General features: G+C 65.2%; 55 protein-coding genes, 1 tRNA gene and 1 riboswitch (2 of these 57 only partly in view). Of the genes, 37 read left to right on the top strand and 19 right to left on the bottom strand.

Features of this window, described 5'->3' with window-relative positions:
* The 4 genes in view from pstA to phoB are tightly spaced (at most 23 nt apart) and all read left to right on the top strand, a layout consistent with a single transcriptional unit that may run on beyond the window.
* Positions 1-699, top strand: partial view of a phosphate ABC transporter permease PstA gene (gene pstA / locus P6U31_RS34605; RefSeq protein ID WP_407186069.1) — the 3' portion only. 147 nt of this gene lie to the left of the window's left edge; only the last 699 of its 846 coding nucleotides appear in the window; its start codon lies off the left edge, out of view; it ends in the stop codon at positions 697-699.
* The gene (gene pstB, locus P6U31_RS34600; protein WP_092289110.1) at positions 696-1,517 is read left to right on the top strand and encodes a phosphate ABC transporter ATP-binding protein PstB; all 822 of its coding nucleotides are present in this window, start codon (positions 696-698) and stop codon (positions 1,515-1,517) included. The genes pstA and pstB overlap by 4 nt, the downstream gene beginning before the upstream one ends.
* Positions 1,518-1,528: 11 nt before the next feature.
* Positions 1,529-2,245, top strand: a complete 717-nt coding sequence (gene phoU, locus P6U31_RS34595; protein ID WP_407186068.1) for a phosphate signaling complex protein PhoU — start codon at positions 1,529-1,531, stop codon at positions 2,243-2,245.
* A 23-nt stretch (positions 2,246-2,268) separates the two neighbouring features.
* A complete protein-coding gene (gene phoB / locus P6U31_RS34590) occupies positions 2,269-2,976 on the top strand; it encodes a phosphate regulon transcriptional regulator PhoB (protein ID WP_008143479.1) in 708 nt (235 codons plus the stop codon).
* A gap of 239 nt (positions 2,977-3,215) precedes the next feature.
* Here the strand turns inward: phoB and P6U31_RS34585 are convergent, their stop codons facing one another.
* Positions 3,216-3,728: a GcrA family cell cycle regulator gene (locus P6U31_RS34585; protein ID WP_014491301.1), complete on the bottom strand. Its 513-nt coding sequence runs from the start codon at positions 3,726-3,728 to the stop codon at positions 3,216-3,218.
* A 458-nt stretch (positions 3,729-4,186) separates the two neighbouring features.
* Here P6U31_RS34585 and P6U31_RS34580 point away from each other — a divergent pair, with 458 nt between their 5' ends.
* From P6U31_RS34580 to P6U31_RS34570, 3 genes are all read left to right on the top strand, one after another.
* Entirely contained in the window at positions 4,187-5,395 is a 1,209-nt protein-coding gene (locus tag P6U31_RS34580; protein ID WP_407186067.1) for an aspartate aminotransferase family protein, read from the top strand.
* Entirely contained in the window at positions 5,395-6,330 is a 936-nt protein-coding gene (argF, locus tag P6U31_RS34575) for an ornithine carbamoyltransferase (protein WP_407186066.1), read from the top strand. The genes P6U31_RS34580 and argF overlap by 1 nt, the downstream gene beginning before the upstream one ends.
* A 275-nt stretch (positions 6,331-6,605) precedes the next feature.
* Entirely contained in the window at positions 6,606-7,613 is a 1,008-nt protein-coding gene (locus P6U31_RS34570) for an Hsp33 family molecular chaperone (protein WP_407186065.1), read from the top strand.
* A gap of 979 nt (positions 7,614-8,592) precedes the next feature.
* Here P6U31_RS34570 and P6U31_RS34565 read toward each other — a convergent pair.
* Both P6U31_RS34565 and apaG read right to left on the bottom strand, forming a co-directional pair.
* Positions 8,593-9,582 (bottom strand): integrase core domain-containing protein, encoded by a 990-nt coding sequence (locus P6U31_RS34565; protein ID WP_407186064.1) that lies wholly within the window; start codon positions 9,580-9,582, stop codon positions 8,593-8,595.
* Between the two features lie 314 nt (positions 9,583-9,896).
* Entirely contained in the window at positions 9,897-10,289 is a 393-nt protein-coding gene (apaG, locus tag P6U31_RS34560; RefSeq protein ID WP_407190041.1) for a Co2+/Mg2+ efflux protein ApaG, read from the bottom strand.
* A 239-nt stretch (positions 10,290-10,528) separates the two neighbouring features.
* On the opposite strand from apaG, the gene P6U31_RS34555 reads away from it, so the two are divergent.
* From P6U31_RS34555 to P6U31_RS34545, 3 genes are read left to right on the top strand one after another with little or no spacing between them, the layout of a single operon-like run.
* Positions 10,529-11,779 carry an OpgC domain-containing protein gene (locus P6U31_RS34555; protein ID WP_407186063.1) on the top strand — a complete coding sequence of 417 codons (1,251 nt, stop codon included), beginning with the start codon at positions 10,529-10,531 and terminating at the stop codon, positions 11,777-11,779.
* Positions 11,779-12,558, top strand: coding sequence for an SGNH/GDSL hydrolase family protein (locus P6U31_RS34550; RefSeq protein WP_407186062.1), 780 nt, complete (start codon positions 11,779-11,781; stop codon positions 12,556-12,558). Before P6U31_RS34555 ends, P6U31_RS34550 begins: the two co-directional genes overlap by 1 nt.
* 12 nt (positions 12,559-12,570) lie before the next feature.
* Complete coding sequence (locus tag P6U31_RS34545) at positions 12,571-13,557, top strand: SGNH/GDSL hydrolase family protein (protein ID WP_407186061.1); 987 nt, start codon at positions 12,571-12,573, stop codon at positions 13,555-13,557.
* A gap of 256 nt (positions 13,558-13,813) precedes the next feature.
* Here the strand turns inward: P6U31_RS34545 and P6U31_RS34540 are convergent, their stop codons facing one another.
* Positions 13,814-15,001, bottom strand: coding sequence for an O-succinylhomoserine sulfhydrylase (locus tag P6U31_RS34540; RefSeq protein ID WP_407186060.1), 1,188 nt, complete (start codon positions 14,999-15,001; stop codon positions 13,814-13,816).
* A 74-nt stretch (positions 15,002-15,075) separates the two neighbouring features.
* Positions 15,076-15,155: riboswitch (SAM riboswitch) on the bottom strand.
* Positions 15,156-15,235: 80 nt separating this feature from the next.
* On the opposite strand from P6U31_RS34540, the gene P6U31_RS34535 reads away from it, so the two are divergent.
* The 4 genes from P6U31_RS34535 (at position 15,236) to P6U31_RS34520 (ending at position 19,652) form a co-directional block, all read left to right on the top strand.
* On the top strand, positions 15,236-16,372 hold the full coding sequence (locus P6U31_RS34535) for a 2'-deoxycytidine 5'-triphosphate deaminase (RefSeq protein WP_407186059.1): 1,137 nt from the start codon (positions 15,236-15,238) through the stop codon (positions 16,370-16,372).
* Positions 16,373-16,424: 52 nt separating this feature from the next.
* Positions 16,425-16,841, top strand: a complete 417-nt coding sequence (locus P6U31_RS34530) for a PAS domain S-box protein (protein ID WP_407186058.1) — start codon at positions 16,425-16,427, stop codon at positions 16,839-16,841.
* A 104-nt stretch (positions 16,842-16,945) separates the two neighbouring features.
* The gene (locus P6U31_RS34525; protein ID WP_407186057.1) at positions 16,946-17,998 is read left to right on the top strand and encodes a hypothetical protein; all 1,053 of its coding nucleotides are present in this window, start codon (positions 16,946-16,948) and stop codon (positions 17,996-17,998) included.
* Between the two features lie 208 nt (positions 17,999-18,206).
* Positions 18,207-19,652 (top strand): MATE family efflux transporter, encoded by a 1,446-nt coding sequence (locus tag P6U31_RS34520; RefSeq protein WP_407186056.1) that lies wholly within the window; start codon positions 18,207-18,209, stop codon positions 19,650-19,652.
* A gap of 275 nt (positions 19,653-19,927) precedes the next feature.
* On the opposite strand, the gene P6U31_RS34515 is transcribed toward P6U31_RS34520, so the two are convergent.
* The 4 genes from P6U31_RS34515 to P6U31_RS34500 form a co-directional block, all read right to left on the bottom strand.
* Positions 19,928-20,329 (bottom strand): SRPBCC family protein, encoded by a 402-nt coding sequence (locus tag P6U31_RS34515; protein WP_407190040.1) that lies wholly within the window; start codon positions 20,327-20,329, stop codon positions 19,928-19,930.
* A 146-nt stretch (positions 20,330-20,475) separates the two neighbouring features.
* Positions 20,476-20,835, bottom strand: coding sequence for a VOC family protein (locus tag P6U31_RS34510; protein ID WP_407186055.1), 360 nt, complete (start codon positions 20,833-20,835; stop codon positions 20,476-20,478).
* A gap of 123 nt (positions 20,836-20,958) precedes the next feature.
* On the bottom strand, positions 20,959-21,798 hold the full coding sequence (locus tag P6U31_RS34505; RefSeq protein ID WP_407186054.1) for a helix-turn-helix transcriptional regulator: 840 nt from the start codon (positions 21,796-21,798) through the stop codon (positions 20,959-20,961).
* Positions 21,799-21,808: 10 nt separating this feature from the next.
* Positions 21,809-22,387 carry a methylated-DNA--[protein]-cysteine S-methyltransferase gene (locus P6U31_RS34500; RefSeq protein ID WP_407186053.1) on the bottom strand — a complete coding sequence of 193 codons (579 nt, stop codon included), beginning with the start codon at positions 22,385-22,387 and terminating at the stop codon, positions 21,809-21,811.
* A 175-nt stretch (positions 22,388-22,562) separates the two neighbouring features.
* On the opposite strand from P6U31_RS34500, the gene P6U31_RS34495 reads away from it, so the two are divergent.
* Positions 22,563-22,636: transfer RNA gene (locus P6U31_RS34495), tRNA-Gly, on the top strand.
* 5 nt (positions 22,637-22,641) lie between these two features.
* Here P6U31_RS34495 and P6U31_RS34490 read toward each other — a convergent pair.
* The gene (locus P6U31_RS34490; protein ID WP_407186052.1) at positions 22,642-23,634 is read right to left on the bottom strand and encodes an alpha/beta fold hydrolase; all 993 of its coding nucleotides are present in this window, start codon (positions 23,632-23,634) and stop codon (positions 22,642-22,644) included.
* A 169-nt stretch (positions 23,635-23,803) separates the two neighbouring features.
* On the opposite strand from P6U31_RS34490, the gene P6U31_RS34485 reads away from it, so the two are divergent.
* Together P6U31_RS34485 and P6U31_RS34480 are read left to right on the top strand one after the other, a co-directional pair.
* A complete protein-coding gene (locus P6U31_RS34485) occupies positions 23,804-24,385 on the top strand; it encodes a helix-turn-helix domain-containing protein (RefSeq protein WP_407186051.1) in 582 nt (193 codons plus the stop codon).
* Positions 24,386-24,423: 38 nt separating this feature from the next.
* A complete protein-coding gene (locus P6U31_RS34480) occupies positions 24,424-24,888 on the top strand; it encodes a GNAT family N-acetyltransferase (RefSeq protein WP_407186050.1) in 465 nt (154 codons plus the stop codon).
* 30 nt (positions 24,889-24,918) lie between these two features.
* Here the strand turns inward: P6U31_RS34480 and P6U31_RS34475 are convergent, their stop codons facing one another.
* The gene (locus P6U31_RS34475; protein WP_407186049.1) at positions 24,919-25,449 is read right to left on the bottom strand and encodes a DUF1003 domain-containing protein; all 531 of its coding nucleotides are present in this window, start codon (positions 25,447-25,449) and stop codon (positions 24,919-24,921) included.
* Between the two features lie 114 nt (positions 25,450-25,563).
* Between P6U31_RS34475 and P6U31_RS34470 the strand changes: the two genes are divergently transcribed.
* The 8 genes from P6U31_RS34470 to P6U31_RS34435 all read left to right on the top strand — a co-directional run bounded on the left by P6U31_RS34470 (position 25,564) and on the right by P6U31_RS34435 (position 34,266).
* Positions 25,564-26,604 carry a LacI family DNA-binding transcriptional regulator gene (locus P6U31_RS34470; RefSeq protein ID WP_407186048.1) on the top strand — a complete coding sequence of 347 codons (1,041 nt, stop codon included), beginning with the start codon at positions 25,564-25,566 and terminating at the stop codon, positions 26,602-26,604.
* A gap of 81 nt (positions 26,605-26,685) precedes the next feature.
* Complete coding sequence (xylB, locus tag P6U31_RS34465) at positions 26,686-28,140, top strand: xylulokinase (RefSeq protein WP_407186047.1); 1,455 nt, start codon at positions 26,686-26,688, stop codon at positions 28,138-28,140.
* Entirely contained in the window at positions 28,141-29,463 is a 1,323-nt protein-coding gene (gene xylA, locus P6U31_RS34460; RefSeq protein WP_407186046.1) for a xylose isomerase, read from the top strand.
* A 12-nt stretch (positions 29,464-29,475) separates the two neighbouring features.
* On the top strand, positions 29,476-30,234 hold the full coding sequence (locus P6U31_RS34455) for an ATP-binding cassette domain-containing protein (protein WP_407186045.1): 759 nt from the start codon (positions 29,476-29,478) through the stop codon (positions 30,232-30,234).
* The gene (locus tag P6U31_RS34450; RefSeq protein ID WP_407186044.1) at positions 30,234-31,304 is read left to right on the top strand and encodes an ABC transporter permease; all 1,071 of its coding nucleotides are present in this window, start codon (positions 30,234-30,236) and stop codon (positions 31,302-31,304) included. The genes P6U31_RS34455 and P6U31_RS34450 overlap by 1 nt, the downstream gene beginning before the upstream one ends.
* Before the next feature lie 93 nt (positions 31,305-31,397).
* Positions 31,398-32,330: a sugar-binding protein gene (locus tag P6U31_RS34445; protein ID WP_407186043.1), complete on the top strand. Its 933-nt coding sequence runs from the start codon at positions 31,398-31,400 to the stop codon at positions 32,328-32,330.
* Positions 32,331-32,430: 100 nt separating this feature from the next.
* Positions 32,431-33,408: an aldo/keto reductase gene (locus tag P6U31_RS34440; protein ID WP_407186042.1), complete on the top strand. Its 978-nt coding sequence runs from the start codon at positions 32,431-32,433 to the stop codon at positions 33,406-33,408.
* 3 nt (positions 33,409-33,411) lie between these two features.
* On the top strand, positions 33,412-34,266 hold the full coding sequence (locus P6U31_RS34435) for an amidohydrolase family protein (RefSeq protein WP_407186041.1): 855 nt from the start codon (positions 33,412-33,414) through the stop codon (positions 34,264-34,266).
* Between the two features lie 127 nt (positions 34,267-34,393).
* Here P6U31_RS34435 and P6U31_RS34430 read toward each other — a convergent pair whose 3' ends face one another.
* Both P6U31_RS34430 and P6U31_RS34425 read right to left on the bottom strand, forming a co-directional pair.
* Entirely contained in the window at positions 34,394-35,623 is a 1,230-nt protein-coding gene (locus tag P6U31_RS34430) for an ABC transporter substrate-binding protein (RefSeq protein ID WP_407186040.1), read from the bottom strand.
* Between the two features lie 115 nt (positions 35,624-35,738).
* The gene (locus P6U31_RS34425) at positions 35,739-36,665 is read right to left on the bottom strand and encodes a methyltransferase domain-containing protein (RefSeq protein WP_407186039.1); all 927 of its coding nucleotides are present in this window, start codon (positions 36,663-36,665) and stop codon (positions 35,739-35,741) included.
* 172 nt (positions 36,666-36,837) lie between these two features.
* On the opposite strand from P6U31_RS34425, the gene P6U31_RS34420 reads away from it, so the two are divergent.
* The 5 genes from P6U31_RS34420 to P6U31_RS34400 all read left to right on the top strand — a co-directional run bounded on the left by P6U31_RS34420 (position 36,838) and on the right by P6U31_RS34400 (position 42,195).
* Positions 36,838-37,875 (top strand): ligase-associated DNA damage response exonuclease, encoded by a 1,038-nt coding sequence (locus tag P6U31_RS34420; protein ID WP_407190039.1) that lies wholly within the window; start codon positions 36,838-36,840, stop codon positions 37,873-37,875.
* Complete coding sequence (locus P6U31_RS34415) at positions 37,872-39,533, top strand: ATP-dependent DNA ligase (RefSeq protein WP_407186038.1); 1,662 nt, start codon at positions 37,872-37,874, stop codon at positions 39,531-39,533. Before P6U31_RS34420 ends, P6U31_RS34415 begins: the two co-directional genes overlap by 4 nt.
* Positions 39,534-39,805: 272 nt before the next feature.
* The gene (locus P6U31_RS34410; protein WP_407186037.1) at positions 39,806-40,111 is read left to right on the top strand and encodes a DUF6460 domain-containing protein; all 306 of its coding nucleotides are present in this window, start codon (positions 39,806-39,808) and stop codon (positions 40,109-40,111) included.
* A 21-nt stretch (positions 40,112-40,132) separates the two neighbouring features.
* Complete coding sequence (locus tag P6U31_RS34405; RefSeq protein WP_407186036.1) at positions 40,133-40,867, top strand: MBL fold metallo-hydrolase; 735 nt, start codon at positions 40,133-40,135, stop codon at positions 40,865-40,867.
* Positions 40,868-40,869: 2 nt separating this feature from the next.
* Positions 40,870-42,195 (top strand): MATE family efflux transporter, encoded by a 1,326-nt coding sequence (locus tag P6U31_RS34400; protein ID WP_407186035.1) that lies wholly within the window; start codon positions 40,870-40,872, stop codon positions 42,193-42,195.
* A 20-nt stretch (positions 42,196-42,215) separates the two neighbouring features.
* On the opposite strand, the gene P6U31_RS34395 is transcribed toward P6U31_RS34400, so the two are convergent.
* Together P6U31_RS34395 and P6U31_RS34390 are read right to left on the bottom strand one after the other, a co-directional pair.
* Positions 42,216-43,313, bottom strand: a complete 1,098-nt coding sequence (locus P6U31_RS34395; protein ID WP_407186034.1) for a quinone-dependent dihydroorotate dehydrogenase — start codon at positions 43,311-43,313, stop codon at positions 42,216-42,218.
* Positions 43,310-43,654: a DUF952 domain-containing protein gene (locus P6U31_RS34390; RefSeq protein ID WP_407186033.1), complete on the bottom strand. Its 345-nt coding sequence runs from the start codon at positions 43,652-43,654 to the stop codon at positions 43,310-43,312. Before P6U31_RS34390 ends, P6U31_RS34395 begins: the two co-directional genes overlap by 4 nt.
* A gap of 294 nt (positions 43,655-43,948) precedes the next feature.
* On the opposite strand from P6U31_RS34390, the gene P6U31_RS34385 reads away from it, so the two are divergent.
* Both P6U31_RS34385 and P6U31_RS34380 read left to right on the top strand, forming a co-directional pair.
* Entirely contained in the window at positions 43,949-44,602 is a 654-nt protein-coding gene (locus P6U31_RS34385) for a helix-turn-helix transcriptional regulator (protein ID WP_407186032.1), read from the top strand.
* A 131-nt stretch (positions 44,603-44,733) separates the two neighbouring features.
* The gene (locus P6U31_RS34380) at positions 44,734-45,486 is read left to right on the top strand and encodes a carbonic anhydrase (RefSeq protein ID WP_407186031.1); all 753 of its coding nucleotides are present in this window, start codon (positions 44,734-44,736) and stop codon (positions 45,484-45,486) included.
* A 6-nt stretch (positions 45,487-45,492) separates the two neighbouring features.
* Here P6U31_RS34380 and P6U31_RS34375 read toward each other — a convergent pair whose 3' ends face one another.
* The 5 genes from P6U31_RS34375 to P6U31_RS34355 form a co-directional block, all read right to left on the bottom strand.
* A complete protein-coding gene (locus P6U31_RS34375; protein WP_407190038.1) occupies positions 45,493-47,136 on the bottom strand; it encodes a lysine--tRNA ligase in 1,644 nt (547 codons plus the stop codon).
* A 174-nt stretch (positions 47,137-47,310) separates the two neighbouring features.
* Entirely contained in the window at positions 47,311-48,246 is a 936-nt protein-coding gene (locus P6U31_RS34370) for a transporter substrate-binding domain-containing protein (protein ID WP_407190037.1), read from the bottom strand.
* Between the two features lie 246 nt (positions 48,247-48,492).
* The gene (locus tag P6U31_RS34365) at positions 48,493-49,083 is read right to left on the bottom strand and encodes an SCO family protein (protein WP_407186030.1); all 591 of its coding nucleotides are present in this window, start codon (positions 49,081-49,083) and stop codon (positions 48,493-48,495) included.
* A 24-nt stretch (positions 49,084-49,107) separates the two neighbouring features.
* Positions 49,108-49,302, bottom strand: coding sequence for a hypothetical protein (locus P6U31_RS34360; protein WP_407186029.1), 195 nt, complete (start codon positions 49,300-49,302; stop codon positions 49,108-49,110).
* A gap of 106 nt (positions 49,303-49,408) precedes the next feature.
* Complete coding sequence (locus tag P6U31_RS34355; protein ID WP_407186028.1) at positions 49,409-49,930, bottom strand: hypothetical protein; 522 nt, start codon at positions 49,928-49,930, stop codon at positions 49,409-49,411.
* A 277-nt stretch (positions 49,931-50,207) separates the two neighbouring features.
* On the opposite strand from P6U31_RS34355, the gene P6U31_RS34350 reads away from it, so the two are divergent.
* The 5 genes from P6U31_RS34350 to P6U31_RS34330 form a co-directional block, all read left to right on the top strand.
* A complete protein-coding gene (locus tag P6U31_RS34350) occupies positions 50,208-51,866 on the top strand; it encodes an FAD-binding dehydrogenase (RefSeq protein ID WP_407186027.1) in 1,659 nt (552 codons plus the stop codon).
* A gap of 3 nt (positions 51,867-51,869) precedes the next feature.
* Positions 51,870-52,787, top strand: coding sequence for an alpha/beta hydrolase family esterase (locus P6U31_RS34345; RefSeq protein WP_407186026.1), 918 nt, complete (start codon positions 51,870-51,872; stop codon positions 52,785-52,787).
* Positions 52,788-52,919: 132 nt separating this feature from the next.
* The gene (locus P6U31_RS34340; RefSeq protein WP_027575148.1) at positions 52,920-53,270 is read left to right on the top strand and encodes a RidA family protein; all 351 of its coding nucleotides are present in this window, start codon (positions 52,920-52,922) and stop codon (positions 53,268-53,270) included.
* Positions 53,271-53,421: 151 nt separating this feature from the next.
* Positions 53,422-53,787 carry a nuclear transport factor 2 family protein gene (locus P6U31_RS34335; protein WP_407186025.1) on the top strand — a complete coding sequence of 122 codons (366 nt, stop codon included), beginning with the start codon at positions 53,422-53,424 and terminating at the stop codon, positions 53,785-53,787.
* A 294-nt stretch (positions 53,788-54,081) separates the two neighbouring features.
* Positions 54,082-55,403, top strand: partial view of a ligase-associated DNA damage response DEXH box helicase gene (locus tag P6U31_RS34330; RefSeq protein ID WP_407186024.1) — the 5' portion only. The gene runs 1,267 nt beyond the window's last position; 1,322 of the gene's 2,589 nt are visible here — the first part of the coding sequence; it begins with the start codon at positions 54,082-54,084; its stop codon lies beyond the right edge, outside the window.

Raw genomic sequence — 55,403 nt, 5'->3', positions numbered from 1 at the left:
TTCACCGAGAACACGCCGCCGCCCGGCTCGACCGAAGGCGGCCTGCTCAACGCCATCGTCGGCTCGCTGATCATGACCGTGCTCGGCGTCGGCATCGGCGCGCCGCTCGGCCTGTTCGCCGGCACCTACCTTGCCGAGTACGGCCGCAACGACAAACTGACCTCGGTGATCCGCTTCATCAACGACATCCTGCTCTCGGCGCCCTCGATCATCATCGGCCTGTTCATCTATGGTGCCGTGGTGGTGCCGATGCGCGGCTTCTCGGCCATCGCAGGTGCGCTGGCGCTCGCCGTCATCGTCATCCCGGTTGTGCTGCGCACGACCGAGGACATGCTGCTGCTGGTGCCGAATGCGCTGCGGGAGGCGGCAAGCGCGCTCGGTCTGCCGCGCTCGCTGGTGATCAAGCGGATCGCCTACCGCGCCGCGCGCTCCGGCCTCATCACCGGCGTGCTGCTCGCCACCGCCCGTGTCGCCGGCGAAACCGCGCCGCTGCTTTTCACCGCGCTGTCGAACCAGTTCTTCAGCCTCAGCCTGAACAAGACGATGGCGAACCTGCCGGTTACCATCAACAATTTCGTGCAGAGCCCCTACGCCTATTGGAAGCAACTCGCCTGGAGCGGCGCGCTGCTGATCACGATCACCGTGCTTGCCCTGAACATTGGCGCGCGCATCCTCGGCGCCGAGAGGACTGCAAAATGACCGACCTGTCCGTATCCGTGAGTTCAAACGCCCATCTGGCCTCGCAGCAGCCGTTGCCGGAAGCGCCCGCCAAGGTGACGGTGCGCAACCTCAACTTCTATTACGGCGAGCACCACGCGCTGAAGAACATCAACCTGACGCTCGGCACCAACCGCGTCACCGCGTTCATCGGCCCGTCGGGCTGCGGCAAGTCGACCCTGCTGCGCATCTTCAACCGGATGTACGACCTCTATCCGGGGCAGCGCGCCACCGGTCAGCTCATGCTGGACCAGACCAACATCCTCGACCCCAAGCTGGACCTGAACCTGCTGCGCGCCCGGGTCGGCATGGTGTTCCAGAAGCCGACGCCGTTCCCGATGACGATCTACGAGAACATCGCCTTCGGCATCCGCCTCTATGAGAAGATCTCGAAGTCCGAGATGGACGATCGCGTCGAGAAGGCGCTGCGCGGCGGCGCGCTGTGGAACGAGGTCAAGGACAAGCTCAACGCCTCGGGCCTGTCGCTCTCCGGCGGCCAGCAGCAGCGCCTCTGCATCGCCCGCACCGTCGCGGTGCGGCCCGAGGTGATCCTGTTCGACGAACCCTGCTCGGCGCTCGACCCGATCTCGACCGCCAAGGTCGAGGAGCTGATCCAGGAACTGTCCGAGAACTACACGATCGCGATCGTCACCCACAACATGCAGCAGGCGGCGCGCGTGTCGGACAAGACGGCCTTCATGTATCTTGGCGAACTGATCGAGTTCGACGACACCAGCAAGATCTTCACGTCGCCGAGCGACCGGCGCACGCAGGATTACATCACCGGCCGGTTCGGCTGAGGAGACGGGACATGGGTTCTGAACATACCGCAAAGGCTTTCGACACCGACCTCCAGGAGCTCACCCGCCTGGTCGCCGAGATGGGCGGAATCGCCGAGCGCATGATCGTCGAGTCCGTCGACGCGCTGATCCGCCGCGACATCGCGCTCGGCCAGCGCGTCGTCACCACCGACGCCGATCTCGACGCGCTGCAGAAGCGCATCGAGGAGCGCGCGGTGCTCACCATCGCCCGGCGCCAGCCGATGGCGGTGGATCTGCGCGAGATCGTCGGCGCCATGCGCGTTGCGACCGACCTCGAGCGGATCGGCGACCTCGCCAAGAACATGGGCAAGCGCGTCGCGGCGCTGGAGACCGATTTCCATCCGCTCAAACTGTTCCGCGGCCTGGAGCACATGACCGACCTCGTGCAGCAGCAGGTCAAGAGCGTGCTGGACGCCTATGCCGCGCACGATCTGCCGGCGGCGATGGCGGTCTGGAAGGGCGACGAGGAAGTCGACGCGATCTGCACCTCGCTGTTCCGCGAGCTCCTCACCTACATGATGGAGGATCCGCGCAACATTTCGTTCTGCATCCATCTGATGTTCTGCGCCAAGAACATCGAGCGGATCGGAGACCACGCCACCAACATCGCCGAGACCGTGTTCTACATGATCGAGGGCCAGGCGATCACCGACAAGCGGCCGAAGGGCGACATGACCACGTTCGCCACGACGATTCCGAATACCTGAAGACTTGAAGGAGCGACGACACCATGGGCGCACGCATTATGGTGGTTGAGGACGAGGAAGCTCTCACCGAGCTTCTGCGTTACAACCTCGAAGGCGACGGCTATGACGTCGAGACGGTGATGCGCGGCGACGATGCCGACACCCGCCTCAAGGAGCACATTCCCGACCTGATCGTGCTCGACTGGATGCTGCCGGGCCTGTCCGGCATCGAGCTGTGCCGCCGCCTGCGCACCCGTCCCGAGACCAAGCAGCTGCCGATCATCATGCTCACGGCGCGCGGCGAGGAGAGCGAGCGGGTGCGCGGGCTTGCGACCGGCGCCGACGATTACATCGTCAAGCCGTTCTCGGTGCCGGAGCTGCTGGCGCGCGTGAAGGGTCTTCTGCGACGTGCCAGCCCGGAGCGGCTCGCCACCGTGCTCGCCTATGGCGACATCGAGCTCGACCGCGACAAGCGCCGCGTGGCGCGTTCGGGGCGGCCGATCGATCTCGGCCCGACCGAATATCGCCTGCTGGAGTTCTTCCTGGAGCACCCCGGCCGCGTGTTCTCGCGTGAGCAGCTGCTCGACAGCGTCTGGGGCCGCGACATCTACATCGACGAGCGTACTGTGGATGTCCATATCGGCCGCCTGCGCAAGCTGCTCAATCTCGGCCGCGAGCAGGACCCGATCCGCACCGTCCGCGGTGCCGGCTACGCACTCGACGATCGCTTCGCGAAGGCCGAGCAGACGTAAGCTAATTTAGAGAGCCGCCGCGATATTGGTGTCGTCCCGGACAAGCGTCAGCGCAGATCCGGGACCATAACCACAGGGCGTGGTTGTTTTGCGAAATAGGTAACTCCGAGTCCCCGTCACCACATCCTGCGGTGGCTATGGGTCCCGGATCTGCGCGCGCTTGTGGCGCGCTTGTCCGGGACGACATCGGATTGTTCAACCGTCACCGTGGACGGCTGCTTCTTGATCTCAGAACAAGCTCACCGCGGGCCCGGCTTCGCCGGTGCGCGCCGGCGATCCGCCGCGGGCTGATAGGCCACGCGCGAGTGCTGAGCGCAGTAGGGCAGGCCGGACAGCGCCTTGCCGCCGCAGAAGAAGAAATCCGGGCTCGAGGGATCGCCGACCGGCCAGTGGCAGGTCGCCTCGTTCAATTCGAGCAGCGACAGTCGCTGGCTCATCGGCACCACGTTGTCGTAGGTAACGGGTTCGGCCTCGACCTCGACCTCGAAGGCTTGCGCCAGCGCAGTGTTGCCGCGCGCGATGGGGCGCGTCACCCGCATCATGTGCTGTGCGGGACGCGCCTTGCGCGGCCGGGGCGCGGCCGATGACGGGCTCTTGGCGCGGCCGGACAGACCGAGCCTGTGCACTTTGCCGATCACGGCGTTGCGGGTCACATTGCCGAGCTCTGCTGCGATCTGGCTGGCCGAAAGCCCGGCCTCCCAGAGCTTCTTAAGCTGCTCGACGCGATCATCGGACCAGGTCAAAACCGTCATTGCACCCTTTCCCTCGCCGCGCGGCTGCCGTCCTGGCGCCCTTGCGGCGAATGCCTAAGCCTCGAAAAACCCGTGCCGTCAGAATCCCTTAAGGCTCGCCGGGCGCGTGACTGACGCCCGAACGTTTACGCCGGTACATGAGGACTCTTGGGATCAGAACCGCTGCACGAGATGTCGTATCTGACAGTTCAAACGCTACAATATGGCGTGACTCACGCGCAAGAGTCCGCCGACTCGCTTCCACATGTTCCGTGGTGAAAAACCCGCAAAATCGCCACCGCAAGACTACGGAATCAGCCTTTCCTGAGGCTTTCCAGGTGGCATTGACACCGGGTTCACCAAGCATAAGATAGTGCCGCGTGCCGCCCTTAAAAGGCGGCACGTTTCGTTTTCCGGGCCGGTCAATGGTGCGTTGCGCAATGCACGCCTCACACCGTCCGCAACATCAAGTGACCGTCATGACTAACAGCGCAGCGCCGCATTTGCTCCCCGTTTTCGCCAGGGCCAACCTCGGTTTCGAACGCGGCGAAGGCTGCTGGCTGATCGCGACCAACGGCGATCGCTATCTCGATTTCACCTCGGGCGTCGCGGTGAACGCGCTCGGCCATTGCCATCCGCATCTGATCAAGGCGTTGCAGGAGCAGGCGACCAAGCTGTGGCACATGTCGAACCTGTTCCAGAGCCCGGACGGCGAGAAGCTCGCCGCGCGCCTGTGCAGCGAGAGCTTTGCGGACTTCGTGTTCTTCTGCAATTCCGGCGCCGAGGCACTGGAGGGCGTGATCAAGCTGGTTCGCCATCATCACTTCTCCAAGGGCCATCCGGAGCGCTACCGCATCATCACCTTCGAAGGCGCCTTTCACGGCCGCACGTTGGCGACGCTGGCCGCGACAGGCTCCGCCAAATATCTCGAAGGGTTCGGCCCGCCGATGGATGGCTTCGACCAGGTGCCGCACGGCGACCTCGAAGCCGTCAAGAAGGCGATCGGTCCGCACACCGCCGGCATCCTGATCGAGCCGATCCAGGGCGAGGGCGGCGTCCGCTCGGCACCTCCCGGCTTCCTCAAGGCGCTGCGCCAGCTCTGCGACGAGAAGGGCTTGCTGCTCGCATTCGACGAGGTGCAGACCGGCATGGGCCGCGCCGGCGATCTGTTCGCGCATCGGCGCACCGGCGTCACGCCTGACGTGATGTCGCTGGCGAAGGCGCTCGGCGCCGGCTTCCCGATCGGCGCGGTGCTGGCGACCGCGAATGCGGCGGCCGGCATGGGGCCTGGCTCGCACGGCTCGACCTTCGGCGGCAATCCGCTGGCGATCGCCGCGGCCAACGCCGTGCTCGATGTCATGCTCAAGCCAGGCTTCTTCGACCACGTGCAGAAGATGTCGCTGCTGCTCAAGCAGAAGCTCGCCTCTGTGATCGACCGTCACCCCGACATCGTGAGTGAAGTGCGCGGCGAGGGCCTCCTGATCGGCATCAAGGCCGTGGTGCCCTCGGGCGATCTCGTGGCCGCCTTGCGCGACGAGAAACTGCTGACCGTCGGGGCCGGCGACAATGTCGTGCGCTTCCTGCCGCCGCTGATCGTTACCGAAGCCGAGATCGAGGACAGCGTCGGGCGGCTGGAGCGTGCCTGCACCGCATTGTCGGCGAGCCAGACCAAGCGGGCGGCAAGCTGATGAGCAAGTCCCCCACAAAGACCCCGAAGCACTTCCTCGACATCAACGAGCTGCCGCTGTCGGAGCTCAAGCGCATGCTCGCGGCCTCCTCCGCAATGAAGGCGAAGCAGAAAGCGCATCAGCCGGTGCGGCCGCTCGAAGGCAAGACGCTGGCGATGATCTTTGAGCGGCCCTCCACCCGCACGCGGGTCTCGTTCGACGTCGCCATGCGCCAGCTCGGCGGCGAGCCCATCATGCTCACCGGCGCCGAGATGCAGCTCGGCCGCGGTGAGACCATCGCCGACACCGCACGCGTGCTGTCGCGTTACGTCGATGCCATCATGATCCGCATCCTCAATCACGAGGCCCTGCTGGAGCTTGCGGCCAACGCCACCGTGCCCGTCATCAACGGCCTGACGCGGCGCTCGCATCCCTGCCAGGTGATGGCCGACCTCATGACCTATGAGGAGCATCGCGGCCCGATCGAGGGCAAGACGGTGGCCTGGACGGGCGACGACAACAACGTTCTGGCGTCCTGGGCGCATGCCGCCGAGCGCTTCAGGTTTCAGCTCAACGTCGCCACTCCTCCGGAGCTCGCGCCGAAAAAGGCGATGCGCGACTGGGTCAAGGCGACGGGCGCGCCGATCGTTCTCGGTACCGATCCGGAAGCCGCCGTGCGCGGTGCCGATTGCGTCGTCACCGACACCTGGGTGTCGATGGGCGACAAGGAAGGCGAGCATCGCCACAACGTGCTCAAGCCCTACCAGGTCAACAGCAAGCTGATGTCGCTCGCCAAGCCCGATGCGCTGTTCATGCACTGCCTGCCCGCTCATCGTGGCGAGGAGGTCACCGACGAGGTGATCGACGGTCCGCAATCGGTCGTGTTCGACGAGGCCGAAAACCGCCTGCACGCGCAGAAGGGCATTCTGGCCTGGTGCTTTGACGCGGTGAAGTGATCTCGGTGGTGGGGCTGCGTTGCTGGCCCCATTCTCCGCCGTCGTCCCGGACAAGCGTCAGCGCAGATCCGGCACCCATACCGCGTGATCTCTCTTGTGACGGGTTGGAGGCCGATGTTCTTCGCCAAACGAATGCCTGTGGCTATGAGTTCCGGATCTGCGCTTCGCGACCGACAGCGCTTCGCGCTGTCGCCGCTGCGCTTGTCCGGGACGACAGCGGAATATGCAGCAGCCGCTCCCCTTCCATTTTCCTCCTCCGACCCCAGATACGCCCCATGGTTTCCCAATCCCCTGACATGAAAACCGGGCCTGAAGGCCCGGTTCGCGCGCCATCCGCGGTTCCGATCGATGACGCCGTGCTGCCTTACGAGGTCGATGCGCTCGACGTGCGCGGGCGCCTGGTGCGGCTTGGCCCGGCGCTCGACGATATCCTGACCAAGCACGATTATCCCGCGCCGGTCGGCAAGCTGCTCGGCGAGGCCATCGTGCTGACGACGCTGCTCGGCTCGGCGCTGAAATTCGAGGGCCGCTTCATCCTGCAGGCCCAGACCGATGGGCCGGTGTCGTTCCTGGTGGTGGACTATCAGGCACCGGATCGCCTGCGCGCCTATGCACGCTTCGATGCCGCGCGCCTCGGTGACGTCAAAGATTCCGGCGCGCTGCTCGGCCGTGGTCACCTCGCCATGACCATCGACCAGGGTCCCGACATGAGCCGCTACCAGGGCCTGGTCGCGCTCGACGGCGGCAGCCTGGAAGATGCCGCGCACGAATACTTCCTGCGCTCCGAGCAGATCCCGACGCGCGTGCGCCTCGCGGTCGGCGAGGAATGGCGCTCGAGCGACGGCGGCAAGCATCGCTGGCGCGCCGGCGGCATGCTGATGCAGTTTCTGCCCAAGGCGCCCGAGCGCGCGCGGCAGGCGGACCTGCATCCCGGTGATGCCCCTGACGGTGTCGAGGTGCACAGCGTCGCCGAGGACGACGCCTGGGTCGAAGCGCGTTCGCTGATCGAGACCGTCGAGGACGTCGAGCTGATCGACCCCGAGCTCTCCGGCGAGCGGCTGCTGTTCCGCCTGTTCCACGAGCGCGGCGTGCGCGTGTTCAATCCGATTGCCCTCAAGGCGCAGTGCTCCTGCTCGCGCGATGCAGTCGCCGCGATGCTCAAGAGCTTCTCGCCCGACGACCGCGCCGCGATGGTCAAGGACGACAAGGTCGTCGTCACCTGCGAGTTCTGCTCGTCGGTCTATCAATTCACCCCGCACGAGGCGGGCGTGGAGGACGCGTAGGCCCGCCTGCGCTGGGTGGGTCAGCCGCGCGGACCTGGACCAGGAATATTCGAAGTTCTTCAACGACCACGACATCGCCCGGCGCCCGCTCGCGGCGCGGCAAGGCGGCAGCTCGAGGGGTGAGTTGGCCGAAGGCGTAAACCCGCCTCGTGGATCGAGGAAAGCGTCGGGCTTGTGAAGCAGTTCACAGCACCCCGGAGAAGCCGCTCCTCACGCTTCGCTGGTGAGCGCCTTGCCGGGCTTTCGAGCGACGGAACGGGTGTGTGTCGCCCCGTGTCAATCCGCTCCGCCAAAAAATATTCCACTTTACCGAAATTCGGAAATGACGTATGTGTCGCACATCCCGGCTCATCCAGGAGGGGCGATCTTGAGTCGTCATTTTCGCGAGCCGGGCTTGCGGTGGACGCGGCAGCGTCGGCACGAGACGGGGCGGGCAGGGCGGGTAGTCCCTGTGAGCTCGTAACCCGCGTGCAGACGAACGGCGCTGCTAGGCTTCGTCTCGCTGGTAAGTTTCCGGCTTCGTCGACAGGGCCGGAAATACTGCGGCGACATGGCGGGCCGTGCGTACGGCAAAACCGTGTGGTCCTGGCCGTCGTTGCTACGGTCAAGCCGGATCGAAGATGTGCGCGAGCCCAACCGGGCAGACGGCATCATCCAATTCGAACGGCGAGGGAGGCCAGAACGAACTCGGCTCCCGGGAGAGCACGGCATAAGCCGTCCGACCACCGCGCAGGGAAGGCCGAGTGATTGGCTACACCTGTATGCTGCTGTGCGGTTCTTTTTGCGCGTGCATTTCGCGCAGCGGACCGCGGGTGCAAGCGGGCACCCGGCCTTCCCTGCGCTCTCTTGGCTCAAGAGGGTGGCGAGACCAGCAAAGCTCGGGCGATTCGAGCCGCGAGGCTGCATAGGCGCGTCTGCAAGCGAGATGTAGCGGAAAGAGCGATGCCCTTGCGTCATTCTCCGTCATTGCTGTCGATGTTCAATAATTCGCTGATTGGATCGCGGTGGTCTTGGTAGCGGCGAAGGCCTTGGGGGTTAGTCCTGCCAAGGCCTGATGGGGTCTGTGGTTGTTGTAGTAAACGAGGTACTCGAACAGTTCATTGGCGAAGTGGTCGAGGTTGTCGAAGGTCGCGCCGTCGATGACGTCGTCATCGAGGGTACGCCAGAAGCGTTCCACCTTGCCGTTGGTCTGCGGCCGATAGGGCCTGGTGTAGCGGTGTTTGATGCCGAGCTCGAGCAGCATGGCCTCAAACGGATGCTCGCCCGGCTTGGTGCGGGCGGCGAACTCGGCGCCGTTGTCAGACAGGATTTCCTGGAAGACGAGCCCGTAGGTGACGTTGAGGGTGTTGATCATCTTCAGGGTCTTGAACATGACCGGCAGCGCCTTCTTGGATGTCAGGACCTCTGCCCAGGCCAGACGCGAGCAGCTGTCGATCAGGCTGATGATGTAGGCCGTGACCGGGGGTGGCGCGAGGAACATATCGCGCGGTAATTGATGCAGATCGACGTGGCCCAGCTCTCCGAGCTTGTCCTTGATAATACGGCGTTTCTCCTCACGCATCGCCGGCGTACGGCGGTTCAGACGGTAGCGTTTCAGCACCCGGTAGATCGTGATCGGCGAAGGTACTGTGTCGCGCGTTTCGCGCAAGACGGCATGAATCTCATAACGGTTCATCCCCTGCTGGCGATGGGCGACGATCTCCGTCTCGATCCCTTCCGGCTCGCGCCGTTCCCGCCACTTGGGGCCACGCCGCCGCGGCAGCAGGTCCGCTTCCTCGCCGCTCTGCAGATAGCGATTGTAATACTTGCGGAACGTCTGCGAGCAGGTCCCGTGGTGCCGGTAAAAGTCACCGACCCGCTTGAACAGCGGCGATCGGCCAGCCTTTACCGCCTCATACTCTGAAATCAGAAAACGCCATTTCTGCAGATAGTTGCGTTCAACCGTTCGGTCATAGCTGTTGTCTCGCATCGGATCGTTCCTCCGCTGGAGCGATCCAATCAGCGAATTAGTGAACATGCACAATTGCGAGCGGAGCGAAGCAATCCAGAATCTTTCCGCGGAGGCATTCTGGATTGCTTCGTCGCAAGGGCTCCTCGCAATGACGTGGAGAGAGTATGCGCTTCCCACTCCGCTCTCGTGCTCCGACGCTGCGCAGCACGAAGTGATGCGCTGCAGAGCCAGGGCCGCTCCATCCGCATCATGCCGTTTCGCGCAGGGGCCCGGCTCTGCGCCGCACCGCCGCGAGGCGCTGCGGCTTGTCCGGGACACGAAGCGCGTCGCCCTTAATTCAACACCCGCTTGCTGTCCGGGCTGTCGAGCGAAAACGCCGGCACGTCGATTTCGAAGCGCTCGCCGCTTTCGCTGACCATCTGATAGCGGCCGGTCATGAAGCCGGAGGCGGTCGAGAGCGGGACGCCGGAGGTATATTCGAAGCGCTCGCCGGGGGCGAGGATCGGCTGCTCGCCGACCACGCCTTCGCCCTTCACCTCCTGCTGGCGGCCGGAGGCGTCGGTGATGATCCAGTGCCGCGTCTTGAGCTGCACGGTTTCCTCGCCGGAATTCGTGATGACGATGGTGTAGGACCAGAAATAGCGGGAGCGGTCGGCCGACGACTGCTCCGGAACATAGTTCGGCTCGACGGTCACTTCGATCTGGCGGGTCACGGCGCGGTACATGGCTGCTACCATACCGAAATCCGGCTCCGGAACCAAACGCCGCGCGCGGCTTTGGCGACATCGTCCCGCCAGAATTCGAAGGGAATGACACCCCGAGGAAAACACCACCCCGACGAAAATACCCCCATAGGGAAACACCCACGGGGGGGCCTCGTGTGATCCGGCCGCTTTGCGAGATGCCGACCGGACCGGTACACTCCTTGAGACGTCGCGATTTGCGGAAGGGTTTCTGGGCCCCGATGACCATTGCCGACCAAGTGACGGGATCGACCATCGCGGGAACCGCCCAGCCTGCGGAGACGAAGCCGCGTACGAGGGCGCCGGCCATCACGCTGCCCGCCATCGGCGAGCGCGAGCTCCGGCTCGACCTATTCCGCGGGCTTGCGCTGTGGCTGATCTTCATCGACCATCTGCCGCCCAGTCTCTTGACCTGGTTCACGATCCGCAATTACGGCTTCAGCGACGCCACCGAGATCTTCATCTTCATCTCCGGCTACACCGCGGCGTTCGTCTATGGCCGGGCGATGCTGGAGAGCGGCGTCCTCATCGCCACCGCGCGCATCCTGCGCCGGGTCTGGCAGATCTACGTCGCCCACGTCTTCCTGTTCACGATCTTCCTCGCCGAAATCTCCTACGTCGCGACCAGGTTCGAGAACCCGCTCTACACCGAAGAGATGGGTATCATGGACTTCCTCAAGCAGCCCGACGTCACCATCGTGCAGGCGCTGCTGTTGCGCTTCCGTCCCGTCAACATGGACGTTCTGCCGCTCTATATCGTGCTGATGCTGGCGCTGCCCTTGATCCTATGGTCGATGAAATGGCGGCCCGACGTCACGCTCGGCCTCTCGGTCGTGCTCTACGCGGTCACCTGGGAGTACGATCTGTATTTGTCGGCCTATCCGAACGGCTTCTGGGCCTTCAACCCCTTCGCCTGGCAATTGCTGTTCGTGTTCGGTGCATGGTGCGCGCTCGGAGGTGCGCGCCGCATGTCGCGTATCCTGGCCTCGCCGGTGACGATGTGGATCTCGATCGCCTATCTTGGTGCGGCGTTCTACGTGACGCTGACCTGGTACGTGCCGCAGCTCTCCCAATTCATGCCGAAGCGGATCGAGCAGTGGATGTATCCGATCGACAAGACCGATCTGGACGTGCTGCGCTTCACGCATTTCCTGGCGCTGGCCGCGCTCACCGTGCGCTTCCTGCCCCGGGACTGGCCGGGCTTGAAATCGCGCTGGTTGCGGCCTTTGATCCTGTGCGGCCAGCATTCCCTCGAGATCTTCTGCCTCGGCGTCTTCCTGGCCTTCGCCGGCCATTTCATTCTCGCCGAAGTCTCCGGCGGCGCAGCCATGCATGCGCTGATTAGTCTCTCCGGGGTCCTGATCATGTGGGGCGTGGCCTGGGTGATTTCATGGTACAAGAGCGTGGCTGACAAGAGCGGTGCGAAAACCAAAAACGCCGTCGGCAACGCCGATCTGGCGGGAGGGGGCTGATGAAGGCGAAGGTTCTCCTGAGCCTGATCCTGCTATGCGGTGGCCTCGCCACGCCTTTGGCGCGCGCGGGCGATGCCGTGTCCGCTGCTCCCGCTGCGCCCTCGGCCTGCGAATTGCCGCCCTATCTGCTGACCAGCGAAAGCCAGCTGCCCAAGGTTGCCGACGCGATCAAGGCTGGCAAACCGCTCGATATCCTGGTGATCGGCAGCCGCTCGACCACGATTCCGTCCTCGGAGGGCAGCTCCTATCCGGCCCGCATGGAGGCGATCCTCAAGGAGAAGCTGCCGCCTTCGGAATCGGTGCACGTCTCCGTAGAAATACAGAGCAAGAAAACGGCAGAGGAGACCGCCTCCACCTTCGTTAAGCTGATGGAAGCAAAAACGCCTACTTTGGTCATCTGGCAGACCGGGACCGTGGATGCTATCCGATCCATCGATCCCGACGAATTTCGTGGCGCCGTGACCGGCGGGGTTGCTGCGCTGCAAAAGGCAGGGGCCGACGTCGTCTTGATGAATTTGCAGTACAGCCCGCGCACCGAAACCATGATCTCGGCGCAGCCTTTTCTCGATAATATGCGCGTCGTGGCGCAGGAGCACGACATCCCGCTGTTCGATCGTTTCGCGATCATGCGGCAGTGGAATGATCAGGGCCAATTCGACCTGTTCAGCCCGTCCCGCGGGCCCGAGCTGGCGAAGCAGGTCCATGATTGCCTTGGCCGGGCGTTGGCACAGTTCGTGATCGACGCTGCCCATCTGGAGCCGGCCCAGCAGCAAAATTGAGGTCTAGCGTTAATGAGTTCTCTCCGCCCTTTTTGCCTGACGTCATGGCTGGCTGCGCCCGCTATGGCGGCGCTGCTGTTGCTGACGCCGGCCTCGCATGCGCAGACGCCAGCCGCACAGCCGAGCCCCGCACCTGCCCAGTCGGCTGATCCCGCGCCCGCTGCGTCCTCCCAGACCACCGTCGCGGCAAGGTCGTCCGAGCAGCGCGGCGCCACGTCGCGCGCCATCGACAAGGTGAAGGAGGTCGCGAAGTCCGCCGCCGACATCTTCAGCCGCGTGCCTTGCCTGCCGCCGAAGGGCGGCTCGACGGCGATGGGCTCGCTGCCGCATGTCGCAAGCAAGCTCGTCGCCGGCCAGCCCGTCGTCATCGTCGCGTTCGGTTCGTCGTCCACGGCAGGATTCGGCGCGAGCTCGCCGGAGTTCAACTATCCGAACCGCCTCGCCGCGCAGCTGCGGCGTCACTACCCGACTGCTGACATCACCGTCATCAATGCCGGCGTCGGCGGCGAGGATGCGCCCGAGATGATGAGGCGCCTGCAGACGCAGGTGATCGACGTGCATCCGGATCTCGTGATCTGGCAGGTCGGCACCAATGCCGTGCTGCGCAACCTCGATCCCGGCGACACCGCCAAACTGGTCGAGGACGGCATTAGCCGCATCCAGGCCGCCGGCGGTGCCGATATCGTGCTGGTCGATCCGCAATATTCGCCGGCCGTCAACCAGCGCAAGGAGAGCGCCGGCAAGATGATCAAGCTGCTCGGCAAGGTCGCCGAGCTTCGTCACGTCGGCATCTTCCCGCGCTTCGAGGTGATGCGCGACTGGCACGAGAACCAGTCGATTCCGGTCGAGAGCTTCGTCATCGCCGACGGCCTGCACATGAACGATTGGGGCTATGCCTGCTTCGCCCAACTGCTCGGCGACGACATCATCCGCTCCGTCGGTCAGATCAAGATCGGCGTGAACGTGCCTGCTGACGTGAGAACGTATCGGCCGATGTAGTTTGATTCACCCTCCCCTGGAGGGCAGGGGAATCGCATGTGGCTCTTTGCACGAGCTGAGCGCACGCCTCGTCCTTCGAGACGACCGCTTTCAGCGGTCTCCTCAGGATGAGGCTAAGCGGCATCGGAGCCCTCGAAACCAGCGAAACGCACTCGGTCCTCATCCTAAGGGCCCGCCAACGGCGGGCGTCTCGAAGGATGCGCCACACGCGACATCACTCTCATATGCGGTAGCCCTCCAGGGAAGGGTAAGAAGATCACGCCTTCTCCAGCGCAGCGGTCAGATCCTCGATCAGATCGTCGGCGTGCTCGAGCCCCGCGGAGAAGCGGATGAAGCCCTCGCTGATGCCGAGCGCGGCGCGGTCTTCCGGCTTCAGGCGCTGATGCGTCGTGGTCGCCGGATGGGTGACGAGGCTCTTGGCGTCGCCGAGATTGTTCGAGATTTTCGCAAGCTTGAGCTCGTTGAGCACGCGGAATGCGGCCTGCTTGCCACCCTTGACTTCGAAGCCGACCAGCGTTGAGCCGCCGCGCATCTGCTTTTTCACCAATGCCGCTTGCGGATGATCAGCACGGCCTGGATAGACCAGCCGCGAGATCTTCGGATGGCTCGCCAGCACCTCGGCGACGCGTGCGGCCGTGTCGGTTTGCGCGCGCACGCGCACGCCGAGCGTCTCCAGGCCCTTGAGCAGAACCCAGGCGTTGAACGGCGAGATCGACGGGCCGGTCTGGCGCATGAAATTGTGGATGTGCTCGGCGATGAAGGCTTCCGACGACAGGATGATGCCGCCGAGGCAGCGGCCCTGGCCGTCGATATGCTTGGTCGCGGAATAGACCACGACATCGGCCCCGAGCGCCAGCGGGCTCTGCCAGATCGGCGTTGCGAACACGTTGTCGACGACGAGCCGCGCGCCGCCTTTGTGTGCAATCTCGGCGATGCCGGGGATATCGAGCACATCCAGCGTCGGATTGGTCGGACTCTCCAGGAAGAACGTCTTGGTGTTCGGCCGCAGTGCGCGCTGCCATTGGTCGAGGTCGAGCCCGTCGACCAGCGTGGTCTCGATGCCGTAGCGCGGGAGCAGGTCCTGAATGACGTAGAGGCACGAGCCGAACAGCGCGCGCGAGGCGACCACGTGATCGCCGGCCCTCAGCGGTGCCAGGATCGCGGTCGTCACCGCGGCCATGCCGGTCGCCGCCGAGCGCGCCGCTTCGGCACCCTCGAGCTCGATCATGCGGCGCTCGAACATCGCGATGGTGGGATTGGAGTAGCGCGAATAGATGAAGCCCGGATCCTCGCCCTTGAACCGCGCCTCGCATTCCTCGGCGCTGTTGTAGACGTAGCCCTGCGTCAGGAACAGCGCCTCCGACGTCTCGCCATATTGCGAGCGCAGGGTGCCGGAATGGACCAGGCGGGTTTCGGGACGGTAGTTGGCGGTCGACTTCGACATAGGTACCTCCGACATGACCGCTTCGTCGAAAACGGTCACAAAAAAACCGGCCTGGATATCTCCACGGGCCGGGATCACAGAGGTCCCCGGCCTGTTTAGCGACTTATTTAACGTGGCTGCAAGCCGGCCGGCTCAAATCACCACGGGATAAGTGATGCTCATATTCTGCAATGCCCTTTCCGTCAAGGCGTCCATCGGATAGCCGTAAAAGACTTGTATTTCCCGCATGTCCGGATGCATTTGGCCCCTGATGAGGATCCCCGGTTGACGTTCACGGTCGCGCCCGACGCCAATGGTATCCTGCCCGACCGCATGATCGCGGCGATGGCGGAGGCGGGGCTCATCCTGCCCGCCTACGACTTCGTCGAGAGCCAGATCCAGCCGGCCAGCCTCGATCTGCGCCTCGGCGACATCGCCTATCGCGTCCGCGCCAGCTTCCTCCCCGGTCCTGGCGCCACCGTCGCCGAGCGCATCGACGAGTTGAAGCTGCACGAGTTCAGCCTCGCCGACGGCGCGGTGTTGGAGACCAACTGCGTGTACATCGTGCCGCTGCTGGAAAGCCTGGCGCTGCCGCCGGAGATCGTCGCGGCCGCCAATCCGAAGAGCTCGACCGGCCGGCTCGACGTCTTCACCCGTGTGATCGCCGACGGCACCCGCCGCTTCGACATGATCGGCGCCGGCTATCACGGTCCGCTCTATGCCGAGATCAGTCCGAAGACGTTTCCGGTGCTGGTGCGCGAAGGCTCGCGCCTCAGCCAGGTCCGCTTCCGCACCGGCGATGCCATCCTCAATGCCGACGAGCTCGATGCGCTGCATGCCGCCGAGCGTCTCGTCGACATCGACGATGCCGATCTGTCCGGCGGCGTTGCCGTCTCGGTCGATCTCTCCGGCGAGAAGGCGAACGGTTTTGTCGGCTACCGCGCCAAGCGCCACACCGGGGTCGTCGACGTCGATCGCCGCTCCGGCTATGCTGTGGAGGATTTCTGGGAGCCGATTTCGGCCCGTCCCGACGGCAGCCTGATCCTCGATCCCGGCGAATTCTATATCCTCGCTTCCAAGGAAGCCGTGCAGGTGCCACCCGACTACGCCGCGGAGATGGTGCCGTTCGATCCCCTGGTCGGCGAATTCCGCGTGCATTATGCCGGATTCTTCGATCCTGGCTTCGGCTACGCCGGCGCCGGCGGGCTAGGATCGCGCGCCGTGCTGGAAGTGCGCTCGCGCGAAGTGCCGTTCATCCTGGAGCACGGCCAGATCGTCGGCCGCCTCGTCTACGAGAAGATGCTGGCCCGTCCCGACGCGATGTACGGCCAGCGTATCGGCTCGAACTACCAGGCCCAGGGCCTCAAACTATCGAAGCATTTCCGGGTGTAGCGATATCGCGTAGCCCGAATGGAGCCAACGGGGCTACCTGCGAGGTGACGAGATGACCAACCCATCCGAGCTCGACGCAAAGATCGCCGAAGACGTCGCGGATGCACTGATCTATTCGGATCGCTCCGGCACGATCATGCGATGGAACCGTGCAGCGACGGCCCTGTTCGGCTTCTCCGCGGCGGAGGCACTCGGCCAGAATCTCGATCTGATCATTCCCGAGCATCTGCGCGCCGCGCACTGGAAGGGGTTTGAAGCTGCGCTCGCGAGCGGCACGATGAAGCTTGCGGGCAAGCCGACGCTGACCCGCGCGCTGCACAAGAGCGGACGCAAGCTCTACATCGAGATGACCTTCGCCCTGGTGCGGGATTCCAGCGGCGGCATTCTCGGATCTGTCGCGATGGCGCGCGACGTCACCGATCGGGTCGAGCGAGAGCGCGCGGCCAAGGCGCCGCCGCAAACTTCGTGATGCGGAATTGGCGAGCGCTCGTGCAGAGCGCCCTGCATGGACGTCATGTTGCTTGCCAAAGGGGGCGGTGACACACTCGATCGAAAGAACGATCGGGAGCAAACATGACCACCGCATCAGATCCCGCGCAGGAAGCTCAATGGCAGCGTTGGCGCGCGGTGGCCGACCTCTATCACGCCTATTTCACCGGTCTCATCCTCACCGTCGTCACGCGTCGTGGTACCGCCGATGCGGCTGAATTTGTCTTCCGCGTCTTCCGCCGTCAGCAGCAGGAGCGCTTCCTGCCGGGGCTCAGGAAACTCGGCATCGATCATCTGCCGCCGGCGGTCGCGGCCGCGCAATATCACTACCTCTCCAATTGGATCGGCGGCGTGCATGTCGAATACATGTATGAGAGCGACGCCAAGGCCTGGATTCGTTATCCGCCGCCGCGCTGGATCTGGAAAGGCACTGCGATCTGCGGCGTGCCGGGCGAGGTCTCCCGTGCGATGCTGCGCGGCTGGCACGCCAACAACGGCGTCGCGCTGGGTGATATCAGGCTGGGCTTCGTCTGCACCAAGCAGAGCGTCGACGGCCAGGACGGGCTGGAAGGGTACTACCACCAATACGACCATCCGCTCGAGCTCGACCAGCGGCTCGTGTTCGCGCGCCATCTCGAAGCGCCGCCGTTCGACGCCACGACGGCGCCGGCGCTTCCCGTGGCGAGCTGGCCGAAGCCGCGACTCGAAAAGGCCTATCGTAACTACGCGATGGAATATGTGCGCACCGCCGCACCCGTGATGGTACAGCTGTTCGGCCCCGAGGATGCCAGCTATCTGCTGCGCCTCACCGGCAAGCTGATTGGTATGCAGTACTTTGATGAGGTTGCGGCGGCGCTCGCGATGAGGCGCGGCGGCGCGAAAGAGTTTGCTGCGTTCCTGAACGCGCTGTTTGCTGCGCAGGATGATTCGGCCGTGACCACGCAATCCGAAGGCAGTTTTGAAATCCGCCAGCAGAGCTGGAGGCTGATGGGCGATGTCACCGACTATCATCGCGCCTGCGCAAAAGTGCTGGAGGGATTGTTTGAAGGGCTGGCTGCCGGATGCGGCCGACATATCGGTGTACACCTGCGCGCAGCGGCAGGCGGGCGCCCGCCGCTGGTCTGGACGATCGGATAAGCGATGCTGTTACGGCGCAGTTCGCTTCTCCCCGCAGGCGGGGAGCGGGAGAAGGAAATGCGCTGTCGCAGGGCACGCCTGCACCCAACGCAGGAGGAATCGCTGCACATCGTGCTAACAAGCCTTTCGACGCGCCCCGCGCGAACAAATTTATTGGCACACCTACGCATTGCCGCGCCGCCAATGGCGCTCGTGCCCCGGAGAGGACATGTCCGACATCGCCGAAATCCCGGTCGATGAACAAGAGCGTCCGCTGCCGCCGCCCCCGCGGCCGGTGCGAAGCGCGCTGACGGACGGGCCGATCCTGCGCACGCTGCTTGGCCTCGCCTGGCCCAACGTGATCGCGCTGTCGGCCGGCACCTGCACGGTGATCGCCGAGACATCCTATATCGGCCGGCTCGGCGTCGAGGCGCTGGCGGCGATGGCGCTGGTGTTCCCGACCGTGATCCTGACCATGACGATGTCGGGCGGCGCCATGGGTGGTGCGGTAGCGTCGGCCATTGCACGCGCGCTCGGTGCGGGGAACCGCGATCGCGCCGGCACGCTGGCCGTGCATGCGATGTTGATCGGCATCAGCTTCGGCCTCGTCTTCATGCTGGGCATGCTGATGTTCGGGCCCAAAGTGCTCGAGATGCTCGGCGGCCGCGGCGATGTGCTGACCCATGCGGTCGCCTACACGCAGGTGTTTTTCGGCGGCGCCGTGCTGCCCTGGCTGCTCAACACCATGGCCGGCGTGCTGCGCGGCACCGGCAACATGAAGCTGCCGTCGTTCCTTATTCTCAATTCCGCAGCCTGGCAGATCGTCCTCGGCGGCACGCTCGGCCTCGGGCTCGGGCCGGTGCCGCAATTCGGGATGCGCGGCGTCGCCGCCGGCGCCCTGATCGCCTATACCATGAACATCGGCATCATGGGCTGGTACCTGTTCTCCGGCCGCGCGCGGATCACGCCGCGGCTGCGCGGCCTGCGCATCCAATGGGCGATGTTCTTGGACATTCTGAAGGTCGGCGCCATCGCCTGCTTCTCGCCGTTGCAATCGGTGCTGACGATCTCGATCTTCACCCACATGCTGGCGAAGTTCGGCACCGCGATCCTCGCCGGCTACGGCGTCGGCGCGCGGCTCGAATTCCTGCTGACCTCGATCGCATTCTCGTTCGGCATCGCCTGCGTGCCGATGGTGGGGATGGCGATCGGCGCAGGCAACATCGCGCGCGCCCGGCGCATCGCCTGGATCGCCAGCGCTGCCGCCTTCGTCGCCGTGGGCGCGCCCGCTTGCATCGTGGCGATGTTCCCCGATCTCTGGATCAACATCTTCACCGACAGCGCGGCCGTGCGCGCCGCAAGCCATCAATATCTCTCGACGGTCGGTCCGTTCTACGCGTTCTTCGGCCTTGCCACGACGATGTATTTCTCGTCGCAAGGCGCCGCCAAGGTGATCGGGCCGGTGCTCGCGCAGACGGCGCGGTTGATCTACATCTCGGTCGTCGGATGGTGGTTGACCACCCACGAGGCCAGCGCGCAGAGCTTCTTCTGGCTGGCTGCGAGCTCGATGGTCGTGCTCGGCCTGCTCTCGTGCTCCAGCGTCGTGCTGACGCGCTGGGGGCCGCGTGGTAGCAAGGCTGCGATCAGGCCTGCTCTGTCCGGCGCCGCCGACTAAAGCGCCATGCGATGAGGATGAATCGTCATCGCGCTTTAGTCTGTTGTCATGATCTTTCCGAAAAACCGCTGCCCATGTTTCCGGATCATGCGTTAGCGATGCTTGTGGCGGCGACGGCCGCCGCCGCCGACATTAGCGAGCCGCATCAATTGCGGGATCATCGCCATCATGTCGCTGCCATAGGCGCCGCCACGAGAGCGGAGCCAACCGGATTGACGCCGTCATGGTGAAGGCTGGCGAGGGCGGCGCTCTGTGAGGGAACGCACAAAGGGCAGTCAGGCCGCAGTAGGCGGAAACGCCTTTTGGATGGCGATGACGGCGTCCTTGGTCTGTCCCTGGATGTAAGGTGCAAGCTCGTTCGGCAGCATGTCGATGATCCACACCAAACGGCTTCTCCGCTCGCCCTCGGCGATCACCTGCACCGAGGCGCTGTAGTGCTTCAGTCGCTCGTTGTTGATGGCATAGACGAGACGCCGCCGCGCATCGTCGCAATCGACCAGCACCTCGCGTGCCACCGAGCCGTTGGCGAAGGTGACGATGCGCGCATCGCCGTCGAGCGTGCAAGCGGTGACGAAGCCGGGCACCAGCCGTTCGTGCAGTGCGCCGAAGTCGCGCACCGCGTCCCACACGTCGTGTGCCGGGGCTTCTAGGAGAATGTCGTTGTGAATGGAGGCCATGAAGGTGTCCTTGACGATGTTCGGTGATTGCAACAAACATCGTCATTGCGAGCGTCGCGAAGCAATCCAGGAATCTTTCCGCGGAAGCAGTCTGGATTGCTTCGTCGCAAGAGCTCCTCGCAATGACGGAGCGAGTGCCTAGAGCCTCACACACAAACCGCCTCGACATTGTTGCCATCGGGATCGATCAGGAACGCCGCGTAATAGGTCGGGCTGTAGTCCTTGCGTAGCCCGGCGCCGCCATTGTCGCGACCGCCGCTCTTCAAGCCTTCGCTGTGGAACGCCTTGACCGCGTCATGGTCCTTGGCGCGAAACGCAATGTGCGCGCCGTCGGCCTTGCGCCCTTTGTTCAGGTGCAGCCACAACGCCGGCTCGCCCTTCGGCCCGAAGCCGGCATAACCGTCGCCGCTCGAGCACAGGACGTAGCCGAGTGGCGCCAGCACCGCGGTGTAGAAGCGCGTCGCGGCGTCGAGGTCGGCAACGCGAAGTCCGATGTGGTCGTACATGATCGTCTCCATGTCCAAAGCGCGCCGAAAGTGGCGCGCGCCGGAGACGAACCTAGTTGGGACGAGGCGGGGTGCTCTTGGAGAATCTTGCGCTCGGAACCCGGCTAATTCGCCGGCGCCTCCTCAGTTGAGGACGAGGCGCTCGGCGAAGATGCCGCGCTCCCCGCGCGAGGCCTGGCGGAACTTGCTCGGCGAGACCCCGGCGGCGCGGTGGAAGGTGCGGACGAAGTTGGAGAGGTCGCCGAAACCGACGTCATAGGCGACGTCGGTGACGGCGATGTCGTCGTCGGCGAGCAGCCGCGCCGCGTGCCGCAGCCGCGAGCGGACGAGATATTGATGTGGGGTGACGCCGAGCACGCTCGAGAACAGCCGCAGAAAGTGGAACGGGCTGAGGCCCGCCTGCTTGGCTGCCTGTTCGAGGTCGATCTCGGCATGTGAATTGTCGTCGATCCACAGCGCGGCCTCAACCGCGCGGCGGCGGTCACGCGCGGTCGGCGTGGCCGGCTTGCGCGGCTTGCCCGAAACGACATCGACAAAACGGCCGGCCAGGATCTGGCCGACTTCATCGAGGCCGATGTCGCTGTTGCCATCTGCCGCCGTCTGGGCGAGCTCGCCCAGCACCATCAGTTCGGGCAACGGCGGCGTGGCGCCGACCTGCCAGATCTCGCGTCGTCCCCCGAGGGCATCGACCAGGTCCTCGCTGAGGAAGAAGCCGAGGCAGACGTCGCCGCTGACATGCTCATGCGTGCAGGTGTATTCCTCGCCGGGCGCGCCGACCAGCATCGAGCCCGCCACCAGATCGAAGAAGCCGGCGCGGCAATGACAGCCAAAACTGCCCGAGCGGACATAGGCGATGGAATGCTCGGTGCGGCATTCGGCGAACGGCGTGTCGTCTGGTCCCGCGTCGCAGCGAAACTCGGAGACGGTCATCGATTGTGACGTCAGCAACGTGGTCGCGTCCATGCCGTCTTATCTAGGTGGACGGCCGCGAGGGGGCAACGGGCAGTAGCACCTCGAACAGCGTCTTGCTGGCGACGGGATGGGCGCCCTCCAGCGCCAGCAGCCGCCGCTTGGAGATCACCCCGCCATAGGGCGAGAGCCGGTCGCTGTAATTGCCGGCTTCCAGCACCCGATGGCAGGGCACGATCAGCATGTAGGGATTTTTGGCGATCGCCTGCGCTACCGAATGCACTGCGCCGGAGGCGCCCAGTGCCTTGGCAACCTCGTGATAGGTCCGCGTTTCCCCCCGCGGAATGGAGCAGGCGAACTCATAGACGCGCCGGTTGAAACCGGACACGCCGCCCGCATCCAGGCTGACCTCGGAAAAATCGGGATCGCTGCCTTGCAGCAGGCCAACGATGCCCTCGATTGCAAGCTCGGCATTTGCGGAGGGCCGCTGCTCGCGCGCCTCGGGATCGATCTGGAAGATGCGGCGGCGGGTGTCGATCTCCCGCGCCTCCGGCAATTGCACGGCGACGACTCCGGTCGCACTCCAGACGATGCCGCAGCGGCCGATGGCCGTGTCGAATATCGCGTAGCCGCGCCCCACCATGCACACGCCCCACTCAGTGCACGTCTCGCCCCAGATGTAAGATCATAACACCGCCACAATCCGGCGCACCCAGAATCTTGCCAAAACGTCAAGAAGCGTTCGGCTTGGGTCGCCAAACCGCTTGGCGGCGGGCGCCGTCTCGGCTAATCAGGACGGGCGCGCCAGCCGCGCATAAGCGGGCGTAGTTCAATGGTAGAACGGCAGCTTCCCAAGCTGCATACGAGGGTTCGATTCCCTTCGCCCGCTCCAAGCGCTTAGTTCGGCAGGTTTCGCAGAAATTCCACGATCGCCGCGTTCACCTCCGCCGGCCGCTCCTGCTGTGTCCAGTGTCCGCAGCCGGGCAGCATTTTGATGCCGCGCAAATGCGGCACCCATTGCTTCATGTTGGCGAGGTGCTCGGCCGCGCCGGGGAACGCGACGACCATGTCGTGGTCGCCCGCGATGAAGAGTGAAGGCACCACCACCTTCACCCCCTCGAAAGCCCCCATCAGCTCCCAGTTGCGGTCGATGTTGCGGTAATAGTTGAGCGGTCCGCGAAATCCGCTGCGGGCGAACTCGGCGCCGTAACGGTCGAGGTCGGCGGCGCTCAGCCACGACGGAAGCGGCAGCTGCACTTTTGGCAGCATTCCATCCTTGCGGGAGACCATGCCGACGGCGACGGGTCGGCCCTGACTCTCGGAATGGGCGCGGATCGCCGTCGCGCCTTCGCCGGAGCCACCGTAGAGCATGGCGCCGAGCGTTGCGCGCGGATCCTTTTCGAACTCCGCTTCGGCAACACCCGGGTCCTGGAAGTACAGTTGATAGAACTGCGCATCCGCCGTTTGCGGCATGACGCTCGTCGGCCGCACCGGGATCCGTGGCCGAAAAGGCACGCTGAGGATGGCGGCGGCGCGGAAGCGATCCGGCCGCAGGCGCGCCGTGTGCCAGGCGATCGTCGCGCCCCAGTCATGCCCCACGATAACGGCGTCTTTCGCCTCGAAGGCGTCGAGCACGCCGACGAGATCGCCGACCATGTGGAGGATCGTGTACTGGTCGATCGCTTCGGGCCGGTCGCTCTTGCCATAGCCGCGCATATCGGGCGCTACCGCGTGGTAGCCCGCCGCTGCCAGTGCCTCGAGCTGGTGGCGCCAGGAGTACCAGCCTTCCGGAAAACCGTGGCAAAGCAGCACCATCGGCCCCTCGCCCTGCTCGGCGATGTTGAGGTTGATGCCGTTCGCCCTGATCGTCCGCTGCATCGGCTCGCCCATGTCATCGCCTCCCGTTCACTGCGGTTGTGCGCATTCTAATCCGCACTTCGGGCTCCTCAAAGATTCTAATATGTTAGCCTCTTGCTCCCGGCACGCACGCCGCGCCCGTCCTAAGCTCCTCTTGTCCGGTGGATGCGGTCCCTGCGCCGGGCAATGTTCGGATGAGGCCATGGACCAGCAGAAACTCGACCGTGCGATCGGTCGCCGCTTGAAGACGCTGAGGACCCAGGCGGGCATGACGTTGAACGAATTGGCAACGCGCTCCGGCGTCAGCCGGGCCATGATCGGGCGGGTGGAGCGGGCGCAGAGCAGCGCGACGGCCTCGCTGCTCAACAAGCTCTGCGCGGCGCTCGACGTCACGCTGAGCGATGTCGTCGCGCTCGCCGAGAAGCCGCCGGAGCGGCTGGTGCGGCTTGCGGACCAGCCGCTCTGGCGCGATCCCGACAGCGGCTATCGCCGGCGGCACGCCTCGCCGACGGACGCGGCGAGCGGCATCGAAATCATCGTCGTCGACCTGCCGGCCGGCGCGCGGGTGCTGTACAGCCCCTGGGGCCGCAATGCGTTTACCCAGCAGCTGTTGATGCTGGAGGGGGCGATAGCCGTGTACATCGACGCCAAGACGCTGCGCCTGCGCGAGGGCGACTGCCTGGATTTCGACGTGATGCGCGCGGTGACCTTCGAGAACGAAACCAAGCAGGACGCGCGCTACGTCATCATCACGCGGCGCGGCTCCTCCTACGGGAAAATGTGATGCCACCAATCGCTCACGAACGTGAAATGAGGCCGACAATGCAGATCCGGACCGGCGACACTTTCGATCCGCGCGTCGTCGCGCTGCTCGATCATCACGTCACGTCTGCGCGGGCGCAGACCGCGCCGGGCAGCGCGCATGCGCTTGATCTGACGGGCCTTCGCGCCAGCGACGTCGCGTTCTGGACCGGCTGGGACGGTGAGCTGCTGGTTGCGACCGGCGCGCTGAAGACGCTCTCAGCCAGCCATGGCGAGGTGAAGTCGATGCACACGCTGCAGGCTACGCGGCGGCGCGGCTTCGGCGGCCAGATGCTCCGCCACGTCATCACGGAAGCCCGCGCGCGCGGCTTGACGCGGCTCAGCCTCGAAACCGGCTCATGGGACTATTTCAAGCCGGCGCATGCGCTCTACCAGGCGCACGGCTTCGTCCTGTGCGACCCGTTCGAAGGCTATGTCGAAGACCCCAACAGTCTGTTCCTGACGCTCGATCTGACCGCAAGCTGAACTTGCAGACGGCGTGACGCGCATCGAGCCTCAACTCTTCCGCGTCTCTTCGAGCTTGTCGAGCACACGCTCGGGCGCGATGTCGCGGGCGGCTTCCTCCAGCTCGCGCTTGGAGTCGGGTTGGACGTCGAGCCGCTCGGCGATCTGAGTGAGCAGGCGGGCAACCTTGGTCAGCTCGTGCTCGGCGAGCAGGCTGATCTGGAGGTCGAGATCGGCGCGCTTGTCCGCGGCGGCGGTCATGCGGTTCTGCGAGATCAAAACAAAAGTGGAGAGGAAGATAGCTTCCACCGAAGCGATCATCGCCAGCACGACGAAGCTCTCGTCCCAGGCCGGGATTCCCGGCACCCAATGCAGATTGGCGATGATCCAGAAGCCGAATATCGCGAGGTGGAGATAAACGAAGGTCATGCTGCCGGTGAAGACCGTGATCGCGTCGGCGAGCTTCTCCTGGCCCGTGGCAGCCTGCTGCTCCCCACGGCGGCGCTCGACCAGCGCCCGGATGTTGCGTTCCAGCGTCGGGCTCAGGCCCTCGCCGGGATCATGAGTGATGTCGTTACGCACCCGGCGGCAACGACCGCCGGGAAGACCTGTTCCTCGGCTCCGGGCCCCGCAAAATGACGGCTATCGCCTCAAAATGAGTTGCGCACCTCAAAACACCTCTGCTAGCCTTCAACCATGGCCGAGACCCTCACCGCGACCGCGTTGACGCTGAAGGACATCGCCCGCGAGGCCGGCGTCAGCCTCGCGACGGTAGACCGCGTCCTGCACAACCGGCCGGGTGTCCGGCCGGAAACCGTGCGACGCGTCAAGGCGGCAATCGAGCGCAATGCGTTTCAGCCCCACGTCGCGGCCGCCGAGCTCGCGCGCGGCCGCGCCCGCCGCTTTGCCTTCGTGATGCCGTCGGGGTCGAACCCGTTCATGCAGCAGATCGAGGCTTATCTCGGCGAGATGTCGGCCTGGCTCTCGGCTCGGCGCCTCAGCGTCGAGATGGTGGCAACTGACGTGTTCGATCCCGCAGTGCTTGCCGCCTCGCTCGAGGCGCTATCAGGCGATTTCGACGGCGTCGCCGTGGTGGCGCTGGACCACCCCAGCGTTCGCGCTGCGATCAACGATCTGGTCGATGCCGGCACCAAGGTGGTGACCCTGGTCTCGGACGTGCCGTCGTCGCGGCGCCACCATTATGTCGGCATCGACAACATCGCGGCGGGGCGCACCGCCGGCGCCCTGGTCGGACGGCTGGTTGGCCAGCGGTCCGGCAAGGTCGCGATCGTCGCTGGCTCGCAGGGCCTGCGCGACCATGCCGAACGCATCTTCGGTTTCAACCAGGTGATGGCGTCGGAATTTCCTGATCTCAGCGTTCTGCCGGTGCTGGAAGGGCGCGACCAGGACGATCGTTCGGAACAGGTGTTGGCGCGGCTGTTCGGCCGGCATGCCGACATCGTCGGCCTTTATAATGTCGGCGCGGGCACGCAAGGCGTCGCCAAGGCGTTGAGCGATGCCGGCCGCGACAAGCTGGTGTTCGTCGGGCATGACGTCACCGTGCTGACGCGCCGGCTGCTGCTGCAGGGCGTGATGGATGCCGCGATCTCGCAGAACCCCGGACATGAAGCGCGCGCCGCCGTGCGCGTGCTTCTCGCGCTCGCCCGCGGCGAGCCGATCTTGAGCGAGCAGGAGAAGATCAGGATCGACATCGTGATGCGGGACAATCTGCCCTAGCGGCAGGCGTTTATCGAGCGGGCCGTAGCGCACAGCGCGACATCAAGATCGCGCATCGCAATAGGCAAGGAGGAGAACGGTTTGTATCTCGGATTGGACATCGGCACGTCGGGTGTGAAAGCGGTGCTCGTGAGCGAAGCCGGCGCGATCCTCGCAACGGCAACGCGTGAGCTTGCGCTGTCGCATCCGCGCCCGTTGTGGTCCGAGCAGGATCCCGATTCCTGGGTCGATGCGACGGTCGGGGCCGTCGACGATCTCGCGGCCGGCCACCCGCGCGAGGTTGCGAATGTGGCCGGCATCGGCCTGTCGGGCCAGATGCACGGTGCGACGCTGCTCGGCGAGGATGGCAGGCCGCTGCGGCCCGCGATCCTCTGGAACGACGGCCGCTCGCAGGCCGAATGCGCCGCACTGGAGCGGCGCTGTCCCTCGCTGCATGCGATCGCCGGCAATCTGGCAATGCCCGGCTTCACGGCGCCGAAGCTGCTGTGGATCGCGCGGCATGAGCCAAAGATCTTCGAGCGCGTTGCAAAGGTGCTGCTGCCCAAGGCCTATGTCCGCTATCGCCTCACCGGCGAGATGGTCGAAGACATGTCCGACGCTGCCGGCACGCTGTGGCTCGATGTCGGCGAGCGGCGCTGGTCGGCCTTGCTGCTGCATGCCACCGGGCTCGATCTCCACCACATGCCGCGCCTCGTCGAGGGCAGCGCGATCAGCGCGGTGCTCGCGCCGGCCTACGCGCAGCGCTGGGGCATGGCGAAGAATGTCGTGGTTGCCGGCGGTGCGGGCGACAATGCCGCGAGCGCGATCGGGCTCGGCGCGATCGCGCCGGGCGATGCGTTTCTGTCGCTGGGCACGTCCGGCGTCTTGTTCCGCGTCACCGACCGTTTCGCGCCGGCGCCGGCATCGGCCGTGCATGCGTTCTGCCACGCGCTGCCCGGCCTCTGGCATCAGATGGGCGTGATGTTGTCCGCCGCGGCTTCACTGGCCTGGCTCGCCGGCGTGATGGAGACGCCGGCCGCAGCGCTCCTGTCACCGCTCGGCGAGCGCGTCGATGCGCCGAGCCCGATCAAGTTCCTGCCTTATCTCGACGGCGAGCGCACGCCGCACAATGACGCTGCCGCGAGCGGCGCCTTCGTCGGCTTGCGCGGTGCAACCGGACGCGGCCAGATCGTGCAGGCCGTGCTCGAAGGCGTCGCCTTCGCCGCGCGCGACAATCTGGCGGCTCTCGGCGCGGCGAACGGGCCCATTGCCGAGGTCGATCTCGTCGGCGGCGGTTCGCGCTCGCCGCTGTGGGCGCAGATCTGCGCCGATGTGCTCGGCATTCCCGTTCACCGCGTCGAGGAGGGCGAGGTCGGAGCGGCCCTCGGCGCCGCGCGGCTCGGCCGGCTCGCAGCGACCGGCGAGCGAGCTGCAGAGGTCTGCACCCGTCCGCGGCGGCTCGCCAGCTTCACGCCGCGGAAGCCCGTCGCTGAGGCCTATGACGAGGCCTATCAGCGGTGGCGCGGGCTTTATCCCGCATTGAAGGAGACTGTTTAAGTGAACGCGCCAACCAAATTCTTCGATGCAACTGCACCTGTCGCCTTTGCCGGCCAGGACGCGGGACAGGCGCCCGCCTTCCGCTGGTACGACAAGGATCTCATGGTCCATGGCCGCCGGCTCGAGGATCACTTGCGCTTTGCGGTCTGCTATTGGCATTCGTTCTGCTGGCCGGGTGGTGACCCCTTCGGCGGCGAGACGTTCCTGCGACCCTGGCACCACGGCACCGATGCGATGGCGCAGGCACGCGCCAAGGCCGATGTGGCGTTCGAGCTGTTCCGCCTGCTCGACGTGCCCTACTTCACCTTCCACGACGTCGATGCCGCGCCGGAGGGCACCTCGCTCGCGGAGTCCGTCGCCAATCTCAATGCGATCGCCGATCTGTTCGAGCACAAGATGGCCGCGAGCAAGGTGCGCCTGCTCTGGGGCACGGCCAACCTGTTCACGCATCGGCGTTACATGGCGGGCGCGGCGACCAATCCGGACCCCGAGATCTTCACCTATGCTGCCGGCCAGGTCCGCGCCGCACTCGAGGTGACGCACCGGCTCGGCGGCCAGAACTACGTGCTGTGGGGCGGGCGCGAGGGCTACGAGACGTTGCTCAACACCGACCTCAAGCGCGAGCTCGACCAGCTAGGCCGCTTCGTCTCCCTCGTCGTCGAGCACAAGCACAAGATCGGCTTCAAGGGCCCGATCCTGATCGAGCCGAAGCCGAAGGAGCCGACCAAGCATCAATATGATTTCGACGTCGCCACCTGCTATGGCTTCCTCGAACGCTACGACCTCCTGAAAGACGTCAAGCTCAACATCGAGCAGAACCACGCGATCCTCGCCGGCCACTCCTTCCATCACGAGGTCGCGCTCGCCGAGGCGCTCGGCGTGTTCGGCTCGCTCGACATCAACCGCGGCGACGATCTGCTCGGCTGGGACACCGACCAGTTCGCGATGAATGTGCCGGAGCTCGCCTTGGTGTTCCACGAGATCCTGAACCGCGGCGGCTTCACCTCGGGCGGGCTCAATTTCGACGCAAAGATCCGACGGCAATCGATCGACCCCGATGATCTCATCCATGCCCATGTCGGCTCGATGGATGCCTGCGCGCGGGCATTCCTCGCTGCCGCCGACATGCTGGATGCCGGCGTGCTCACCGGCCCGCTTGCCAGGCGTTACGAGGGATGGTCCGGCCCCGAAGGCCGCGCCATTCTCGCGGGCCAGCGTTCGCTCACCGATCTCGCCGACCGCGCGCTTGCCCCCGGCTTCGATCCGCAGCCGCGCTCGGGCCGGCAGGAATGTCTGGAATCCCTGGTCAACCGCCATGTCTGAGGGAGGTTGCTGATGGCACATGCTGATACGAGCCCGGTGCTCGAGCTCACCGGCATCGGCAAGGAATTCGGCGCCATCCGCGCGCTGCACGATGTCGACATGCAGATCCTGCCTGGCGAAGTGGTCGGCCTGATGGGCGACAACGGCGCGGGCAAGTCGACCCTGGTCAAGATCATCGCCGGCAATTTCCGTCCCAGCCACGGCGAGATCCGCTTCGCCGGCAACGTGGTCCATTTCAGCCGGCCGGTCGATGCCCGCGCCGTCGGCATCGAGGTCGTCTACCAGGATCTCGCGCTCGCCGACAATCTGACGGCCGCGGCCAACGTGTTCCTCGGCCGCGAGCTGAAGCGAAAATTCGGTCCCGTCGCCTTGCTCGACCACAAGGCGATGGCGGCGCGTGCGCTGGAGCTGTTCGGCGAACTGCGCTCGGAGACGCGTCCCGACGATCTCGTCAAGCAGATGTCGGGTGGCCAGCGTCAGGCGGTTGCGATCGCGCGGACGCGGCTCTCCAATGCGCGACTCGTCATGATGGACGAGCCGACCGCGGCGATCTCGGTCCGCCAGGTCGAGCAGGTGCTCGGCCTGATTCACCGGCTGAAGGAGCAGGGCGTTGCGGTGATGCTGATCTCGCACCGCATGCCCGACGTGTTCGCGGTGTGTGACCGCGTCATCGTGATGCGCCGTGGAGAGAAGCGGGCCGACACGCCGATCCACGAGACTTCGCCGGAGGAAGTCACGGCCCTCATCACCGGCGCGAAGGAGGCGGCGTGATGGCAATGCCCATGGAATCTCCGATCAGCTTCACCAATGTGGGCCGGATCAAATGGTGGCAGCGCGGCATCTTCGCCTCGCAGACCGGCTACGTCCTGCTCGCGCTGGCGGTGCTGCTGGTGATCATGCATTTCGCCAGCCCCTATTTCTTCACCCAAGGCAACATGCAGAACGTGGCGAAGAATTTTTCGTTCATCGCCATCGCCACGCTCGGCGTCACCTTCGTCATCATCACCGGCGGCATCGATTTGTCGGTGGGGTCGATGATGTGCTTCTCCGCCATGATCACCTCCATGGTCATGACCGAGCTTTCGGCGCCCGGCTCACCTTTGGTGCATATGGCGGCCGACGGCAAGACCGTGCTGGCGAACGTGCCGGGCCTGATCCTGCTGGTGTCGGTCCTCACCGGACTCGGCGTGGCGCTGATCGCAGGGCTCGTTAACGGCTTCTGCATCGCCGTGCTTGGGCTTTCGCCTTTCGTCACCACGCTTGGCATGCTCTCGATCGTGCGCGGGCTCGGCTATGTCGTCTCCAACGGCCGCGGCAGCTTTCCGGGAGGGCCGGATGCCGACTATTTCTACGCGCTCACCTCGGGCGACGTGCTCGGCGTGCCCGCGCCGTTCATCTATCTCGTGATCCTCGCGCTGGCGATGGCCGTGGTGCTGCATCACAGCGCGTTCGGCCGCCACGTCTTCGCGCTCGGCGGCAACGAGAAGGCGGCCGAACTCACCGGCATTCCGGTGGTGCGGGTGAAGATCGAGGTCTACGTGATCTGCGCGCTCGCCGCGGGCCTCCAGGGCATCATCATCTCCGGCTGGCTCGGCTCGGCACCGGCCAACATGGCGACGTCCTACGAGCTCAACGTGATCGCGGCGGCCGTGATCGGCGGCGCCAACCTTGCGGGCGGCATCGGTGGTCCGCTCGGGGCCATCGTCGGCTGCGTGCTGCTGGAGGTGATCCGCAACGGCCTCGTGCTGGCGCAGGTCTCCTCCTACTGGCAGCAGACGCTGGTGGGCGTGATCATCATCTTGGCTGTGCTGGTCGATCGCATCCGCTCGCGGATGACCTGACGTGACGTCGTCTCGGGAAGGACAAAAAATGCGCCTGTCCGCTTCCCGGGCGTCTCTCAAGAGGATGGGCACCAAACAAGGATGGAGGAGACAATGAGGAAACTTCTTCTTGCCGGTATCGCCGTCGCGATGATGGCGACGCCGGCATTGGCCGCAAACTACCGCTTCGTCATCGTGCCGAAGGCGATGAACAATCCGTTCTTCGATTTCGCGCGCGACGGCTGCCTGAAGCGCGCCAAGGAGCTCGGCAACATCGAGTGCATCTACAAGGGGCCGGTCGAGCACGAGCCGGCGACGCAGGCGCAGATCATCCAGGATTTCATCACCCAGAAGGTCGATGGCCTCGCCATCTCGGTCGCCGACGTCGCGGCCATGACCAAGTCGATCGAGGCGGCGACGGCGGCCGGCATTCCCGTCATCACCTTCGATGCCGATGCGCCGGGCTCCAAGCGCATCGCCTATATCGGCACCAACAACAAGGAGTTCGGCGTCGCCCTCGGCAAGCAATTGCTGAAGATGCGGCCCGACGGCGGCAAATATGCCATGGTCTCCGGCGGCCCCGGCGCCAAGAACCTTGCCGAGCGCGTCGATGGTGTGCGCGAGGCGCTGAAGGGCTCGAAATGGACCGAGGTCGCGGGCTCCCCGACCTTCTGCAACGACGATCCCGCCCTCGCGGTCCAGCAGATGACGGATATGCGCACCGCAACGCCCGATCTCGCCGCGATCGTTCCCATCGGGGGCTGGCCGATGTTCGCGCCCGAAGGCTTCAAGGCCTTCGCCAGCCGGAACAAGAAGGACATCGATTCCGGCAAGTTCACGCTGGTCGTGGCCGATACGCTGAAGATGCAGCTCGAGCTGCTGCGCGACGGCTATGCCAATGCTCTGGTCGGCCAGCGTCCGTTCGAGATGGGCGAGAAAGCGATGGACACGCTGCTCGCCATCAAGAAAGGCGAGAAGGTGCCGGAGATCGTCTACACCGGCCTCGATCTCGTCACCAAGGACAACGTCGCGCAGATGTTGAAGTAGGAGCGCTACCAGCCCCGCGTTCCTGCACGCCTCTCCCGCTTGCGGTTTGCGCAAGCGGGAGAGATGATTTGGACTATTGGAATGAAGGAAGGCAATGGGAATGAAACGCTCGCGACTCGGCTCGCTCGACGTCACCTCGATCGGTCTCGGCTCCGCCCCGCTCGGCGGATTGTTCAGCCCGGTCAGCGATGCCGACGCGGAGGCGACGATCGCGCGCGCCTGGTCGCTCGGGGTGCGCTTCTTCGATACAGCGCCGCTCTACGGCTTTGGCCTCGCCGAGCGGCGGCTAGGGGCCTTCCTGCGGCAGCAGAAGCGCGAGTCCTACGCCATCTCGACCAAGGTCGGCCGTCTGCTGCGCGTGCCTGAAGGCGCGGCTAGCGAGGATGAGCACTACAAGGGCACGCCGCGCGAGCGGCCGGTGTTCGATTTCAGCTATGACGGCGTCATGCGGTCGGTGGAGGAAAGCCTCGCCAGGCTCGGGCTCGACCGCGTCGACGTCCTCCTGGTGCATGATCCCGATGATCACTATGACCAGGCCGTCGGAGGTGCCTTCCGCGCGCTCCAGCGCCTGCGCGAGGACGGCACGGTCAAGGCGATCGGCGCCGGCATGAACCAGTCGGAGATGCCGGTTCGCTTCGCGCAAGCCGTGCCGGTCGATTGCTTCCTGCTCGCCGGCCGCTACACGCTGCTCGACCAGGGCGCACTCGATGCGCTGTTTCCGCTCTGCCAGGCCAGGAACATCGGCATCCTGCTCGGCGGCATCTACAACAGCGGCATCCTGGCCAATCCGCATGCCGGCGCGAAGTTCAACTATCAGGACGCCGATGCGTCGCTGGTGGCGCGGGCGCTCGAGCTCGATGCGCTCTGCCGCAAGCACGGCACCGCGTTGAAAGCCGCCGCGCTCCAGTTCTGCATGGCGCATCCGGCGGTCACGGTCGCCGTGATGGGCGCGCGCAACGCGGCAGAAATTGCCGACAACATCGCGATGTCGGAGGAAACGGTGCCGGCTGCGTTCTGGCAGGAGCTGCGCACGCTTAAGCTCGTCGATGCGCGGGCGCCGCTGCCGGCGGGAGCGTAAGCCATGATTATCGACGCCCATCAGCATTTCTGGGATCCCGCGCGCGCCGATTATCCCTGGATGGACGCGCCTGAGCTGACGCCGATCCGTCGCGCCTTCGGTCCCGCCGATCTCGCGCCGCTGCTGAAGGCGAACGGTATCGACGCCAGCATCGTGGTGCAATGCCGCTCCTCGCTCGAAGAGACCGAGGAATTCTTGCGCATTGCGCATGCCACGCCGTCGGTGATCGGCGTCGTCGGCTGGGCCGATCTGACCGAGAGCGCACTCGGCGACACGCTCGATCGGCTGCGCGGCTTGCCGGGCGGGGACAAGCTCGTCGGCATCCGCCACCAGGTGCATGACGAGGCAGATCCCGATTGGCTCCTCCGCGAGGACGTCCAGCGCGGCCTCACCGCACTGTTCGCGCACGATCTCGCCTATGATTTCCTCGTCCGCACCCGCGAGCTGTCCGCCGCGATCGCAACTGCGCAGGCCTTCCCTCAAGCGCGCTTCGTGCTCGACCATGCGGCCAAGCCGCCGATCGCCGAGGGCGGCAGCGCCGAATGGTCAGATCGCATCAAGGCACTCGGGGCTTGCGGGAATGTCTGGTGCAAGATCTCGGGGCTCGCGACGGAGGCGGTCTGGAACGACTGGGATGCGGAGCGTCTGTCTCCCTTCGTCGCGCACGCCGCCAGCTGTTTCGGCGAGGACCGTTTGATCTTTGGGTCGGACTGGCCGGTGTGCCTGCTCGCCGGGAGCTACGGCGAAATCAAGAACGCGCTCGAGGCCTGCCTGGCAAGGCTCGGCCCGCGTGTGCAAGACAAGGCGTTCGGCGTGAATGCCGCACAGGCGTATCGGCTGGCGTCGAGACGGGGCTGAGGCGCCTCCTCAGGATGAGGCTAAGCGGCACCATGTCCCTTGAAGCAACCGCTGCGCACTCCGTTCCTCATCCTGAGGAGCCCGCCCTGAAGCGGGCGTCTCGAAGGATGTCCGCATTCGCCAAGCCCTATTCCGACATCGGCTTGTCGGAGATGTCCCAGTCCTTGCCGGTGAAGGTGGAGATGAACAGCGTCTTCATCGGCGTGTAGTCCTCGGGTGTGTAACTGTAGGTGACCCCATCGAGGAAATAGGGCGAGTGGAAGCCTGCGAGCGTCGAGGCCTGCTTCAGCACGTTGGCGCGGGTGAGGTCGTCGCCGCAGCGGCGCAGGATCTCGCCCATGGTTACGGCCTGGCCGTAGCCGGCGAAGGCGATGGTGTTGTCCGGGTCGATGCTGGGCAGATATTTCTTGCGCAGCTCCTCGAACGCCATCACGTCGGGATCCTTCTCCCATTTCGGCAGGCCGACCTCCTTGTTGTAGCGGATCGCGACGATGCCAGTGCAGTTCTCCAGGCCTGCGGCGCTGAGGATCGAGCGGCCGGTCGAGCCCGCCGACAAGAGCTGCAGCGGCTTCCAGCCGAGCTCGGCGACTTTCCGGATCGACTGCGACGAGGCCTTGCCGGTGGAGATGTTGTAGAAGACGTCGGCGCCGGATTTCGAGAGATTGATGAGCTGCGAATCGACGGTCGGGTCGGTGAGATCATAGGTCTGCTCCATGATCACCTTGGCGGTGCCGCCGGCATCGGCCAGCACCTTCTTGAACGGCCCCAGGAAGTCGCGGCCGAAATCGTCGTTCTGGTAGAGGATGCCGACCTTAGCGTTCGGGCTCACGCTGACGACGTGGCGGGCCAGGATGCGCGCCTCCGTCGGATAGAGCGGCAGGCCCGCCATCGTCCATTTGAACTCTTTCGGGTTATTCCACTTCGAGGCGCCGGTGTTGAGCAGCAGCTGCGGCACGCCCTTGGAGTTCAGGTATTTGTGCACGGCCGTCTGCGGCGCGGTGCCGAGCGAGCCGTACAGCGCGAGCACCTCTTCCTGCTCGACCAGGCGCCGCGTCGCCTCGACGCATTTCGGCGCGCTATAGGCATCGTCCATGGTGAGAAACTTGACCTTGCGTCCGTTGATGCCGCCCTTCTCGTTCAGCATCTGGAAATAGGCTTCGCCGATGCGACCCAGCACGCCGTAAAGCGAGCCGGGACCGGAATGCGGCACGGTCTGTCCGATCTTGATCTCGGTGTCGCTGGCGCCGGCATCGTATTTTTTCTCGGCGGCCCAGACGTGGGGCGCGGGCAAGGTGGATGCAGCGATGGTGGCGAGCGCGGCCGCGTTGAAATCGCGCCGCGATGGATTCTTGGCCATTATTGTTTTCTCCCTGGTGCGCGCATTGTGCTGGCATCGCAGCACGGCTCGCAAGTGGGAAGTCGCTGCTTTGCGACGCAATGACGCTTAAATTCCAGGGTGTTAGCGCCTAGACTCAAGTTTTCTCGGCGACCACGACGAGGCCGCGCACCGGCTCGTTGTTCTCGTTACGCGGCGAGGCCGGTTCGAGCGTCAGCAGCTTCAGTCCGGCTTTCGCAATCGCGCCGCGCACATATTCCGCCGAATGGGCATAACGCAGGCCTTCGCCGAGCACGATGCCGCTACCGTCGTGCGTCTCCAGCGTGAAGGCGAGCACGCCGCCTGAGACGAGCACGCGCTTCGCTTCGGTCAGCACCGGCGCTAGATCGGAGAGATAGACGAAGGCGTCCGCGGCCACGACGAGGTTTGCGCAACCGTCACTCTTGCTGCGCAGGCCCTCGATCATGTCGGCGACTTCGAGCTCGGCGTAGAGGTTGGTGGCGCGCGCCTCCTTGATCATGCCGGGCGACAGATCAATGCCGGTGAAATGGTCGACCTGTTTGGCGAAGGCCGCGGCCGCGAGCCCGGTGCCGCAGCCGAGATCGATGGTGCGCTTGAAGTAGGCCGGCTTCTTCGCAGCGACGCGCGCCGCCAGCACCGCCTTGAAGATCAGCGCGGGGGCGCGATAGCCGAGATCGTTGATCAGTGCGTGCTCGAAGCGCGGCGCGTACTGGTCGAACAGGGCCTGCACGTAGGCCTTGGGCATTTCCGCCATCTCGGCGTCGCCGAGACGCATCAGGTGCAGGCCGGCGCCGTGCTGATCCCAGGGGTCGCAGTCCCGCGCCTTGCGAAACGCTTCGATCGCCTTGTCGCGCTGGCCAAGCTGCTGGCGAATCTCGCCCAGCGTGAACCAGGCTGAGGTGAAGTTCGGCGCCAGCTCGATGGCCTGCTCGATCAGGTCGGCGGCGGCCGGCAGATCGCTCTTGAGCTGGAGGTCGCGCGCGAACTCGAAACGGCGGTCGGCCATGAGATCGCCGGAGGTCTGGAACAGGCGGAGCGGCATTGGGGAACCAATTCGTCATTGCCGGGCTTGACCGCGCCTGCGGGGCCGAAGCCCCTCCGGCGGGCGAAGGCCCGGCAATCCATCAAAAAGGAACTGTTTAGGGCGATGAATGCGCGGGTCAAGCCCGCGCATGACGCGTGAATATCGGGTCACCGCTGCCTATATGACCATCATGCGTCCCCAAGACATCCTGCTGCCAACTGCTGCCGGCCTGTGCTGCAAGCCTGGCGGCTTCCATATCGACCCCGTCCGCCCGGTCGAGCGAGCCGTGATCACCCACGGCCATTCCGACCATGCCCGCGCCGGCCATGGCGCGGTGCTGGCGACGCAGGAAACGCTGGACATGATGCGGCTGCGCTATGGCGAGAACTTTGCCGGATCGACGCAAGCGATCCGCTATGGCGAGGAGGTCCGCCTCGGCGACGTCCGCGTGAAGTTTCACCCCGCCGGCCACGTGCTGGGTTCCGCACAGATCGCCGTCACGTGCAAGGATACCTGCATCGTCGCTTCCGGCGACTACAAGGATGCGCCCGACCCGACCTGCACGCCGTTCGAGCTGGTGCCCTGCGACGTCTTCATCACCGAAGCCACCTTCGGCTTGCCAGTGTTCCGGCATGGCGATGCGAGCGACGAGGTCAAGAAACTGCTCGCCTCCGTCGCGCTGTTTCCGGAGCGCGCGCATCTCGTCGGGGCCTACTCGCTCGGCAAGGCGCAGCGCGTAATCAAGCTGCTGCGGCAAGCCGGTTTTGACGCGCCGATCTATTTGCATGGCGCGATGGAGACGATCACGCATTACTACCAGAGCCGCGGCATCGAGCTCGGCGAGCTCAGGCCGGTCAAGGGCGTCAAGAAGGCGGCGCTCGCCGGCACCATCACGCTGGCGCCGCCCTCGGCAACCTCCGATCTCTGGACACGGCGCTTTCCCGATCCGGTCACCGCCTTTGCCTCGGGCTGGATGCGGGTGCGCGCCCGGGCGCGGCAGCGCGGCGTCGAGCTGCCGCTGGTGATCTCCGATCACGCCGACTGGGACGGCCTCACCGCCACGATCGGTGCGAGCGGCGCCGGCGAGATCTGGGTCACGCACGGCCAGGAAGATGCACTGGTGCATTGGTGCCGAAGCAAAGGTCTGAAAGCGCAGCCGCTCGATCTCGTCGGTTACGGCGATGAGGAGGAGAGCGAGACGCCGCTTCAAGATGGGGCCGAAGCATGAACCGCTTCGCCGAGTTGCTCGACCGGCTCGCCTACGAGCCCGGCCGCAACAACAAGCTGCGTCTGATCACCAATTATTTCCGGGAGGTCGACGATCCCGATCGCGGCTATGCGCTGGCGGCGCTGACCGGCGCACTCAGTTTCAAACATGCCAAGCCGGCGCTGATCCGCGATCTCATTGCATCGCGCACGGATGAGGTGTTGTTCGGGTTGAGTTACGATTATGTCGGCGATCTCTCGGAGACGGTGGCGCTGATGTGGCCGAAGACGGCGCTCACCGCCCACAACAACCCGCCACCCCCGACGCTCACCGAGGTCGTCACCACGCTGCGCACGCTCGGCAAGACCGAGCTGCCGAAGCAGCTCGAGCGCTGGCTCGACGAGCTCGACGAGACCGGCCGCTGGGCCCTCCTGAAGCTCGTCACTGGCGCGCTTCGGATTGGCATCTCCGCGCGCCTCGCCAAGACTGCGGCCGCCGCGCTCGGCGACAAGGACCCGCATGAGGTCGAGCTGATCTGGCCGGGTCTCGCACCGCCCTATCTCGACCTGTTCGCCTGGCTGGAGGGCCGTGCCGAGAAGCCGGTCAATCGCGACCCCGCGCCGTTCCGGCCCGTGATGCTGGCGCATGCGATCGAGGACAGCGATTTCGCCGCCCTCGATCCCGCCGACTACATCGCCGAATGGAAATGGGACGGCATCCGCGTGCAGGCGGTGGCGGGGCGCGACGATCGCGGCCACGTCACGGCGCGGCTCTATTCGCGCACCGGCGAGGACATCACGGGCAGCTTCCCGGATCTCGTGCCATCGCTGCGGCTGCCGGGCGCGATCGACGGCGAGCTCCTGATCCTGCGTGAGGGCAGGGTGCAGAGTTTCAACGTCCTGCAGCAGCGGCTCAACCGCAAGGTCGTTTCGCCGAAGCTGATCAAGGAGTTTCCGATCCATCTGCGCGCCTATGATCTGCTCGGCGACGACGAGAACGATCTGCGCGAGCTGCCGTTCGCCGAGCGGCGTGAGCGGCTTGAGAGCTTCGTCGCAAAGCTCGGCGATCCCCGCATCGATCTGTCGCCAACCGTTCCCTTCGCAAGCTGGGAAGCCTTGACCGCCGCGCGCGCCAATCCGGCGAGTGCCGGCGCCGGCGAAGACGCAGACGCGGTCGAGGGCGTGATGCTGAAGCGGCGCGATGCGCCCTATCTGCCGGGCCGGCCGAAGGGCCAATGGTGGAAGTGGAAGCGCGATCCGCACATCATCGATGCCGTGCTGATGTATGCGCAGCGTGGTCACGGCAAGCGCTCGTCGTATTATTCCGACTACACCTTCGGCGTCTGGACCAAAGGCGATGCCGGCGACGAGCTGGTGCCGGTTGGCAAGGCCTATTTCGGCTTCACGGACGAGGAGCTGCTGCAGATCGACCGCTTCGTCCGCCGCAACACCACCGAAAAATTCGGTCCCGTCCGCCATGTCGTGCACGAGGGCGACAAGGGGCTGGTGCTGGAGGTGGCGTTCGAGGGCCTGCAGCGCTCGCCGCGGCACAAGTCTGGCGTTGCCATGCGCTTTCCCCGCATCAGCCGCCTGCGCTGGGACAAGCCGCCGCGGGAGGCAGACCGGCTGGAGACGCTGGAGAGAATGCTGAAGGCGGAGGCGGCGGAGATTGAGATGTGAGACGTGAATCGTCGTTCCGCTGGAAGTGCGCTCCCTCGCCTGCTTGCGGGAGAGGGTGGGGGCGAGGGCTGTCTCCGCACCGGACCGAACCATGAACGACTGTTACCTATCCATCCGGTCTGTTTTGTTACCCATCCATCCGCTGGACAGCGAGCTCGCAGCACGCGTTTGCCCGAATTAAACTCCCGTAACCCGATTGACGCCCCCTTGCGGGTTCCCCATGTGCCTCGCCGTGCCCTATAATGGGTTCGAATCCGACTGAGGAGTTTGCGATGGTCCAAGACGTCAGAGATTTGCCGGCCGGCCGCAGTGACGGCCTGAACCGCTTTCTCGGCGGCTCGCCGCTGGCGGTCGCGTTTCGCCTGGTCCTGCTCTCGATCTTGGTCGGCGTCGTGCTGGCGGCGATCGGCTTCGATCCCTGGAACATCATCTACAGCATTCGCCTGTTGTTCCAGCGGCTCTGGGATCTCGGCTTCGACGCGGTGAACTGGCTCTGGCGCTATTTCCTGCTCGGCGCGGTCATCGTGATCCCGATCTGGTTGCTGTCGCGCGTGTTCGGCGCGCCGCGTGGCCGTTAAGGATTCGGGAGCTCGCAGCCAATGCAATTGCGCTTTGTCGGCTGCGGCGATGCTTTCGGCTCCGGCGGCCGGCTCAACACCTGCTTCCACGTCTCTGGGCGCGAGGCCAACTTCCTGATCGATTGCGGCGCGTCGGCTTTGCCGGCGTTGAAGCGGCTGGAGATCGACCGCAACGAAATCGATCTCGTCCTGATCACGCATTTCCACGGTGACCATTTTGCCGGGCTGCCGTTCGTCCTGCTCGACGCGCAATTCTCGCGGCGGACAAGGCCGCTGACGATCGCCGGCCCGCAAGGCATCGAGCGGCGGCTGCGTGAGGTGATGGAGGTTCTGTTCGAGCACTCCTCCAAGACGAAGCAGCGCTTCGAGCTTGATGTCATCGAGCTCGCACCCGAGCAAAGCCGGGCTTTCGGCACCGTGACGGTGACGCCCTACCAAGTGGTGCACGGCGAATCCGGCGGCCCCTTCCTGGCCTATCGCGTCGAGGCCGAGGGCCGCACGCTCGCCTACAGCGCCGATACGGAATGGACGGAGACGCTCATTCCGCTGGCGCATGGCGCCGACCTTTTCATCGCCGAGGCTTATATGTACGAGAAGGTGGTCAAGAACCATCTCAGCCTGAAAACCTTGGAACAGCATCTGCCCGACATCGGCGCAAAACGCCTCGTCCTTACCCATATGAGCGACGACATGCTGGCGCGTCTCGACACGCTGCCCTACATGGCGGCCGAGGACGGCATGGTCGTCGTGTTCTGACCATGCACGCGCCCGTCCATCCCAGGGTTGGCACGCGAGACGTGTTCGCCATCGCAGGTCCCGCGATGATCGCGAACCTGACCACGCCGCTGATCGGCGTGGTCTCGACCACGGCGATCGGACGGCTCGATGATGCCGCGCTGCTCGGCGGCGTCGCGATCGCGTCGATCATCTTCGACTGCCTGTTCTGGCTGTTCGGCTTCCTGCGCATGAGCACGCTCGCCTTCACTGCGCAGTCGCTGGGCGCAGGTGACAAGGGCGAGCCGAGCGCGATCCTGGCCCGCGGCTTCATCGTCGCTGCTCTGATCGGCGCCGCGCTGATCGTCCTGCAACTGCCGCTGGCCGCAGTGCTGTTCGAGCTCATGGGCGGCAGCGAGGGTGTGACGCGGGCTGCGAAGACCTACTTCACGATCCGGATCTGGTCCTCGCCGTTCGCGCTCGCCAATTACGTCATCCTCGGCTGGCTGATCGGCCGGGCGCGCGCCAATTCAGCACTGCTGCTTCAGGTCGTGATCAATCTCGTCAACATGGCGGCGACGATCCTGCTGGTGCTGATCTACGACGCCGGCATTGCCGGTGCCGCGATCGCCGCGCTGTTGTCGGAAGCGATCGGGTTCGCCCTCGGCGTGATCGTCTGCCGTCATTATGCCGACGGCGGCTTCGCCGTGCCCTGCGCGACGCTGCTCGACCGCGAGAAGCTGTTGCGGATGCTGGCGGTGAATTCCGACATCATGATCCGCACGGCGGCGCTGATCACCGTGTTCCTGTTCTTCACCGCCAAGGGCGCGCAGGCCGGCGACGTCACGCTGGCCGCCAACTCCGTGCTCAACAATTTCCTGCTGGTCAGCGCCTTCTTCCTCGACGGTCTTGCCAACGCAGCCCAGCAGCTCTGCGGCCGCACCCTAGGCGCGCGCGATGCAAAGGGCTTTGCCGATTCGACCCGGCTGGTGCTGCTCTGGGGGCTCGGCTTCGCAATCGTCGTGGCCGTGCTGTTCGCGCTGTTCGGGCCGGCGCTGATCGATTTCATGACGGCGAGCGAGGACGTCCGCCGCGCCGCGCGCGAATTCCTGCCGTTCGTCGTGCTCGCGCCGATCCCGGGCGTGTTCGCCTTCGGGTTCGACGGAATCTATATCGGCGCGACCTGGGCGCGCGAGATGCGCAATCTGATGCTGGCCTCGCTTGGGATCTTCCTCGTCACCTGGTGGGCGCTGCAATCGCTCGGCAATGCCGGGCTGTGGTGCGCGCTGATGGCCTCCTACCTCTCGCGCGGCGGCTTGCAGGCGGCGCGTTATCCGGCGCAGTTCAAGGCGACGTTCGCGAAATCGTAGCGCTCGTGTCCCGGACCGCCTTACACCGCCGGCCAGTCTTCCGCCGTCAGCGTCGCGGCATCGGCGCCGACGATCTCGGACAGTGAATCCCGCCCGGTGCGGAGCAGCGTCGAGGTGAGGTCGCGCTTGATCTCATCGACGAGGCCGAGGCCCTTGTAGACCAGCGACGAATAGAGCTGGATCAGGCTCGCGCCTGCGCGGATCTTGGTCAGCGCGGCGCCGCCGGAATCCACCCCGCCCACACCGATCAGCGGGAACGCACCCTCGACGCGCACATAGGTCTCCGCCACCATCCGCGTCGACAGGCGGAACAGCGGCCGGCCGGACAGGCCGCCTTGCTCCTTGGCGCGCATCTGCTCCCGCAGCGTGCTCGGCCGCGCGATCGTCGTGTTCGACACGATCATGCCGTCGACCCGGCGCGAGCGCGCGACCTGGACGACGTCGTCGAGCTGGGCGAGACTGAGATCCGGCGCGATCTTGAGCAGCACCGGCGTGTCGCCGGCCTTCTGCCGCACCCGCTCGCGTGCGTCGATCACCCGCGCGAGGAGATCGTCGAGCAGCGCGCCTTCCTGCAAATTGCGCAGGCCCGGCGTGTTCGGCGAGGAGACGTTGACGGTGAAATAGCTCGCGACCGGCGCAAAGGTCTCGATCAGCTTGACGTAATCGGCGACGCGGTCCGGCGAATCCTTGTTGGCGCCGACATTGACGCCGACGATGCCACCGTGCTGCGCACGCGCGGCAAGCCGACGCAGTGCGGCGTCCGCGCCGTCATTGTTGAAGCCCATGCGGTTGATGACGGCCTCGTCGCGCTCGAGCCGGAACAGCCGCGGCCGCGGATTGCCTTCCTGCGGTCTCGGCGTCACCGTGCCGATCTCGACGAAGCCGAAGCCGAGCCGCAACAGCGCGTCCGGCACCTCCGCGCTCTTGTCGAAGCCGGCGGCCATGCCGATCGGATTGGGAAAGTTCAGCCCGAAGGCGCGCATGGCGAGCTTGGGGTCGTCGGCGCGCGGCTTGACCGGCGGCAGGAAGCGCAGGCCCTGGATCGCGAGGCGATGCGCGTCTTCGGGATCGAGCCAGCGCAGCACCGGCAGCGAAAAGGCGTCGAAAGCGCGGATCACGGCAGCAGCTCCGGAACATCGTGGCCGCCGTCGGAGCGGATGTTGAGGTTCATCACCGCGATGACAGCGCCGAGATCGAGCTCGCCATAGAGATGCGGAAACAGCTCGTCATTGCGCGAGCGCTCCCAGCGCAGCTCGCTGCCGAACGCCTCGCCGTCAATCTCGATCAGGAACAATGCGCGCTGGCCGAAATAATGCTTGCGCAGGGTCTCGGGAACCTGGGCGGCAGTCGAGAAATGGATGAAACCGTCGCGCGCGTCGTCCGCGCTGCCCCGGTAGACACCCTGTCGTTCCGCTTCGCGCCAGGCCGAAGCCGGACAGATTTTGTAGATCTTGACCACCGCTTGCGCAGCCCTGTTTGCTCTTTGAGTCTTTTGGGTTTTTTCGTCTGTTGCGGGTCCTTAAAGCCCCCGGCGCGACCGTAAAGGCCGCCCCTGCCGAACTCAAGGCCTAGAGCCGTTTCCGTTCCGATGAAATCGAAACGGAGCGCCAGATTGCTGTTTTCACGCGTTTCCTGCCGCGAACCCGTACCCGCCTCACTTGAAAATGCGGTCTGCCGTAGCCCCTTGCGCGAAAAACGGAAAACCGGTTGATTTGAGGACAGTTTTCCTGAGTTGCGACGGGCTGGACCTTCCATGGTCAGACAGGCCAAAGCGCAGAGGATGCTCACCCACGACCAGATCTGGGGCGCGCTGGATCGGCTGGCGGCGCGCGCCGGTCTGTCGCCGTCCGGCCTTGCCAAGCGTGCCGGGCTCGATCCCACCACCTTCAACAGGTCCAAGCGCGTCACCTCGGACGGCCGCGAGCGCTGGCCTTCGACCGAATCGATCGCGAAAGCGCTGGCGGCGACCGACTCCTCGATCGAAAGCTTTGCGAGGCTGATCGACGATGGCGCAGGCGACGGCCGCTCGATCCCGCTGCTCGGCTTGGCATTGGCCGGTGCGAGCGGGGCCTTCGACGAGTCCGGCTTTCCCTCGGGCAAGGGCTGGACCGAAACCACGCTTCCGGCCACGGACGACAACCACACTTTTGCGTTGGAGATTTCCGGCGATGCGTTTGCCCCTGTTTATCGCGACGGCGACATTGTCCTGGTGTCGCCCGGGGCGCCGATCCGCAAAGGCGATCGCGTGGTGGTGAGAAGCAAGACAGGGCAGGTGACGCTCGCAACGCTGAGGCGCCGCACCGCGAAGGCCGTAGAGCTGCAGTCGCTCGATGCATCACAGGCCCTGCGCACCATGGCGGCGGACGAGGTGGCGTGGATGGCGCGCATCGTGTGGACGAGCCAGTGACGACGACCTTAGCGGTATCGTCACCCGCATTCCTGCGGACAGCGTTTCATCCCGATCGTCATTGCGACTCACGGCCGCTCTCGCATAGGTTGCGCCGGCATTGCCGAATCAATTCATCCTGGGGGAATATGATGAATCGCCGTCACGCATTGAAGGCCCTGGCAGGTCTGGCGCTTTGCCCGCTGTGCAAGCCGGCTTTCGCCGCCGAAGGCGCGCATTGGAGCTATGAAGGCGCCGGCGGTCCGGCCAAATGGGGCGACCTCGACGCAGCCAACAAGGCCTGCGCGGTCGGCCTGCAGCAATCGCCGATCGATATCGAGGCGACGATCAAGTCGCAATTGCCGGTTCTGAAGCTGAACTGGGGCAAGAGCGCCGACACCATCGTCAACAACGGGCACACCATCCAGCTCAACTTCGCCGAAGGCAGCACGTTGATGCTCGGCGACGTCAAGTACAAGCTGCTTCAGGTGCACTTCCACCGCCCGAGCGAGCACATGATCGGCGGCAAGAATTTTCCGATGGAGGCGCATTTCGTCCATCGCAACGAGGCCGGCGGGCTCGCCGTGGTTGGGGTGCTGATGGCTGAGGGCAGGCCGAACCCGGCCTTCGGCAAGATCGTCAAGGCCATGCCCGCGGCCGAAGGACCCGCCGTGAAAGCGGATGCGGGCATCGATCCGCACGCCTTGCTGCCCCCGCGGCTCAGCTACTTCCGCTATCCCGGCTCGCTGACGACGCCGCCCTGTTCGGAAGTGGTCGAATGGCTGTTGCTGACCACCCCGATCCAGGTCTCGGCCGCAGATGTGGCCGCCTTCGCAAAGCTCTACCCGATGAACGCGCGGCCGGTGCAGAAGGACAACAGGCGTTACGTGCTGCGCTCGATCTGATCTGCTTCACGCGCTCCGCGCCAGTGCGCCATCGATCATGTTCACCGCGTTCTGCACGCCGTACACCGCGACGAAGGAACCGAAGCGCGGGCCCTTCTCCTGGCCGAGCAGCACCTGGTAGAGCATGTTGAACCAGTCCAGCGTGACGCCGGGTCGGCCGTCCTTGCCCTTCTTGACCTGGTCGAGGAAGGGCTCGCGGCGGCCGATCTCGTAGACGACGTTCTGGATGTCCTCGGCGGAAGCGTCCGGCGCCAGCTGCGACAGCGCGTCGCGCAGATCCTGAAGTGCGGCGCGCTCGGTGTCGGTGGGCACGCGGAACTGCTTCGTCGGCGCCACGAAGTCCCGATAGTAATTGATGGCATAGCCGACCATCGCATCCAGCTTCGGATGCGTCTGCGGGCTCACACCGGGACGATAGCGGCCGATGAAGCCCCACAGCGTCTCGGCATTCTCCGCGTTGGATGACGACACCAGCGTCAGCAGCAGTTGGAAAGTGACGGGCATGTCGCCTTTCGGCGGCTTGCCGTTGTGGATGTGCCAGACCGGATTGCCGAGCTGCTGCTTGCCGTCCTGCCTGGCGAAGCCGTCGATGAACTGCTGGTAGTCGTCGACATTGCGCGGGATGACGTCGAAATACAATCGCTTGGCCGCCTTCGGCTCGCGATACATGAACAGCGACAGCGATTCCGGCGAGGCGTAGCGCAGCCATTCGTCGATGGTGAGACCGTTGCCCTTCGACTTCGAGATCTTCTGGCCCTTCTCGTCGAGGAAGAGCTCGTAATTGAAGCCTTCGGGCGGCGTGCCGCCGAGCGCCTTCGCGATTGCGCCCGAGAGCTTCACCGAGTCGATCAGGTCCTTGCCGGCCATCTCGTAGTCGACGCCGAGCGCGACCCAGCGCATCGCCCAGTCGGCCTTCCACTGACACTTGACGTTGCCGCCGGTGACCGGCGTCTCGACCTCCTGGTTCGTATCGGGGTCGACATAAGTCACCGTGCCGGCCGCAACGTCGCGGCGGATCATCGGAACCTGCAGCACGATGCCGGTGGTCTTGCTGATCGGAAGAAACGGCGAATAGGTGGCGCGGCGATCGGGGCCCAGCGTCGGCAGGATGATCTCCATCACCTTGTCGTAGGCGGCGAGCATCTTCAGCAGCGTCGCGTCGAAGCGACCGGACGTGTAATAGTCGGTTGAGCTCGCGAATTCGTAGTCGAAGCCGAAATGATCGAGGAAGGCGCGGAGCCGCGCATTGTTGTGGTGCCCGAACGAGGGGTGCTCGTTGGAGAACGGATCCGGCACCCGCGTCAGCGGCTTGCCGAGATGCTCCGCCAGCATCTCCTTGTTGGGGAGGTTGTCAGGCACCTTGCGAAACCCGTCCATGTCGTCGGAGAAGGCGAGCAGGCGGGTCTTGATCTTGTCCTCGGTGAGCACGCGGAAGGCATGGCGCACCATCGAGGTGCGCGCGACCTCGCCGAACGTGCCGATATGCGGCAGGCCCGACGGCCCATAGCCGGTTTCGAACAGCACCTCGTCCTTCGGGCTCTTCTTCAGCCGCGCGACAATGGCCTTCGCCTGCTCGAACGGCCAGGCGTTGGATTGTTCGGCGAGCGCACGAAGGTCACTCGGGCTCATATTGGGATCGATAACGGACATCAAGAAGGGCCTCCGGGCCGCGGAAAATAGCGATTTCCGGGCAGAATGCAAAAATGGTCTCGATCGTCATTCCGGGGCGATGCGCAGCATCGAACCCGGAATCTCGAGATTCTCAGGTGCGCAACTGCGAACCATAGTTCGCGCTTCGCGCGCCCCGGAATGACGATCGATCGGTCAGAACGGGCTAACCGAGAAATACCGCAGCCACAGATCGGTGTAGCGGCCTTTTTCCCAGACCCGAAACAGCGCCCAGTTCAGGGCCTGGCGCAGCACGTCGTTACCCTTGCGCACGGCAATGCCGATGCCCTCGCCGAAGAAGCGGCTCTCGACGAAGGGGCCGCCCGAGAAGGCGCAGCAATCGCCGGAATCGGTGCCGTTGATCCAGAACGCGAGCGAGATGGCATCGCCGAAGATGAAGTCGACCTCGCCCTTGCGAAGGGCCGCGCGCAGCGCATCGTCACTTTGATAGGGATGCAGCTCGGCGTCGGTGAACATGGCCCTGAGATAGGCTTCATGCGCGGAGCCCGCGATGACGCCGACCTTCTTGCCTTCGAGGTATTCGGGGCGGATTTCCGGCATCACCGCATCCTTGCGCGAGGCGAAGCGCGCCGGCACGCGGTAATAGGGATCGGTGAAGTCGACCCGGGCACGCAGCTGCGGGCTCACCGCCATCGAGGCGATGATGGCATCGCCCCGGTTCGAGGAGAGTGCGTCGACCAGCGTCTCGAAGCGGCGCATCTGCACCGTGCAGGTGACCTTGATCTCCTCGCAGAGGCTGCGGGCGAGATCCACGTTGAAGCCGGCCGGGTTGCCGTCGGCGCCGGTGTAGTTGAACGGCGGATAATCGGTCTCGGTCAGGAAGCGGATCACGGTCAGGCGCGACAGGTCCGGACGTTCCGGCCGCCGCCTTGGGTCCCAGAAGCCGGGCACAGCCTGCGGAGCGGCCTGGGGGGCGACCTGCGGCGTGGCCTGGGGTGATGCCGGGGGACGTTTGGCGGGAGCCTGGGCCTCGGCAGCGGGCAGGCCCATGAGCAGGCAGGCGCCAACGGCCAGCCCTGTCAGCAAGCCGCGGGCAGATTTCGACGATTTCGCCTGTTGCGATGGAGTCATCGGCCGGAAATGAACGAATTTCATTGGGATCGGAGGGCGTTATAGACCATCCCGCCGGGAACGCGAGCGCGGAATGTGGCCAAGACCAGGGTGCGCTCCCCCGTGCGGGGGAGGGTTGGGGAGAGGGTGCCTCCTTTGGGCGAGAACCCCTCCGTGGAGAGAACACCCACCCGGCGCTGCGCGCCGAGCTCCCCCGCAAGCAAGCGGGAGAGGTTGCAGCGGAGTTCGCGGTTGGCCGGTGAGTCCTCAGAGATACTTCTTCAAATCCGCCGCCGCCTCTTCCGGCGTGCGCTTCAGGTTGAACGGCGAGACGAACCTCCCCTCGCGGTCCATCAGGTAGATCAGGGCGGTGTGGTCCATGGTGTAGTCGCCGTCCTTGGTCGGGACCTTCTTGGCATAGACCCGATAGGAGGTGATGACCTTGGCGGTCTCGGCAGGGTCACCGGACAGGCCCTCGAGGTGCGGATCGAAGCTCGACAGATAGTCCTTCATGGTCGCCGGCGTATCGCGCTCGGGATCGACCGAGATGAAGACGGCATTGACCTTGTCGGCATCCTTGCCCATCGCGCGCAGCACTTCCGAGATCTCGAACAGGGAGGTCGGGCAGACGTCGGGGCAATGGGTGTAGCCGAAGAAGATCAGGGTCGGCTTGCCCTTGAGGCTCTTGTCAGTGACGGCCTTGCCGTTCTGGTCGGTGAGCTGGAACGGTCCGCCGATCGCGGCCGGCTGCGCCACCTTGCTGACGCCGCCCATGGCCCAGAACATGATCAGGAGCCCGACGACGAGGCTTGCGGCGAAGGCGGTCGCGATCACCAGCGGACGGGTGGCGGAACTCATGAGCGGAAAACTTCCTGTCGCGGATCAGAAGCAGGCGGCGAAACCGGCCCTGATCATTTCGAAGAACATCTGGGTGCCATAGTGGAGCCACAGCATCAGCGCGCCGAGAACGAGCACCCCGCCGATCGCCGCGCCCGCCCACAGCAGCACGGACGGCGTCCGGCCGGCAGTGGACGAATTGTCCTGTAATGGATGCGTCGGGTGCAGTGGTTGAGCCATGACAACGATCGAGGGCGAAGGCCCGGTTCCCGAGCCACAGATAGGCTCTGGCCCGCCTGCGGGCAAGCCGCAGGCGGGCCAGAGCGATCCGGTCAGGCCGAGGATGTCAGTGCAGGAGCTGGCCCCGGGCGGATTCGATCTGGTCCGCTTGCGGGAGGGACCGGCGCGCCGGCTTGATGGTCGAGGCCTGTGCGTCCATGTAGCAGGGCTTGTACATGGCCTGGAGCTGCTTGCCCTTGAGGAAGAGCATATGTGGGGTGAGGCCGCCGCGCTGGCTGATCCAGCGCTTCACCTGCGAGGGGTACATCGCATAGAGCATCTGGGTCGCCTCGGTATTGGTGACGGCGCGGCCATTGCTGCCGAAATCCCAGGCGGCGTGGAAGCCGAGCGTCGCGCTCGAGGTCACGCAGATGCGGTCATGCGGGATGGCGCCGAGGACGATCGTGCAGGCGGAGGCGCAGAGGCCGTCGATGATGACGGTTTCTCCCGATTGACGCAGGTCCTGGTACTTGTCGACGTAGGTTCCAATCCGGCCACCGCGGTCATCCGCGATCCGAACCACCGCGTGAGAAGCCCCCATGCCAGCGATCAACAGAACCGCCGCAAGCAACCCCGTCAGAAACTTCATTGTCCCCGCCCCAGTCGAATTCGAATCTGCGTGTCAGGTGGTGATGCACGGCTAGCGTCGGTCGTAACCAAGGTTTTGTCTAGGCAGGCCGGCTCGCTCAAAACAAATTCAAATCCAGTGTTGCGTCCGCGCTGCACTCGGTCGGTCTTTATCCCAGAGTGGAACAAGTTAACGATGTCTTACGCGCCTCGCCCTTGATCTCAGTTACAACCGCTGGCTTCAATCCGGGCAAATACAGGGGGAACCATGGAGAGGGGAGTCATGGAGGGGGACACACATGGCTGAGGACACGGACGTCATCGTCGTCGGCGGGGGATTGTCGGGCCTCGTGGCCGCAACCGAGATCGCCGATGCGGGCAAGCGCGTGATCGTGGTCGACCAGGAAGGCGAGCAGTCGATCGGAGGACAGGCGTTCTGGTCGTTCGGCGGACTGTTCATGGTCGATTCGCCGGAGCAGCGCCGGCTCGGCATCAGGGATTCCTTCGACCTCGCCATGCAGGACTGGCTCGGGACCGCCGGCTTCGACCGCGATGAGGACTTTTGGCCGCGCCAATGGGCGGAGGCTTATGTCGCGTTCGCGGCCGGCGAGAAGCGCGCCTGGCTGCGGGCGATGGGTCATCGCATCTTTCCCGTGGTCGGCTGGGCCGAGCGCGGCGGTTATGACGCAATGGGCCACGGCAATTCCGTGCCCCGCTTTCACGTCACCTGGGGCACCGGCCCCGGCCTCGTCGAGCCGTTCGAGCGCCGCGCCCGCGAAGCCGTCAAGAGCGGCCGGCTGAGCTTCAGGTTCCGCCACCGCGTCGACGCGCTCTCGATCACCAACGGAACGGTGGATGGCGTCAGCGGCGCCGTCCTCGCTCCCGACGATGTCGAGCGCGGCAAGAGCTCTTCCCGCAATGTGGTCGGCGAGTTTGCGCTCAAGGGGCAGGCCGTGATCGTCGCCTCCGGCGGCATCGGCGGCAATCACGAGCTGGTGCGGCAGAACTGGCCGAAGCGGCTCGGTGATCCCCCGAAATTCATGATCTCCGGCGTGCCCGAACATGTCGACGGCCGCATGATCGGCATCACCGAGACATCCGGCGCGCGGCTGATCAATCGCGACCGCATGTGGCATTATGTCGAAGGCATCCAGAATTGGAATCCGATCTGGCCGCGCCACGGCATTCGCATCCTGCCCGGCCCCTCCTCGATGTGGTTCGACGCCACGGGCACAAGGCTGCCGGCGCCGCTCTTTCCCGGCTCCGACACGCTCGGCCAGCTCAAATACATCATGTCGACGGGCTATGATTATTCCTGGTTCATCCTGACCCAGAGCATCATCAAGAAGGAGTTCGCGCTCTCGGGCTCGGAGCAGAACCCTGATCTCACCGGCAAGAGCTGGCGCATGACCTTGCGCCGCGCCACCAACAAAGGCGCGCCTGCGCCGGTGGAAGCGTTCAAAAGCCATGGTGTCGACTTCATCGTACGCGACAAGCTCGAGGATCTTGTCGCGGAGATGAACAAGCTTGCCGGCAGCGACCTCCTCAAGCTCGCCCATATCAGGACGCAGATCGAGGCGCGCGACCGCGAGATCGCCAATCCCTATGTCAAGGACGCGCAGGTGATGAACATCCACAATGCGCGCCGTTACATCGGCGACAAGCTGATCCGCACCGCCTCCCCACACAGGATCCTGGATCCCGCGCACGGGCCGCTGATCGCGGTCAAGCTCAACATCCTCACCCGCAAGACGCTGGGCGGCTTCGAGACCGATCTCGATTCGCGCGTGTTCGGCGGCGAGGGCAGCGTCATTCCCGGCCTTTACGCGGTCGGCGAAGCCGCCGGCTTCGGCGGCGGCGGCGTGCATGGCTATCGCTCGCTCGAAGGCACCTTCCTCGGCGGCTGCTTGTTCTCGGGCCGCAATGCCGGCCGCGCCGCTGCCAAAGCGGTAGGCTAGCTCATGCGGCGGTGGATGCGCATCGCGGCGATCGTCGCGGCATTGACCACGGCTTCCGCTGCATCCGCCGAGACCATCGACGTCAACGGCGTGAAGCGCTCCTACACCGCGCAATTGCCGGCCAAGAGGCCTGCGCCGCTGGTGATCGTGCTGCATGGCAAGACCCAGCGCGGCGCCGACATGATCACGCGGACGGCCTGGCCACAGGTCGCGAAGCGCGAAGGCCTGGCCGTGGCGTTTCCCGACGGACTCAACCATGCTTGGGCCGATGCGCGGACAAGAGCGGGACCCGCACTGCGCGGGCCTCCGCCGGGCACCAATGACGTCGCCTTCATCGCAAGGCTCGTCGAGAAGCTGGTAGCCGACGGGATCGCCGATGCAAAGCGCGTCTTCATCGCAGGCATCTCCAATGGCGGTGCCATGGCGATGACCATGGCCTGCGCCCGCGCCGATCTGTTTGCGGCCGGCGCGAGCGTGATCATGAATCTCACAGACGAAGCCGCCGTCAGCTGCCATCCGTCACGGCCGCTGCCAATGCTGATCATGAACGGCACGGCCGATCCGCTGGTCCCCTACGCCGGTGGACGCGGGTCGAGCTATTTTGCCGCTGACGGATTCTGGTCGACCGAGGAGACGCTGGAGTTCTGGCGCAAGCTCAACGGCTGCGAGACGGATGATGCGGCAAGGTCCGATCTGCCCGACAGGAATGCGGCGGACCAGTCCACGGTGACGCGGATCTCCTCGCGCTGCCCGGCCGGACACGACGTCGTGCTCTATCGAGTCAACAATGGCGGCCATCGCATGCCCGGATTTTCTCCGGATGCCCGCTTCCCCAAGGTCGCAGCCAGCCTGCTCGGGCCGCAGAACGGCGATATCGACGGCGCCGAGGCGATCTGGGCTTTTTTCAGTCAGTTTCCTTGAGGGCACGTGTTCGGCGCTGATGCCAGCGCGCAGCTAACGCATGCGTGCGCGGGCAACGCATGCGCCCCGGGGGTGGCAGAGCGCGAGGTGCTGGGCTAGACAGGGCCGCCATTCCAGTGAGGAGATCCGTAAATGAGCATTCAGCGTTTCGAAACCGGCCCGCGCATGAGCCAGGTCGTCGTGCACGGCAACACCGTCTATCTCGCCGGTGTCGTCGCCAACAAGGCGGCCGGCGAGAGCGTGACCAAGCAGACCCAGGACATCCTGGCGACCATCGACGGCCATCTCGCCAAGGCCGGCACCGACAAGTCGAAGCTGCTCTCGGCCACGATCTACATCACCGACATGAAGACGTTCGGCGAAATGAATGCGGTGTGGGACGCCTGGGTCTCGCCCGGCAACACCCCCGCACGCGCCACGGTCGAAGCCAAGCTGGCGGCGCCGCAATACACCGTCGAGATCATGGTGACCGCCGCGAAGTGATTTCGCGAAGACTTGACGCTCGTCGAGGCGCGATGAAGCATCATCGCGCCTCAGTTCTTTTGCGCATGACCTCCGAGGTAATCGATCGACGCGCGTGAACCTTCGATAGTCGGGCCAGCCGGACAACACGGCGCCATCGAAGGAGAGCACCATGACCGATCCCAACACCGTCGCCCGCCGCTACATCGAGCTTTGGAACGAGCGCGTCGCCGGCCGGCGCCGCGAACTGCTCAGCGAGAACTGGACGAATGATGCGAGCTATGTCGATCCCCTGATGAAGGGCGATGGCCGCGACGGCATCGAGGCGCTGATCGCTGGCGTGCAGCAGCGCTTTCCCGATTTCAAATTCCACCTGATCGGCGAGCCCAACGGCTACGGCGACCACATCCGCTTTTCCTGGGGACTCGGTCCCGATGGCGCCGACAGCCCGATCAAGGGCACGGATTTCGCCGTGCTGAAGGACGGCCGGATCAGCAGCGTGACCGGATTTCTCGATCAGGTGCCGGCCGAGGCGTGAGACCGCTGGCTTCCTCGTGTGGGAGAGAGGACGGGCGCATGCGGTTTTAGCGTCCGGCGCGCGCGCCTCGTCCTTCGAGACGACCGCTTTCAGCGGTCTCCTCATCAGGATGAGGCTGAACTGTATCGGCGTCCGTTGAAAGTGCTGCCGCGCACTCTGTCCTCATCCTGAGGGCCCGCCAAAGGCGGGCGTCTCGAAGAATGGCCGCAGCGGATAGTCTTCAATACCCTTTCGTGCAGGCGGGGAGGGCGGCACCCCTCGACGAAGCCATCCCCACGGCTTACCTGTCATGCCGTGCCACCTCGTACCCTCCAAGTATCGGCCGAGCCGGCCGCGCTGCTGCCGGGCCGCTTCCAGCAATGGTTCGCGGCCCGCGGCTGGTCGCCGCGCGCGCATCAATTAGCGCTGCTGGAGAAGGCGAGCGAGGATGCTAGCGCGCTGCTGATCGCGCCGACTGGCGCCGGCAAGACGCTGGCGGGATTTCTGCCGACGCTGGTGGAGCTTTCGGCGCAGGCGGCCGAACGGATTCCTGGGGCGAAGCAAAGCCTCGTGTCCACCGGCCGCAGCCTGCAACGGACCTTCGGCCTGCACACGCTCTACATCTCGCCGCTCAAGGCGCTCGCCGTCGACATCGCGCGCAATCTGGAGCGGCCGATCGCGGAGATGGGTCTGCCGATCAAAGTGGAGACCCGCACCGGCGACACGCCGGTGTCGCGCCGCCAGCGGCAGCGCCGCTATCCGCCTGATGTGTTGCTGACGACACCCGAGCAGCTTGCGCTGCTGCTGTCCTCCGACGACGCGCCGTTCCTGTTCTCCTCCCTCAAGCGCATCGTGCTCGACGAATTGCATGCGCTGGTGACCTCCAAGCGCGGCGACCTGCTCTCGCTCGGCCTCGCGCGGCTGTGGCGGCTGGCGCCGCAGATGCGCGCCATCGGCCTGTCGGCGACGGTGGCCGAGCCGGACCAGCTCGCGCGCTTCCTGGTGCCCCAGCCCGATGGCCGGGAAGCGGCCGCCGATGTCGTCGTCGCCGGCGGTGCGGCCCCGCCAGAGGTCGAGATGCTCGACACGCGCGAGCGCCTGCCCTGGGCCGGCCACAGCGCGCGCCACGCGCTTCCTGAGATCTACGAGCTGATCAAGGCGAACAAGACCACGCTGATCTTCGTCAACACCCGCAGCCAGGCCGAGATGCTGTTCCAGAATCTCTGGAGCATGAACGACGATGGCCTGGCCATCGCGCTGCATCACGGCTCGCTCGACGTCGCCCAGCGCCGCAAGGTCGAGGACGCGATGTCGGCGGGCCGGCTGCGCGGCGTGGTCTGCACCTCCTCGCTCGACCTCGGCGTCGATTGGGGCGACGTCGATCTCGTCGTCAATATCGGCGCGCCAAAAGGCTCTTCGCGCCTGATGCAGCGGATTGGCCGCGCCAACCATCGCCTCGACGAGGCTTCGCGCGCGGTGCTGGTGCCGGCCAACCGTTTCGAGGTGCTGGAGTGCCGCGTCGCGATCGACGCCATTGCCGAGAATGCGCAGGACACGCCGCCCTTGCGCACGGGTGCTCTCGACGTGCTGGCCCAGCATGTGCTCGGCTGTGCCTGCGGCGAGCCGTTCCTCAGCGA

The organism is Bradyrhizobium centrosematis, from assembly GCF_045571495.1.
Taxonomy (GTDB): domain Bacteria; phylum Pseudomonadota; class Alphaproteobacteria; order Rhizobiales; family Xanthobacteraceae; genus Bradyrhizobium; species Bradyrhizobium centrosematis.
The sequence above is the reverse complement of the archived record's forward strand: the minus strand, read 5'-3'. Positions and strand labels throughout refer to the sequence as shown.

Bases quoted from the DNA above. Each gene is read 5' to 3' on its own strand.
- pstB (WP_092289110.1), top strand. From the start codon at position 696: ATGACCGACCTGTCCGTATCCGTGAGTTCAAACGCCCATCTGGCCTCG.
- P6U31_RS34430 (WP_407186040.1), bottom strand. From the start codon at position 35,623: ATGGCCAAGAATCCATCGCGGCGCGATTTCAACGCGGCCGCGCTCGCC.
- P6U31_RS34385 (WP_407186032.1), top strand. From the start codon at position 43,949: ATGGTCAGACAGGCCAAAGCGCAGAGGATGCTCACCCACGACCAGATC.
- P6U31_RS34470 (WP_407186048.1), top strand. From the start codon at position 25,564: ATGGCCGAGACCCTCACCGCGACCGCGTTGACGCTGAAGGACATCGCC.
- P6U31_RS34530 (WP_407186058.1), top strand. From the start codon at position 16,425: ATGACCAACCCATCCGAGCTCGACGCAAAGATCGCCGAAGACGTCGCG.
- P6U31_RS34340 (WP_027575148.1), top strand. From the start codon at position 52,920: ATGAGCATTCAGCGTTTCGAAACCGGCCCGCGCATGAGCCAGGTCGTC.
- P6U31_RS34345 (WP_407186026.1), top strand. From the start codon at position 51,870: ATGCGGCGGTGGATGCGCATCGCGGCGATCGTCGCGGCATTGACCACG.
- P6U31_RS34500 (WP_407186053.1), bottom strand. From the start codon at position 22,387: ATGGTGGGGCGCGGCTACGCGATATTCGACACGGCCATCGGCCGCTGC.
- P6U31_RS34580 (WP_407186067.1), top strand. From the start codon at position 4,187: ATGACTAACAGCGCAGCGCCGCATTTGCTCCCCGTTTTCGCCAGGGCC.
- P6U31_RS34555 (WP_407186063.1), top strand. From the start codon at position 10,529: ATGACCATTGCCGACCAAGTGACGGGATCGACCATCGCGGGAACCGCC.
- P6U31_RS34525 (WP_407186057.1), top strand. From the start codon at position 16,946: ATGACCACCGCATCAGATCCCGCGCAGGAAGCTCAATGGCAGCGTTGG.
- P6U31_RS34440 (WP_407186042.1), top strand. From the start codon at position 32,431: ATGAAACGCTCGCGACTCGGCTCGCTCGACGTCACCTCGATCGGTCTC.
- P6U31_RS34490 (WP_407186052.1), bottom strand. From the start codon at position 23,634: ATGGGCGAGCCGATGCAGCGGACGATCAGGGCGAACGGCATCAACCTC.
- apaG (WP_407190041.1), bottom strand. From the start codon at position 10,289: ATGTACCGCGCCGTGACCCGCCAGATCGAAGTGACCGTCGAGCCGAAC.
- phoU (WP_407186068.1), top strand. From the start codon at position 1,529: ATGGGTTCTGAACATACCGCAAAGGCTTTCGACACCGACCTCCAGGAG.
- P6U31_RS34450 (WP_407186044.1), top strand. From the start codon at position 30,234: ATGGCAATGCCCATGGAATCTCCGATCAGCTTCACCAATGTGGGCCGG.
- P6U31_RS34350 (WP_407186027.1), top strand. From the start codon at position 50,208: ATGGCTGAGGACACGGACGTCATCGTCGTCGGCGGGGGATTGTCGGGC.
- P6U31_RS34405 (WP_407186036.1), top strand. From the start codon at position 40,133: ATGCAATTGCGCTTTGTCGGCTGCGGCGATGCTTTCGGCTCCGGCGGC.
- P6U31_RS34365 (WP_407186030.1), bottom strand. From the start codon at position 49,083: ATGAGTTCCGCCACCCGTCCGCTGGTGATCGCGACCGCCTTCGCCGCA.
- P6U31_RS34375 (WP_407190038.1), bottom strand. From the start codon at position 47,136: ATGTCCGTTATCGATCCCAATATGAGCCCGAGTGACCTTCGTGCGCTC.
- P6U31_RS34520 (WP_407186056.1), top strand. From the start codon at position 18,207: ATGTCCGACATCGCCGAAATCCCGGTCGATGAACAAGAGCGTCCGCTG.
- P6U31_RS34355 (WP_407186028.1), bottom strand. From the start codon at position 49,930: ATGAAGTTTCTGACGGGGTTGCTTGCGGCGGTTCTGTTGATCGCTGGC.
- P6U31_RS34400 (WP_407186035.1), top strand. From the start codon at position 40,870: ATGCACGCGCCCGTCCATCCCAGGGTTGGCACGCGAGACGTGTTCGCC.
- P6U31_RS34535 (WP_407186059.1), top strand. From the start codon at position 15,236: ATGCATTTGGCCCCTGATGAGGATCCCCGGTTGACGTTCACGGTCGCG.
- P6U31_RS34380 (WP_407186031.1), top strand. From the start codon at position 44,734: ATGAATCGCCGTCACGCATTGAAGGCCCTGGCAGGTCTGGCGCTTTGC.
- P6U31_RS34435 (WP_407186041.1), top strand. From the start codon at position 33,412: ATGATTATCGACGCCCATCAGCATTTCTGGGATCCCGCGCGCGCCGAT.
- P6U31_RS34505 (WP_407186054.1), bottom strand. From the start codon at position 21,798: ATGGACGCGACCACGTTGCTGACGTCACAATCGATGACCGTCTCCGAG.
- P6U31_RS34545 (WP_407186061.1), top strand. From the start codon at position 12,571: ATGAGTTCTCTCCGCCCTTTTTGCCTGACGTCATGGCTGGCTGCGCCC.
- P6U31_RS34420 (WP_407190039.1), top strand. From the start codon at position 36,838: ATGCGTCCCCAAGACATCCTGCTGCCAACTGCTGCCGGCCTGTGCTGC.
- P6U31_RS34335 (WP_407186025.1), top strand. From the start codon at position 53,422: ATGACCGATCCCAACACCGTCGCCCGCCGCTACATCGAGCTTTGGAAC.
- P6U31_RS34565 (WP_407186064.1), bottom strand. From the start codon at position 9,582: ATGCGAGACAACAGCTATGACCGAACGGTTGAACGCAACTATCTGCAG.
- P6U31_RS34445 (WP_407186043.1), top strand. From the start codon at position 31,398: ATGAGGAAACTTCTTCTTGCCGGTATCGCCGTCGCGATGATGGCGACG.
- argF (WP_407186066.1), top strand. From the start codon at position 5,395: ATGAGCAAGTCCCCCACAAAGACCCCGAAGCACTTCCTCGACATCAAC.
- P6U31_RS34540 (WP_407186060.1), bottom strand. From the start codon at position 15,001: ATGTCGAAGTCGACCGCCAACTACCGTCCCGAAACCCGCCTGGTCCAT.
- P6U31_RS34410 (WP_407186037.1), top strand. From the start codon at position 39,806: ATGGTCCAAGACGTCAGAGATTTGCCGGCCGGCCGCAGTGACGGCCTG.
- P6U31_RS34570 (WP_407186065.1), top strand. From the start codon at position 6,606: ATGGTTTCCCAATCCCCTGACATGAAAACCGGGCCTGAAGGCCCGGTT.
- P6U31_RS34550 (WP_407186062.1), top strand. From the start codon at position 11,779: ATGAAGGCGAAGGTTCTCCTGAGCCTGATCCTGCTATGCGGTGGCCTC.
- phoB (WP_008143479.1), top strand. From the start codon at position 2,269: ATGGGCGCACGCATTATGGTGGTTGAGGACGAGGAAGCTCTCACCGAG.
- P6U31_RS34480 (WP_407186050.1), top strand. From the start codon at position 24,424: ATGCAGATCCGGACCGGCGACACTTTCGATCCGCGCGTCGTCGCGCTG.
- P6U31_RS34510 (WP_407186055.1), bottom strand. From the start codon at position 20,835: ATGTACGACCACATCGGACTTCGCGTTGCCGACCTCGACGCCGCGACG.
- P6U31_RS34370 (WP_407190037.1), bottom strand. From the start codon at position 48,246: ATGACTCCATCGCAACAGGCGAAATCGTCGAAATCTGCCCGCGGCTTG.
- P6U31_RS34360 (WP_407186029.1), bottom strand. From the start codon at position 49,302: ATGGCTCAACCACTGCACCCGACGCATCCATTACAGGACAATTCGTCC.
- P6U31_RS34585 (WP_014491301.1), bottom strand. From the start codon at position 3,728: ATGACGGTTTTGACCTGGTCCGATGATCGCGTCGAGCAGCTTAAGAAG.
- P6U31_RS34425 (WP_407186039.1), bottom strand. From the start codon at position 36,665: ATGCCGCTCCGCCTGTTCCAGACCTCCGGCGATCTCATGGCCGACCGC.
- P6U31_RS34515 (WP_407190040.1), bottom strand. From the start codon at position 20,329: ATGGCCTCCATTCACAACGACATTCTCCTAGAAGCCCCGGCACACGAC.
- P6U31_RS34485 (WP_407186051.1), top strand. From the start codon at position 23,804: ATGGACCAGCAGAAACTCGACCGTGCGATCGGTCGCCGCTTGAAGACG.
- P6U31_RS34455 (WP_407186045.1), top strand. From the start codon at position 29,476: ATGGCACATGCTGATACGAGCCCGGTGCTCGAGCTCACCGGCATCGGC.
- P6U31_RS34415 (WP_407186038.1), top strand. From the start codon at position 37,872: ATGAACCGCTTCGCCGAGTTGCTCGACCGGCTCGCCTACGAGCCCGGC.